Genomic DNA, 41,636 nt, shown 5'->3' on the forward strand with positions numbered 1-41,636 from the left:
TGGGGAGAGACCATCTGGCCCCTGCCCCATAACGGTTGTTCCGTTTTCATTGGCTTCCTGCCTTAGCTTATGATTTCGCCTTCGGCATCTGAGAAACCAGTGACAGGTTGACGTCCATCCCTTCCACCTGGAAGTGCGGGATAGCGAACAGGCGGACGCGGAAGAAGCCCGGGTTGTCTTCGATGTCTTCGACAATCACTTTGGCGTCACGCAGCGGGTGAGACGCCTGCAGTTCGTCGCCCGGATCGGTCATTTCAGTGACCAGTCCACGCACCCAGGTGTTCAGCTCAAGTTCCAGCAGACGACGGTCTTTGGTGGTACCAATATTTTCACGCTGGATCAGCTTCAGGTAGTGCGCGATACGCGACAGCAGGAAAATGTACGGCAGACGGGCATTGATGCGGCTGTTAGCGGTTGCATCCGCGGTATCATACAGGGCCGGTTTCTGGGTCGAGTTCGCCGAGAAGAAGCAGGCGTAATCGCGGTTCTTGTAGTACGACAGCGGGATGAAGCCGAGGTTGGCGAATTCAAATTCGCGGGTTTCCGGGATCATCACTTCGGACGGGATTTTCACCTGATTGCCGGTGCCGAGATCATACAGGTGAATCGGCAGATCCTGCACGGCACCACCGGCCTGCGGGCCACGGATCTGCACGCACCAGCCGTTGTTGATGAAGCTCTTCACCATGTTGGCGGCAAACGCGAACGAGGCGTTGGTCCACAGGTATTTGTCGTGATCGGGGCCTTTCACTTCTTCGATATAGTTGAAGCTGCGCACCGGTACGGTGTCCGGACCATACGGCAGACGACCCAGCACACGCGGCATCACAAGACCGAGGTAGCGGGAGTCATCGGTGTCGCGGAAACTTTTCCATTTAATGTATTCCGCGCGATCGAAGTAGTTGCCAATGTCTTTGATGGCCGCGACTTCCTCCATCGAGTCCTTCTGGAAGAACTTCGGTCCCGCAGAGCCGATAAACGGCATATGGGCAGCAGCGGACACTTTGGAGATGTTGCGCATCAGCGCGATGTCCTGCGCGGAAGCATCAAACTCGTACGCTGAGATCACCGCAGCAATAGGTTCGCCGCCCGGGGTGTCGTATTCCATCGTATACGTCTGACGGTACAGGCCGCTCTGGATAATTTCCGGGGAATCTTCGAAATCCTGACGCAGCTCATCTTTGGAGAGGTCAAGGAGTTCTATCTTCACGTTTTGACGAAAATCAGTCTTATCAATCAATGATTTAAGACCACGCCAAACTGACTCCACCTTTTGAAATTCATCGCAGTGCATCACTTCATCAAGCTGACGGCTAATCTGGAAATCCAGCTCCGCGATGTGGTGATCCAGCAACGTTTTATCGAGCTTTTCGACTTTCTGGCCAGACTTCTGCAGACACTGCATGAAGACCTGGACTGCGGCGGTAACTCGCGCATCAGCGGAGGTTTCAGCCATCACAGTGTTATCTTCAAACCCATTCAGGTCACCGATTTCAGCGACGGGCGTTAAATTAATTTTGTCGAACAGAGAAGCATATACTCCACCCTGCGGCAGCGTTTTTTCAATGGTGGTGCCACTTACCTGACTCTGAGATTCATTATTGACTGACATAAGCATTTTACTCGTAATTATTCCGTTAATAGGTTCCAGTAATTAAGCCTGGGTCGGGGCAAGCGCATTCAGTTCGCTGCGCAGCTCATCAGAGAGTGCCGGGTCCTTTAAAATAGTTTCCAGTTCTTTCCTGAAAGTGACGTTATCCAGAAGATTGGATTTCAAATCACGCAGTAAATTACGCATGGCGAGCATCGCTTTCAGCTGTGGAATTTGGCGGGCAATCTGCTCTGGCTCGAAATCGCTCATATTCTGGAAAGCCAGTTTTACGTTTTCTTCGGAACCATCGTTAGCGAGGGTGTTTTTAACGGTGAGATTTACTTCGGGATTGAGATCAGCGAGAACACTGTTGAAGTTGTTTTTGTTGATGTTGATTTTTTCGCGTTCTGACAGCGTACCTTCCGCCTTGCCATTGCTGTAGTCACCGACGCTGAGAAGCTTCAGGGGTAACTCAACCTTCTTCTGGGCACCGCCCGTGACCAAATCCAATTTTATATTTACGCGCGCGCGAGGTATCTCGTTCTGAAATGATTCAGACATAACTATTTATCTCCTGAATGAGTTAGTCCCTTTGTCGGGTTGAGTGTCACCATATAAAAGCAGGGGCTTTTTATTTTAACCAGTAGTTTGCATTAAGGTAAAGCAGACAAAACGGAAATGATAATTTCAGTTGTAAACCAGAATATTTAAGCATTACTTAAATGCCGCGTCACTACTGGGATTGGAGGTCGAAACGCTGAAACATTCAAATTAATTAAAATAACAATTCAGCGAAATTAAGAGTATTCTTTCAAAAGTTGTAGGCAAAATCTTAATACCAAAAAATCCCAAAATCATCCAAAAATAGACTCCACATGAAAACAATAAATACATAAAAACCTTGTAAAATATATTTTATGTGTCTGATATAAGACAATCATCATCCGGTTGCATGGAAGGTGCATCATGCATAAAAAGGAACGAACTTCACCCTTCACCTCTTTTGACGAGGTCGCTCTGTACCACAACAGAGAACTAATCCCCTGCCTGGAATGTGGGAAGCCACTGCAGTTTTTGCCCCGCCACATCTGGTTTGTACATGGGCTGAGTGCATACGAGTATCGCGAAAAGTGGAACATTCCTCAGAGTGTGTCCCTGGCTGGTACTGCCTATCTTTCAAAACGTAGTCAGAACATGAAGGACAGGATTGCCAGCGGCGACTGGGATCCGGAACTACAGCTGGCACTGATGCGGGAAGCGCTCAAAAGCCGTGCAAAAGCCCCTGCAGGGAAGCGAAGAAACCTGTCGGAACTGCATCTCTATCAGGCGAGTAAAAAGATCCAGGAGCGGAAAATTTGGGAAAAATCACCGGTTATCATCACGGCCTCACAGGAGCTGAAAGATAAAGCTATTCAGCGGATGAATAGCAGGAAACAATCAGGCGAACCCGTAAAGAAGATTGCCGGGGATCTTGGTGTCTCCATCAGCGCGCTCTACAGCTGGGTGAAAAAATCAGGACGCCGGGAGTGAGAATGTTGGGATTTCAAGGCCTCGTTCCCGTGCTGTTTTACTTTCCTTTATAAGCGTTAAAATCCGATACCTGATGCGAGGATGCCCATATCATATGGCGGCATTGATCGCTCTTCACACAGCACGGCAGAGTGCAGGACGTGATGATCGTGGAGTGGGCAAAAATAACGCAAAGTGAGCGGTTCGCACGCATCATTCGCGTTCCAGATTGCACAATGCAACTGTTCGAAGATAACAAGGAAGAGGCTCAAAAGTAGGGTGTGGACAAACTGCTGCTGATTTCCGGGAGCGAAGTCGGCCAGCGCCCGACGACGCCGCTGTCTGAAAGTGTCAAAAGCATCCTGTAAACGTTAACGAACGGTTAAATTTGTGGCACCTTCGCGGGGTATCTTCGATAATGACGGAGATATTCCGCGGGAGGTTAGCGTGCAGGGTGTTCCAGAACTGTTCACAGATGAGAGAGATAGCGCCAGCTTCCGCCATTTGCCCCAGGTGCCGGGGGTGGAGCTTTATCACGCCCACATCTCGCGCTACGCCTTTGAACCCCATACCCACGAAGCCTTTGGGATCGGCGCGATTGAACTCGGGGCCGAACGCTTTCGCTATCGCGGCGCGCAGCATGTCGCTCCGGTCAATTCGGTCATCACCATGAACCCGGATGAGTTACATACCGGGGAGGCAGAAACCGCCGAAGGATGGCGCTACCGGATGGTGTATCTGGACCCTGATTTGCTGGAAGAGGTGACGGGCATTCGTCACTGGTGGTTCAGTGATGTGGTGCGCCACGATGCCCGACGTTCCGCCCAGCTTTGCCACCAGATTTATGGGCTGTGGAATACCGACGACCCGCTGGCGCAGAAGGGACTGTTGCTCGACCTGATAGAGACCTTCCGCCCGTTAGCCCATCATGCGCCCAATGTTCAGGAAGCGGCGCATCGCTTCGAACACGTTCGCGACTACCTGCACGACAACTATATGCACGCCCTGACCCTCGACGAGCTGGCCGCCGTGGTGTCGCTCAGTCCGTATCATTTTCAGCGTCAGTTCAAAGCCCGCTATCACGTTACGCCGCACCAGATGCTGATGGCGATTCGGCTGTGGCGCGCCAAAGATTTTCTGACCCGCGGAATGCCCGCCGCAGAAGTCGCCGCCGCCACTGGCCTGACCGATCAGTCTCATCTCACCCGGGCCTTTACCCGCCGCTACGGCATTACCCCCGTCCGCTATCAGAAACAGGTCTTCATGCGCTGATGCGCAACCTCGTACAATACACCCCGTCGTCGCCCTGCCTACACTGCGACTGTTGATTAAAAAGGGGCAACAAATGCTGAGTGGTGTGCTGTACGCCTTGCTGGCGGGATTAATGTGGGGACTGATTTTCGTGGGGCCGCTGCTGGTGCCTGAATACCCGGCGGTGTTGCAGTCGATGGGCCGTTATCTGGCGCTTGGCCTGATTGCGCTCCCGCTGGCGTGGCTCGGCAGAGCGCGGTTAAAACAGCTCTGCCCCCGCGACTGGCTGACGGCGTTGAGCCTGACCATGATGGGCAACCTCATCTATTACGTGTGTCTGGCCAGCGCCATTCAGCGGGCTGGGGCACCTGTTTCCACCATGATAATTGGCACCCTGCCAGTGGTTATCCCGGTGTTTGCTAATCTGCTCTACAGCCAACGCGACGGCAAACTCTCATGGCTCAGCATGGCACCCGCCCTGGCCTGCATTGCGTTGGGCTTAGCGTGTGTGAATATTGCCGAACTTCGCCACGGTATTAGCGATTTCAGCTGGTGGCGCTATGGCAGTGGTATCGGGCTGGCGTTCATTTCGGTGGTGTGTTGGGCGTGGTATGCGCTGCGTAACGCGCGCTGGCTGCGGGAGAATCCGGATAAACATCCGATGATGTGGGCCACCGCCCAGGCGCTGGTCACGCTGCCGATGTCATTGTTGGGGTATGTACTGGCCTGTGTGTGGCTAAGCGGTCAGGGACAATCGTTCCCCCTGCCGTTCGGCCCGCGTCCTGCCGTCTTTATCACCCTGATGATTGCCATCGCGGTGCTCTGCTCATGGGTGGGTACACTGTGCTGGAACATTGCCAGTCAGCGACTGCCGACGGTGATCCTCGGGCCGTTGATCGTCTTCGAAACGTTAGCCGGGCTGCTGTATACGTTTATGCTGCGCCAGAGCCTGCCGCCATTGCTGACGCTCACGGGCATCACGCTGTTGGTCGTGGGGGTGGTTATCGCCGTGCGGGCTAAACTGCAAAAGCCGCAGATTCAGGCCCTTGAATAAGGACCTGACAAGAACATTAGTGTCCGGTTACTACGGCCGCAGCAACAGGGTTGTCAGACTGTGCAACCACCGCTGTACGCGCCACAGGATGCGCACCGCCGCCCGTCGCAACAGCCATTTCAGCGGGGTGATCGGATGATGCGATTACCGCGCCACGTTCAACAGGATGTGCGCCATTGCCACTGGTCGCCGTGGCCATTGCCACAGGGTGGTCGGATGTCGCCACAACGGTTGTTCTGGCAATGGGATGGTTAGCGAAAGCAGGGAGACTCACAACGGCGAAGGTTAATGCCAGAATAGTTTTTTTCATAATATGACCTCTAATAAACTCATTTATAACGATAAAATCAAAATGAGATTTCATCGAAATTCATTTACTAGTGTCTAACCTTCGTGATGGCTGTGCAAAGTCTAATCGATTTAAAATTGAATTTTAGCAATGCAGGGGAGAGGGAAACAGTAATAGAGCCAGCGCTGACTGACCCTATTACTGGCGATCGAACTACGCGGTACGTTTCTTGCCGAGCATCCACCAGCCCAGACCCAATACTGCAAACCACAGTGGGGTGACGATCAGCGCCTGACGGGTATCGTCCTGCAAGGTGAGCAGTACCAGCACAAATGCGAAGAATGCCATACACACCCAGCACATCAATTTGCCGAGCGGCATTTTGTATTTCGATGCTTCATGCAGCTGCGGACGCTGTTTGCGGTAGACCAGATACGAACACAGAATGATGGTCCACACGAACATGAACAGGATAGCCGATACGGTAGTGATCATTGTGAACGCGGCAATGGCGCTCGGGTTCACATACAGCATCACCACCCCGCCCAGCAGACAGATACAGGAGAAGGTCAGCCCTTTCGCCGGGACCGCACGCTTAGAGAGTTTAGCGAAGGTTTTTGGCGCAACGCCGTCCTGCGCCAGACCGAACAGCATACGGCTGGTTGAGAACACGCCGCTGTTGGCGGATGACGCCGCCGAGGTCAGCACCACGAAGTTAATGATACTCGCCGCCGCAGGCAGGCCCACCAACACGAACAGTTCAACGAACGGACTCTTATCCGGCACCACAGAACCCCACGGCGTGACCGACATGATCACCACCAGCGCAAACACGTAGAACATGATGATGCGGATAGGAATGGAGTTAATCGCGCGCGGCAGGGATTTTTCCGGGTCTTTGGTTTCGGCCGCCGTGGTACCCACCAATTCAATCCCGACGAAGGCAAACACCGCTATCTGGAATCCGGCGAAGAAGCCGCTCAGGCCTTTCGGGAACCAGCCACCGTCATTCCACAGATGGTCGAACGAGGCCTGCACGCCGCTTGGCGAGGTGAAATGCGTCATCACCATGACCAGGCCGACAATCACCAGGCCAACGATGGCGACGATTTTGATCATCGCAAACCAGAACTCCATCTCACCAAACATCTTCACGGTCGCCAGGTTCAGGCCCAGCAACAGCAGGATAACCGCGATCGATGCCACCCAGTCGGATAATCCAGGGAACCAGAACTGTGCGTAGGAGGTAATCGCCACCACGTCGGCCATCCCGGTCACTACCCAACAGAACCAGTAGGTCCAGCCGGTAAAGTAGCCGGCCCACGGCCCGAGCAGGTCGGCGGCGAAGTCGCTGAAGGATTTATATTCGAGGTTTGACAGCAGCAATTCACCCATTGCACGCATGACGAAAAACAGCATGAAGCCGATGATCATATAGACGAAGATGATCGACGGCCCGGCCAGGCTGATGGTTTTACCCGAGCCCATAAATAAGCCGGTGCCTATCGCGCCGCCGATAGCAATCAGCTGAATATGCCGGTTTGTGAGATTGCGCCGCAGCGACTGTTCAGTCGATGCGTCTTCTTGTGCAGCGACTTTTATTTGATCTACCATGTGATTTATTCCTGTTGTTCCTGTTGTGTTGTGCTGGCTCTGCGGCCATTGAATACATCTGTCGATGTTTCATTTTTGAGTCGTATCGATAGTAGGAAAGAATCGGCGGGTTGAATACTGTGAAATGACGATAATGTTAATAACATGTTGGAAGTGAGTGTTATATCACTCTACTAACGCGAAACAGCTCACAAAAATACACTGCCTGCGGCACAATGCAAGATTAAATGCTAACAAAGATTTAACTTAGAGATATTGCACTACTTTTTCACGTCCTCTCCCGTCTCCGGGAGAGGATCCAGCGGCCTTACAGGATTTCGAGCAGTTCGACTTCGAAAACCAGGGTGCTGAATGGTGGAATTGAGGCGCCTGCGCCACGCTCGCCGTAAGCGAGGTTGTGCGGAATAGTCAGTTCCCATTTAGAGCCAACCGGCATCAGGGTCAGGGCTTCAATCCAGCCTGGGATCACGCCGTTTACCGGGAATTCAGCCGGTTCGCCGCGCGCCACGGAGCTATCGAACACAGAACCGTCAATCAGTTTGCCGGTGTAGTGAACGCGAACACGGTCGGTACGCGCCGGGATGGCGCCTTCGCCCTGAGTGATAACGCGGAACTGCAGACCGGACTCGGTGCTGCTCACGCCGTCTTTCTCACGGTTTTCTTCCAGATATTTCACGCCTTCCGCCGCCATTTCTTCGAAGCGCTCACGGCGAACGGCGTCTGCACGCTCGTGAATTTCACGCAGCGCACGGTGCACGACATCCACCGGAACCTGCGGCTGTTTGCCTTCCAGAGCATCAGCAATACCAGCGACCAGTGCTTCTGGCAGCAGGCCCTGCAGGCCGGATTCGCTGAGCTGTTGTCCTACCTGGAGGCCGATTCCGTAACTGGCCTGGGCTTCAATGGTGTCAAAAGTCGGGGTTGCCATGGTCTTTCCTTTAATCGGATGAAAATCAGCGGGCAGCATAACAGCCAGGCCGCATCGGGTAAAACTTTGTCTCGCCAGAATTATGTATATACTGAGGGACAAAACAGGGAAACGCGGAGCAGGAGGTGACCCATGCCCGGGCGATTCGCACTACAACCTACGTTGTCAAAAATCTGGCATGCACCGGATAATTTTAGACTGATGGACCCGCTGCCACCGCTGCACCGTCGCGGTATTATCGCGGGTTTTCTGCTGGTCATCATCGGCTTCCTGCTTCCCTCCGGCGACGATGCGCCAGCACAGCCGGTAATCCGCAATGCGCAGCTCGATATCCAGTCGCAAACGCAGTCCCAGCAGGGAAATCTGCAGCAGCCGTTGCCACCGCTGGCGTCTACGCCGCCGGTGAACGATCCGGGCCAGGCTGCGCCAGTCATGCCTGAAGTTGTACAGGAAGATCAGCCCGACGATGAGCCGCAGCAGGTACAATCTCAGCCACAGACTCAGGCTCAACCCGCGCCCGCTGAGACTCAGCAGCAATCTGTATCGGGCCAATCTGTACCGGGTATCGAACAGCAATGGCGTAGCTATCGCGTAGAGCCGGGTAAAACCCTGGCGCAGCTGTTCCGCGACCACAACCTGCCGCCAACAGATGTCTATGCGATGTCAAAAGTGGAAGGAGCCGGAAAACCGCTAAGTTCATTGCAGGCCGGGCAAATCGTGCAGGTGCGCCAGAACGCGAACGGCGTGGTGACCGGACTGACGATTGACAGTGGCAACGGACAACAGGTGCTGTTTACCCGCCAGGGCGATGGCAGCTATATTCGCGTTCGTTAACCTTTTCGCCCGGCGGCACTCCGCTTGCCGGGCACGCTTCACGCACTGCGCTTATTGACCCACCAAATCCCCGAACATACCAGCACCAGCGCCACCGCGTATTTCCATTCCAGGATAGTCTCGCCGAGGAAAATACCTGACAGCACGGTGCCCGCCACCGGAATGACAAAATTGAACGGAGCAATCATGCTCACGCGGTTGTGTTTCAGCAACGTACTCCAGAGCGCAAAGGCCACCGACGAGAGCAGGGTCAGATAGCCGAGCACCGCCACGGACTCAATGCCATGAAACGCCAGCGTACCGCCGCCAAGGTAGCCCCCGGCCACCAGCGCCAGGCCACCGATACCCAACTGCCAGCCGGTCATCACCGTCGGATCGACCGTTTGTGAGATGCGTTTCCCGTACAACGTCGCCGCCGAGAGAATAAAGGCCGCCAGCACCACAAACCCATCCCCGCGCCAGACGAAGCTGAAATCCATCAATGAATGGCTGAAGTTCACCAGCATCACGCCCGCAAAGCCGAGAATACAGCCCAGGCTTTTGTTATAGCTGAGTTTGTCGTTCTGATAGATAAAGTGTGCCAGCAGGACGCTAAAGAAGGTCCCGGTGGCATTCATGATCGAGCCCTTCACCCCGGTGGTGAAGGAGAGTCCGATATAAAAAATGGCATACTGGAGCGAGGTTTGGGTCAGGCCCAGCAGCGTCAATTGACCAAACTGCCTGCCGCTGAGGCGCGCAATCGGCTTACGCTGCGCCATGGCAAACAATAGCAGCAGGACTCCCGCGAACAGGAAACGGTAACCGGCAAAGATGATTTTCGACGGAATATCGTCAGTGGCAATCTGGAAAATCTCGTAGCCATTTTTGATGGCGGGATAGGAACTCCCCCACAGCAAACAGCACAGGGTTGCGCCTGCGTAGACCACATTCTTGCGGGTAAAAAGTGGAGCGGGAGGAACCATTTCCATATATGAGCCCTGAATTAAAATAGCGTTTTAATTCATTATCCGGAAATGTGTGGCCAATAGCCAGTCGGGCAAACTGAAAGGTCGGTACAAAAAAAGGTGGGCCATAAAAAGCAAAACGCCGGCACATGGCCGGCGATTTGTCGTGATTACAGAGTAATTAATTACTCAGCAACAACGTTTACTACCAGTTTAGCGAACACTTCGCTGTGAACCTGGAAGTCCACTTCGTGCTCACCAGTGGTACGCAGAACGCCGTTCGGCATGCGAACTTCGCTCTTAGCAACAGTCACGCCAGCAGCAGATACTGCGTCAGCGATGTCACGGGTACCGATAGAACCGAACAGTTTACCTTCGTCGCCTGCTTTAGACGCGATGGTAACGGTGCCCAGTGCGTTGATTTTCTCAGCGCGAGCTTCAGCTGCAGACAGAACGTCAGCCAGTTTGGCTTCCAGTTCTGCACGGCGTGCTTCGAAGAATTCAACGTTTTTCTTGGTAGCTGGAACAGCTTTACCCTGTGGAACCAGGAAGTTACGAGCGTAGCCCGCTTTAACGTTTACCTGATCACCCAGGCTGCCCAGGTTTGCTACTTTATCAAGCAGAATAACTTGCATTACCTTATCCTCTCAAAGTCGTGTTAATGGACTGTGGCCGATTACTGATGACGATCAGTGTACGGCAGCAGGGACAGGTAGCGAGCGCGCTTGATGCAACGAGCGAGCTGACGCTGGTATTTTGCACGAGTACCGGTGATACGGCTCGGGACAATTTTACCGCTTTCGGTAATGTAGTTTTTCAGCGTAGCGATGTCTTTGTAATCAATCTCTACAACGCCTTCCGCGGTGAAACGGCAGAACTTGCGACGACGGAAATAACGTGCCATTTGGCTAGTCTCCAGAATCTATCAATTCAATCTGCTCGACATGCAACACCATTTTGCTCAGACCATTACGTGCCTTGTGGCAACTGATAAAGCCCTGAACGGTGATTTGCGTGCCGACCGTTATACTGTGAGTAATGGCCTGGTTCTCGTGTCCGCTAATAATAACGGGCATTTGACACCATGCCTGCCGGTGAAAACCGGCTTCCTCCTGCATCGATCGGTGCTCAAGCACGAACTGGCAGTGAGGAATTCCTGATGGGCTGACCTTTCGAAGGGGCGCCCTGCACACTGTGCCGGACAACACCAGACGGTTGGCCATCAGCGATTACTCTTCAGAATCCCCAGCTTCAGCATCATCTGCGGTTTCGTTAGCGAAATCATCGCGACGTTCACGACGCTCGTCTTTCGCTTTAACCATCGGAGATGCTTCAGTCACAGCGTGTTTAGTACGCATAACCATGCTGCGGATAACGGCATCGTTGAAGCGGAAGTTTGTTTCCAGCTCATCGATAACTTCCTGCGGGGCTTCAACGTTCAGCAGAACGTAGTGAGCTTTGTGCAGTTTGTTGATCGGGTAAGCCAGCTGACGGCGGCCCCAGTCTTCCAGACGGTGGATTGTACCTTCTGCTGCAGTGATTGCACCAGTGTAACGCTCGATCATACCCGGAACCTGTTCGCTCTGGTCAGGATGGACCATAAAAACGATTTCGTAATGACGCATCGAATTGCTCCTTACGGATTATTCAGCCTCCTGTCTGGGTCAGCCGCGGCCCATGGAGGCAAGGAACGTGGTTAAAGGGCGGCTGAAAAATTGACGCGTAATCATACTTGCAGGGCATGGGAAACTCAAGGTGATTGCGCAATTAATTCGCACGAAGGGCAAAGCGGAAGGAAGTCAGTGGCTTAAAATTAAACAGACTCGAATGCGCCAATTTTTTGAACAACTGCATCAGAAATGGTCGCTAATGAATCGATAAGGAACGATTACACTTAAATCATAACTTATCAGTACGCAAAAGGAGACTTCGCCGTAACGCAGCAGGTTTAAGGAGTCACTATCATGAGAAACATCGCAATCGCCGTACTGGCTGCGCTTTTGCTCAGTGCAAACGCGACCGCAGCCATCAAGATCGACGGCCGACAGGCCAGAAATATGGACGATGTGCAGAGCTTAGGCGTTATTTACATCAATCATAACATCGCCACTGAAAGCGAAGCAGATCAAGCCTTGAGTGAAGAGAGTGACGCCCGTGGCGCCAAATACTTTCACCCAATCCTTATCCATGAACCCGGCAGCAATGGCTTAATTCACGCCAGTGCTGACATTTACCGCTAGCACCAGGAAAAACAACAGAACGTATCTGCCCTGACTGAGCCCTGCCCCCGCACTGCGGGGGCTTTTTTTGTGGTCGGCAATTACTTTTCTCGTTGTCCGTAGTAGGCATTGGGGCCATGTTTGCGGCTGAAGTGCTTCTCCATCAGCCAGCTGTCGATAGGCTTGAGCTGTGGATTTATCCCTCGTGCCAGCCACGCCATTCGCGCCACTTCTTCCATGACCACCGCGTTGTGAACGGCCTCATGCGCATCTTTCCCCCATGCAAAAGGCCCATGCTGCCAGACCACCACCCCGGGCGTGTGCAGCGGTTGAGCATCGCCGAGCGTTTCGATGATCACCTGCCCGGTATTGTGCTCATAGTCCCCCTGCACTTCCCCTTCGCTCAGCGGGCGGGTACAGGGAATATCCCCGAGAAAATAATCCGCATGGGTGGTGCCAAGTGCCGGAATAGCACACCCCGCCTGTGCCCAGGCGGTGGCATGGGTCGAATGGGTATGCACCACGCCGCCGATGTCGGGATACTGGCGGTACAACGCCAGATGAGTGGCAGTATCGGAGGACGGACGATAGCCTCCTTCCAGCACATTGCCGTCAAGATCGACCACCACAATGTCGTCGGCGGTCAGCGTTTCATACGCCACTCCGCTGGGTTTGATCGCCACTCGCCCACGCGCGCGGTCAATAGCGCTGACGTTTCCCCAGGTAAATGTCACTAGCCCATAGCGGGGTAAATCCATATTAGCGGCAAAAACCTGCTGCTTAAGAGGGTCCATTACGCGACCTCCATCAGACCGGCATTTGCCATCCGGGTTAGCACCCAATCGCGCGCTTTCACCACTTCTGCCAACGGGTCTTCCGCTGTTTCACTCCACATTTCAATCAGGTAAGGTCCGCGATAGCCACTTTGCTTCAGCGTGCTGAAACACTGTTCGAAATCCACCACGCCTGAGCCGAACGGCACGTTCTTAAACTCCCCTCGACGGGTATCTTTCACATGCACCGCCACGATATGCCCCACGCCCGCCTGCAACTCCATCTGCACGTCGTTATCCCAGGCCGACAAATTGCCGATATCCGGGTAAATCTGGAACCACGGATTATTGAGAAAATGAGCGTAGCCGAGCGCCTTGCTGATGGAATTCATCAGCGGGTAATCCATGATTTCCATCGCCAGCGTCACCTGCGCCCGGCTCGCCATCTCGACGCTCTCTTTCAGCCCTTCGCGAAAGCGGCGGCGCGTTTCGTTGTTCGCCTGTTGATAATAGACGTCGTAGCCCGCCAGCTGGATGACACGAATCCCGACGTCCTGCGCAAACTGAATGGCGCGGCGCATGATATCGAGCCCCTGCTGGCGCACCGCATCATCTTCGCTACCGAGCGGGAATCGACGGTGGGCACTCAGGCACATCGACGGCACTTTCACCCCGGTTTCGGCCACCGCATTGATCAACGCCAGCTTCTGCTCCCGGCTCCACTCCAGGCGAGAAAGCCGGGCATCGGTTTCATCTATCGACATCTCAACGAAATCAAAGCCCAGTTTTTTAGCGAGGCTCAGGCGTTCCAGCCAACACTCCCCAGCGGGGAGTGCTTTTTCATAGATACCCAGCGGAACCTGTTTCGACAGCATAGCCGCTCCTTAGCCCCACAGTTGGGCGATCGACCGCTTGAACTGGCGTGCTGCCTCGACCGGATCTTTCGCATCACGGATGCTGCGCCCGGCGATAAACACGTGGATGGGGATCCCTTTAAACAGCGGCAAATCTTCCAGTGCCAGGCCACCGGTCACTGTGACCTTAAAGCCCATTTGCGCGAGGCGTTTGATGGCGGTGATGTCCGCCTCACTCCACGCCACGCCCGCCGCCTGTGCGTCCCGACTGCGGTGATAAACTACCTGCTGAATGCCCGCCTGATGCCACTCCTCGGCCTGTTCCCAGGTCCAGAATCCGGTCAGTTCTATCTGCACATCGCCGTTAAATTCTTTTGCCACCGCCAGCGCGCCTTTGGTGGTGTTGATATCCGCGCAGCAAATCACCGTTATCCAGTCGGCATCGGCTTCAAAACACATCCGCGAGAGGATTTTCCCGGCATCGGCAATTTTGGCATCCGCCAGCACTATCTTATGTGGATACAGCGCTTTGAGGTCGCGTACGGCACGCACGCCTTCGGCAACGCAAAGAATGGTGCCAACTTCAATGATATCGACTTCTTCAGCGATTAATCGCGTGGTGGCGTAAGCATCCGCCATGGTCTGGTTATCGAGCGCAACCTGGAGCATTGGTAATGAAGGGGTCATAGCATTTCCTTGTTAAGCAATCGCCGTGGTGGCGCTATCAATGAGAGTCAGCACGTCCTGTTCCGTGCGGCAGGCGCGCAGGCGGTCAAAATTGGCTTCATCCTCAAACAGATTGACGATTTGCATGATGCCCACTTCCTGATGGGTGTTGGCATCGACCGCCGCAAGGGTGATGAGGATATCGACCGGATCGTTGTCTTCATGGTTAAACACCAGCGGCTTCTCGAGCGTCACCAGCGCGAAACCGGTTTTCTTCACGCCTTCTTCCGGACGGCCATGCGGCATCGCCAGGCCTGGCGCAATCACGAAATAGGGGCCGTGCTGTTCCACGCCATCCAGAATGGCCTGGTAATAGCGCGGCTCCACGACGTCGGCTTTAACCAGCAGATCGACGCCCAGCTTGACCGCCTCCTGCCAGGTATTGGCCTGCGCCTGAAGCAGAATCGAATGGTTGTCGGCCAGCGAGTCACGAAGTTTCATGGCGCGTCCTTATTTCAGGTCCTGAGGAAAATGCGCGGTAATCACTTCAATAAGCTTCGGGCCAAAATCCGCCGCCGACAGCATATTGCGCACGCCCACGACATGTTTGTTGCCCGTCACCGTGATTTCCCCGGCGATGTGCGTCGAGGCGATAATGATGTCGGCCCCGCTCAGTTCACTTTTGTATTCGCCTACCGCGCAGCTGTTCACCGAGTGGTCGACGCCCTGCTGAGTCAGGAACTGATCCACCTTCATTTTCATGATCATGGAACTGCCCTGCCCGTTACCGCATTCCGCCAGAATTCGTACCGTCATAATCCCGATCCTTTTAGTGGGCAGATGATTCTGCCAGGTGTTTTTCTGCATCTTCTTCGGCACGCAGCGTGCGCCCGGCGAAGACCATATAAGCCAGGGCAATCACGATAATGAGTGCCATAAAGACGATGCCGATGGACGCAAAGCCCTGCATCATTGGCGGGGCCAGAATCGACCAGTCCGCCATGCCCATCCAGGCGCTCATGCCGGTCAGTTTTACCGCCCAGACACAGCCAAAAATCTCAATCATCCCCATCACCAGACAAATCTTGAGCGCCGCGCGCCAGCCGCCAAAGTGGTTGGCGAAGACGCCAATGGTGGCGTTAGAGAAGAACATCGGAATGAAGCCAGGGATAATCATGATGCTGGAACCGCAGCCGATCAGAATACCGACCGCAATCAGCTGCCCCACCGTGCCCCAGATGAACCCCCAGACCACGGCGTTCGGAGCAAAGCTGTAGATAGCGGCGCAGTCGATAGCCAGCACCGCGCCGGGGATCAGGCGCTGCGAAATGCCATTGAAGGCCTCGGACAACTCCGCGACAAACATGCGCACGCCCTGCACGATGATGAAAATCGCCACCGCGAACTGGAAGCCGGTTTGCAGAATGTAGATAGTCCAGTGCACTTTCCCGGCCATCGCCTGAACCACATCGATACCGAACGAGAGGAGTATCACGCCGAAGAACAGGGTCATGACAATCGCGGTGGAGACAATGTTGTCGTGGAAAATATTCAGCCAGCCGGGCAGGTTAAGATCTTCGACGCTCTCCTCTTTCTTGCCAAGGTACGGCGCGATTTTGTAGGCAATCCAGGAGGCAAACTGCTGTTGATGGCCAATCGAGAAGCCGCAGTTGTCGGTCACCATCTGCGTCGGCTTGTACATCATGTTGGAGGTGATCCCCCAGTAGAGCGACACCAGTACCGCGGTGCAGATAATGGTGGTCCACATCGGGTAGCCGAGAATGTAGAAGAACACCGCAATCAGCCCGGCCTGCTGGAACATGATGTGCCCGGTGAGCATGATGGTGCGAATCCCGGTGATACGCCGCAGTAGCACGTACAGAATGTTCAGCGCCAGCGCCAACAGCACGGCATATCCAACCCAGCTGTAGGCATCGGCCATCCGCTCAATGGTCGCCATCATCGACGCGTAGGTATCTGATATCGCGCCGTTAATGCCATATACTTCCGACATTTTCGCGACGACAGGTTTGAAGGTTCCGGTCAAAATGCCCGACCCCGCCTGCAGCAGCATAAAACCGATAATGGTTTTGATGGTGCCTTTGATTACCACGCTGATGCTTTTACGCAACAGGATGTAACCCAGGCACGTCACGATCCCCAGCAGCAGCGGGGCGTTGGTCATGACCTGGTTAAAGAACACGCTAAAAACGGTGTAAAGGAACGCCATAATGATCTCCATGGGTGGAATCATCGGGCGAGTTGGCAGCGCCCGGGTTTGTGGTGCTCACTCTAATAATCATAAATAATCACCACAAGATTGAGTTTGATTAAATGCGAGTCAGCTCTCAAATTATCTCCACAGAGAATTCATGGCTTTCATCATTCCGCTGTTGACGTCAACGAAAACAGTACAACCCGCTCATCAAAAACACATTACCCCTGTCTTTCACATCGATTACCCGCATGATTCACACTCTCATTACGCTCTCAAAATGCACAACAGGCAGTTGCGCTGACTGAAAATTGGTGTCAGGATTAATCAATAACAATCATCTTGTGATTTATTTTGACAACTGATTTGACAACCAAAAAGGAAACTCACGATGAGTAAAGTGGACACCATTACCCGCGAATCCTGGATCCTGAATACGTTTCCGGAGTGGGGCAGCTGGCTGAATGAAGAGATCGAGCAGGAAAAGGTCGCGGCGGGAACCTTCGCCATGTGGTGGCTGGGCTGCACCGGTATCTGGTTAAAGTCCCAGGGCGGCGCGAATCTGTGTGTCGACTTCTGGTGCGGAACCGGCAAGCAAAGCCACGGCAACCCGCTGATGAAGCAGGGCCACCAGATGCAGCGCATGGCCGGGGTGAAGAAGCTCCAGCCAAACCTGCGCACAACTCCGTTCGTACTGGATCCTTTTGCTATTCGCCAGATTGATGCTGTGCTTTCGACGCACGATCACAACGATCATATTGATGTGAACGTGGCTGCCGCGGTAATGCAAAACTGCGCTGCCGACGTGCCGTTTATCGGTCCACAAACCTGCGTCGATCTGTGGGTCGGCTGGGGCGTGCCGCGTGAACGTTGCATCGTCGTCAAGCCGGGTGACGTGGTTAAAGTCAAAGACATTGAAATCCATGCGTTAGATGCCTTTGACCGCACGGCGCTGATCACCCTACCCGCTTCTCAAAAAGCGGCTGGCGTGTTGCCAGATGGCATGGACCAGCGTGCGGTCAACTATCTGTTCAAAACGCCGGGCGGCAATCTGTATCACAGCGGCGACTCCCACTATTCCAACTACTACGCGAAGCACGGCAACGAGCATCAGATTGACGTGGCATTGGGCTCGTACGGTGAAAATCCACGGGGTATCACCGACAAAATGACCAGCGCCGATATGTTGCGAATGGCGGAAGCGCTGAATACTAAAGTGGTCATCCCGTTCCATCACGACATCTGGTCGAACTTCCAGGCCGACCCGCAGGAAATCCGCGTGCTGTGGGAGATGAAAAAAGACCGCCTGAAGTATGGCTTCAAACCCTTTATCTGGCAGGTTGGCGGCAAATTTACCTGGCCGCTGGATAAAGACAATTTTGAGTACCACTACCCGCGCGGCTTTGACGATTGCTTCACCACCGAACCAGATCTGCCGTTTAAATCCTTCCTTTAAGTCTGAGCCGGCGCGGCACCGATCCGAGGGGATGACGTCGCGCCCGCTTTAAGACGACATTGATTTAGTAATTTCAGGCTATTTCAAATATCATCAGTAAAAATCACGGATCTTCGGAATAGCGCATGACGGAAGCACAACGGCATCAAATTTTACTCGAACTGCTGGCGCAGTCCGGTTTTGTCACCGTCGAACAGGTGATTGAAAAACTGGGCATTTCCCCTGCCACGGCGCGTCGGGATATCAATAAACTGGATGAAAGTGGCAGGCTGAAAAAGGTGCGTAACGGCGCGGAGGCCATCAGCCAGCAGCGCCCGCGCTGGACGCCGATGAACATCCACGAAGCGCTGAATCACGATGAAAAGGTGCGAATTGCGCGCGCGGCTTCGCAGCTGGTTAATCCGGGCGAAAGTGTGGTGATCAACTGTGGTTCGACCGCCTTCCTGCTGGGCCGGGAAATGTGTGGCAAGCCGGTGCAGATAATCACTAACTACCTGCCGCTGGCTAATTTTCTGATAGACCAGGAGCACGAGAGCGTGATCATCATGGGTGGCCAGTACAATAAAAGTCAGGCCATCACCCTGAGCCCGCAGAGTAGCGAAAATTCGCTCTATGCCGGACACTGGATGTTCACCAGCGGCAAAGGGCTGACCGCCGACGGGCTGTATAAAACCGACATGCTGACCGCAATGGCCGAACAAAAAATGCTCAATGGCGTGGGGAAACTGGTGGTGCTGGTAGACAGCACCAAAGTGGGCGAGCGCGCAGGGATGTTGTTCAGCCGCGCCGATGAAATCGACGTGGTCATCACCGGCAAAGACGCCAGCCCTGAGATCCTTCAACAACTTGAGGCGCAGGGCGTAAAGGTTTTGCGGGTTTAAAGCGTCTGACGGAAAAACGCCACCGTCGCGTCCAGCGCTTCCGGCGTGATGCGGTGGCGAACGCCAGCCTGCCACTGGAAGGTGAGCCGCCCATCAAGCCCCTGTTGCTGTAACGCCTGTTGTAAGCGGAAAGACTCGGCGGCGGGAACCACGTCGTCATCTTCCCCGTGCCACAACATCAGCGGCTTAGTGGCCAGCTTGTCCAGCTGATGTCCGACGTCCCACTCGGCAAGTTCGGCTGGAAAAACGGGTGACGGAAACAGCGTCCGGGAAAGCGAGGTAAAATAGCCGGATCCCATCAGGCTCGCCCCACATTTCAGCTCCGGGTGATGCGTCATGATCCCCAGCGCGGTCATTCCCCCCATTGACGCACCGGCAACCGCCAGCCGCCCTTCTTCCAGCCAGCCCTGTTGCACAATCGCGTCACGCAGCGCGGAAAACGCCTGACAGCTATTCAGCAAAATGGGCCAAAAACGCTGGAGCCGCCCGGCAGCATCGCCGTTAAATCGTGCCCCGTGCTCGGGGGCATCAGGCATAATCACCCGAAATCCAGCCTCGGCCAGCGCAACAGCAAAATAGCTGTAGACCACCCGGGAAGAGGTGAATCCATGATAAAAAATGATGCAGGGCAGCGCGGCGCTGGCTTTGCCCTGCGGATAAGCATGCAAAATCTCGCCGCCCGCCAGATTACGCATTTCAAGTTCAATCATTTATTTTCTCCTTCTTATATGCTGGTATGACATGCAGCATTCTCACACGCAAGTTTATCCTTTTTGAGTTGCTGTTAATGTTGAGAGCTGGATTACGCTTTTACGATTATTTCATTCGAAAATCGCGCCAGAGATAACAGTTCGGGAACATTCCCCCTAAACGCAAATTATTAATCACTACACTAATGATTATCAGGAAACGGGATATGGCTATGCGACGTGTAACGCCAATGCTGCTGGCGCTTTTACTGTGTGGATGTAGCGTACTTCAGGGAACGCCTGAAGCGCCGCCACCGCTGACCAGTCATCCGCAGGAAATCCAGCGAAATCAAACGGAAGGCCTGCAGAAAATCGGAACGGTTAGCGCCATGGTGTACGGTTCACCGATGGACGTTGAAGCACAGATCAAGGCGAAGGTCACCGCCGCCAAAGCGGATTACTACGTCATTGTCATGATCGATGACACCGTGGTTCCGGGGCAATGGTATTCACAGGCAATTATGTATCGCAAACAATAAGCGAGCATCATTTAGCCAGATTTACATTGCTTTTCAGCCGTTCACGTTTCCCGATGCACAATGACGTCATGCCGCTTTTCAGGATGCACGTCTGCAATGGATTGCCCAGGGCTAACCTCGGGTTACGTGAAATGGAGCTGACGACGATGAAACACGCCTTTGCCTACACATTAGGATTTTCTAACACCACGGCGCAGTCTGCGGAATTTGCCAGTGCCGATTGCGTGACCGGACTGAATGAAATTGGTCTGATTTCCGTCAATAATATTTCAGGCAGCCTTCAGGATGTCGAACACGTGATTGCCCGTAAAGCCGACGAGCAAGGGGCGAGCTGGTATCGCATTATCCAGATGTATGAAGAGCAGCATGCCGATAACTGGCGCGTGCAGGCGATTCTCTACGCCTGATAAGAGGGGCAGACGAAACGTCTGCCCTGATGATTTACCCCGCGCCCCCCGTTGCACGCAGCAACAAATCATCCTGAACGCGTTCATCCAGCATAACTCCCCCGCGCACGTCGAGCATCATTCGACACCATGCCTGCGCCACCGGCGGCGTCGCGGTTTTCAACATTTGCGCCCCAGAGCCTAGCAGATACAGCTGCTGCGTTATCTCCCGCCCCTGCGCTTCCGACGGCTTACGCAGACGCTGCTGGAACTGTCGCCAGGCCCTGTCGAAATGCCGGTCTTGTCCTTTCACGTCATTGCATGCCGCACTGAGCAAATCCAGTACGCCAGGCTGTTTTGCCAGCACACGTAGCACATCAAGGCACATAATATTGCCAGAACCTTCCCAGATGCTGTTCACCGGCATTTCCCGGTACAGCCGTGGAAGTTCGTTGTCTTCGCAATAGCCGATGCCGCCCAACACCTCCATCGCCTCGGCCACAAACGGGATACCGGCCTTGCATACTGCAAATTTTGCCGCGGGGGTAAACAGCCGCGCCCACAGGGTTTCCTCCGGCGAACGTCTGTTATCCCACGCCCTGGCGAGGCGGAACAGAAAGGCGGTCTGACCTTCGAGCTGCAATGCCATGCGGCTGAGCACCTGGCGCATCAGCGGCTGAGTAATCAGCGTCTTACCAAACGCCTGTCGTTGATGGGTGTGATATAGCGCCACCGACAGCGCGCGCCGCATCAGTCCGTGGCTACCCAGCGCACAGTCAAACCGGGTCAGGCCGCCCATCCTGAGAATGAGCCTGATACCTTCCCCTTCTTCACCCAACAACCAGCCGGTGGCGTCGGTAAACTCGACTTCACTGCTGGCGTTCGAGCGGTTGCCGAGCTTGTCTTTCAAACGTTCGAGCCGGATGGCGTTGCGCTGTCCATCAGGCAAAAAGCGGGGAACAAAGAAGCATGACAGGCCGCCTGTTGCCTGCGCCAGCACTAAATGGGCGTCGCTTTGTGGCACCGAGAAAAACCATTTATGCCCCACCAGCCGGTACATCTCGCCGTCGATTTTTTCCGCCCGCGTGGTGTTGCTCAGCACGTCCGAACCGCCCTGCTTTTCGGTCATGCCCATGCCGATCAGCAGGCCGCGCTTCTGACTTCCCGGCAGATAATGCGAGTCATAGCGATCGCTCATCAGCGGCGTGAGCCAGTCGGCAAAGGGTTTGGGCAGGAATTGCTGTAACAATGGCGTGGCGGCGAAGGTCATGGTTATTGGGCAGAGCGTCCCGGCCTCGACCTGAGCATGAAGGGTAAAGCGGGCGGCGCGGGCCACAAATGCCCCTGCTCGCGCCTCATCTTCCCAGGCAAGATTATGTATCCGGTTGGCGCACAACCCCTGCATCAGCAGGTGCCATGCAGGGTGAAAACGTACATCGTCGAGCCGCTCCCCCGTCGCGTCATAACGCAGTAACTCCGGCGAGTTCATGTTAGCCAGCCGCCCGAGTTCCAGCGACTCCGCGGTGCCGAGCTGCTGCCCGATACTGGCCAGTAAATCCACGTCCCAGGCCGCGCCTTCGCGCATCACCGCCTCGCGCAGGGCGCTGTCAGAGAGGAACAGATTGCTGTTATTGAGCGGAGTCGGCTGATTGAACACCGTATGGGTTTGCCAGTGCATCGTGTCTCCCTCCTTCATTGGCATCAGCCGTAAGTATGGTTGGCCCCTGCCTTTCTGCCCGTGAAACGCCGGACAAAAAAGAATCATCTCCCGCTTCGTGAAGCGCATCACAGGCGTAAGAATTTTAAATCTTGTTATCGCTTTTGTATGGAATAATTTATTCACTTGTTAATACGATGGTCACCCCGGGACGGTTTATGCAAACAGGGTCAGCAGCAGCGGCGCACAAGCGGGCGCTTATCGCCGGTTCAATCGGTAATTTCATCGAGTGGTATGAATTTGCCGTCTACGGTTTTCTAGCTACGGTGATTGCCAAAAACTTCTTCCAGCTGGAGGGCGAAGCGCCGCTCACCGGGTTGATTCTTACCTACGCGGCGTTTGCCGTTGCCTTCTTCTTCCGTCCATTGGGCGCGGTGGTTTTTGGCCGGATGGGAGACAGAATCGGGCGTAAACCGACGCTGATTCTGGTGCTGGTGATGATGACGCTCGCGACCACCGCCATTGGCCTGGTGCCGGTGTACGCGAGCATTGGCGTTGCCGCCCCGCTAGTATTGACCGCGCTGCGTATATTGCAGGGCCTGTTTGCCGGAGGCGAGTACGGCGGAGCCGTGTCGTTGATGACCGAGTTTGCCCCGCGTGGCAAACGTGGCCTGTACGGTGCCTGGCAATCCTTCACCGTGGCACTGGGCCTGCTGGCAGGCGCGGGTATCGTCGCGCTGATGTCTGCCCTGTTAAGCCCGGAAGCCATGCTCGACTGGGGCTGGCGCGTACCGTTCTTCCTGGCGTTACCGATGGGCGGCGTTGCGCTTTGGCTGCGGGTCAATATGGAAGAAACACCGAGCTTTGTCCGTCAGCAGACAACCGCTGCCCCGGCGGTCAAAGCCAGCACCCGCTCCACCTTTAACGCCATTATGACCGGCATCGGCCGTCTGATGGTGTGGTCGGCGGCGGGATATACCTATCTGGTGATCATGCCTTCCTATCTGCAGTCTGCGCTGCATACCGGATTTAACCAGGCACTGCTGATTGCGGTGATTTCAAATATTGGCTTCGCTGCGACCATTATTCCGGCAGGCATCCTGAGCGATAAAATAGGCCGTCGCACGGTGATGGTGAGTGCGGCTGTGCTGCTACTGGTCCTGGCGCTGCCGTTGCTCAATATTTTGCAGGCAGAGTCGAGCACGCTATGGGTAAAAGCGGGGGTAGTTCTGATTGCCGGGGGTCTGGTCGGAATGCTTGCCGGTCCGGGCCCAGCGATGCTGGCGGAGATGTTCCCGACCAAAGTGCGTTATACCGGTCTGGGGCTGGCGTATTCGCTGTCTAACGCGTTTTTCTCAGGCTGTGCGGGGTTGATCATCACCGGGCTGATTAAGCAGACGGGTAATCTCGATATTCCGGCTTATTATGTGATGGCCACGGCGGTGGTGAGTATTGTCGCGCTAATGACGCTGAGAAAGGATGACCATTTGCGGTCACTGGATGAGTAAACAAACTGCCCGACGGCGCGACGCTTGCCTGACCTACGGAGATGTAAGTCAGGTAAACGTAACGCCATCAGGCATTAACGATTAACTTCTCTGACGTACGGCTTCGAACAGGCAGATACCGGTGGCGACAGACACGTTCAGTGACGACACGCTGCCTGCCATCGGAATGCTGATCAGCTCATCGCAGTGCTCACGGGTCAGACGACGCATCCCTTCCCCTTCGGCCCCCATCACCAGCGCCATGCTGCCGGTCATTTTGCTCTGATACAGCGTATGGTCGGCTTCGCCTGCCGTGCCAACGATCCAGACGTTCTCTTCCTGTAACAGACGCATGGTGCGCGCCAGGTTGGTCACCCGGATCAGCGGCACGTTTTCAGCCGCGCCACAGGCGACTTTCTTCGCCGTCGCATTGAGCTGGGCAGACCGATCGCGCGGGACAATCACCGCATGAACACCCGCGGCATCGGCGCTACGCAGGCACGCGCCAAGGTTATGGGGATCGGTCACGCCGTCGAGGATCAGCAGGAACGGATTCTCGAACTGTGCCAGCAGGTCAGGCAGATCGTTTTCCTGATACTGTCGGCCCTCTTTCACACGGGCGATGATCCCCTGATGCACAGCACCTTCGCTTTTCTCATCCAGGTACTGGCGGTTAGCCACCTGAATCACCACGCCCTGGGCTTCCAGGGCATGGATCAGCGGCAGAAGACGTTTGTCTTCACGGCCTTTCAGAATAAACACTTCCTGAAAACGCTCTGGAGCGCGCTCCAGCAGGGCCTGCACCGCATGGATGCCGTAAATCATTTCACTCATGAATGGTACTCGTAAAGGGTTAATTGCTATTCCCCTCACCCCGACCCTCTCCCCAAAGGGGCGAGGGAGAAAACCAGGCATGCACCGTGCAGTCCCCTCTCCCTTTTAGGGAGAGGGCTAGGGTGAGGGTAAAAATTACTCGGCTACTTTCTTTTTCGAAGCACGTTTAGCTTTGGTCGCAGTGGCGATTTTAAGCGTTTTGTCCGACGGTTTTTTCGCTTTCGACTTCGGTTTCGCCTGGCCTTTGTCGCCCTTGAAGGCGCTGTCCGGCTCGAAGTTCACCTTTTTGCCCGCCTGACGACGTCGGTTGCCATTACCCGGTTTCTTCGCCTTTTCGCGCGCGGTTTTACCCACGTTGCGCGGACCGCGTTCGCTGGAGATCAGCGAGAAGTCGATCTTACGCTCGTCCATGTTGACGGCTTCGACTTTCACTTCCACGCGATCGCCCAGACGATAGGTCTGGCCGCCCGATTCACCAATCAGACGCTGTCCGACCTGGTCGAAACGGTAGTAGTCGTTATCGAGCGATGAAACGTGAACCAGACCATCGATGAACAGATCGTTGAGGCGCACGAAGAAGCCAAAGCCAGTGACGCTGGCGATAACGCCCGGGAAGACGTTACCAACCTGATCCTGCATGAAGTCACACTTCAGCCAGTCAGAGACTTCACGTGTCGCTTCATCGGCGCGGCGTTCGGTCATCGAACAGTGCTGGCCCAACTGGAGCATCTCTTCCATGCTGTAGTGCCAGCCACCGGTATCGGTGGAGTTGCCAGTGTGCCCCTCATCCTTCGCCAACAGATATTTAATCGCGCGGTGCAGCGACAAATCCGGGTAACGACGAATCGGTGAGGTAAAGTGCGCGTAAGACTGCAACGCCAGCCCGAAGTGACCGCGGTTTTCCGGGTCATATACCGCCTGCTTCATCGAGCGCAGCAGCATGGTTTGCAGCATTTCATGATCGGGGCGATCGGCGATAGACGTCAGCAATTCTGCGTAATCGCGCGGTTCAGGCTTATTCCCGCCCGGCAGCTCAAGACCCAGCTCCGCCAGCACGGTACGGAAGGACGTAATGGCCTCTTCGGTAGGCTTGTCGTGAATACGGAACAGCGCAGGCTCAGACTCTTTCTCAACGAAGCGCGCAGCCGAAATATTCGCGAGGATCATGCACTCTTCAATCAGTTTATGCGCATCGTTACGCTGAGTTTGCTCAATGCGCTCAATGCGACGCTCGGCGTTGAAGATAAACTTCGCCTCTTCGCTTTCAAACGAGATCCCGCCACGTTCAGCACGGGATGTATCCAGCACTTTGTAGAGGTTGTGCAGTTCTTCGATATGCTTCACCAGCGGGGCGTACTGCTCACGCAGCTCCTGATCGCCCTGCAAGATATGCCAAACCTTGTTATAGGTCAGACGCGCATGGGAGCTCATTACCGCTTCGTAGAATGTATAACTTGTCAGGCGTCCTTTTGCCGAAATGGTCATTTCACAGACCATACACAAGCGGTCAACCTGCGGGTTCAGAGAACAGAGGCCATTTGAGAGCACTTCCGGCAGCATCGGTACAACCTGCGACGGGAAGTAGACCGAGGTGCCGCGATTGCGAGCTTCGGCATCCAGGGCAGTTGGCGGACGGACGTAGTAGCTAACGTCAGCGATAGCTACCCACAGACGCCAGCCGCCGCCGCGTTTCTTCTCGCAGAACACGGCGTCATCGAAGTCACGGGCATCTTCGCCATCAATAGTCATCAGCGGCAGGTCACGCAAATCTACGCGGCCAATTTTCGCTTCTTCAGGCACCTGCTCTTTCAGACCAGCAATCTGTTTTTCCACTTCTGGTGGCCAGACATACGGGATTTCATGGGTACGCAGCGCCATGTCCACGGCCATGCTGGTGCCCATGTTATCGCCCAGCACTTCAACAATTTTACCGATAGCTTTTGTGCGGCGCGTAGGGCGCTGAGTCAGCTCAACCACCACCACAAAGCCCATCCGCGCGCCCATCACTTCTTCTGGCGGGATGAGGATATCAAAGCTAAGACGGCTGTCGTCCGGCACCACGAAACCGATGCCTGCATCGGTAAAGTAACGCCCGACGATTTGCCCCGTTCTGGCTTCGAGCACGCGAACAATGCGCGCTTCGCGGCGGCCTTTACGATCGGCCCCCAGCGGTTGTGCCAGCACCAAATCGCCGTGCATACACATTTTCATCTGTTCAGATGAGAGATAGAGATCGTCTTTGCGTCCTTCGACGCGCAGGAAACCAAAACCGTCGCGGTGGCCAATGACTTTGCCTTTCAGCAAATCGAGGCGTTCCGGCAGCGCATAGCACTGGCGGCGAGTGAAGACCAGTTGCCCGTCGCGCTCCATGGCGCGCAGACGGCGACGCAGGGCTTCCTGCTGCTCTTCACCTTCGATTTTCAGCTCAGTCGCCAGCTCGTCTCGGCTGACCGGTTTTTCGCGTTTGGCAATGAAATCGAGGATGAATTCCCGGCTCGGGATAGGGTTCGCGTATTTTTCAGCTTCGCGTTCCTGGAAAGGATCGTGTGACATAGCGGTTCCTCCGTTGTCAGCTCCGGTAAAGTGATGGTTTCACTCCACCAGCAATAATTTAAAAAGCGGTTGATTCTCTTCAACCAAATCGGCCAGGGTGTAGTTATCCAGTTCCTTGAGAAAACTGTTCACGGCCTTAGCAAGCGCCTGTTTTAAACGACAGGCGGGCGTAATGTGGCAAAAATCGCTGCTGCAGTTCACCAGCGATAACGGTTCAAGTTCGCGAACCACATCACCGATGATAATAGTGTTGGCAGGTTTGCCCAGACGAATGCCACCGTTTTTTCCGCGTACAGCGTCTACAAAGCCTGCACGGCTTAGCTGGTTGATAATTTTAACCATATGATTACGCGACACGCCATAGACCTCTGTTACCTCAGAGATACTGGTCATTCGACCGTCCGGCAGCGATGCCATATAGATTAGCGCACGCAATCCGTAATCGGTGAAACTCGTTAACTGCACATCAACCTCAACGCAGGGAATAAATACAGAAATACGCTAAATCATTCAGGTTGCATCGCGGCGGCAACTGAGTGACCCCTGGGAGCTTACACAAGTAAGTGGCCTGGGTGAACGAAGGCAGCCAACAAAGAGGCAGCTTGAATGATGACGCATATTTATATTGATGATAAACCAGCCAGCCATCTAGCGGTTAATTAATTTAAGCGGGAAGGCGGAAAGCAAGAACAAGGGGCGCCATGAAAGCGCCCCTGACATGATTATGCGTCGAACGGGTCGCGCAGGATCATGGTTTCAGTACGGTCAGGTCCGGTTGAAATGATATCAACAGGCACTTCGGTCAGTTCTTCGATACGTTTGATGTAGTCCAGCGCCGCCTGCGGCAAGCCGCTTCTTTCTTTCACGCCAAAGGTGGTCTCAGACCAGCCCGGCATGGACTCATAAATCGGCTCGATACCTTCCCAGTCGTCGGCTGCCAGCGGGGTGGTCGTCACTTCGCGGCCATCCGGCATACGGTAACCGATGCAGAGTTTGACCTCTTTCAGGCCATCCAGCACGTCCAGTTTGGTCAGACAGAAACCAGACAGGGAGTTGATCTGCACCGCACGGCGTACCGCGACGATGTCCAGCCAGCCGGTACGACGACGACGACCGGTGGTCGCGCCAAACTCGTTACCCTGCTTGCAGAGGAACTCGCCGGTTTCGTCGAACAGTTCGGTTGGGAATGGACCTGCGCCAACACGGGTAGAGTAAGCTTTGATGATGCCCAGGACGTAATCGACATAACGCGGACCGAGACCGGAACCGGTCGCCACGCCACCAGCGGTGGTGTTGGAAGAGGTCACATACGGATAAGTACCGTGGTCGATGTCCAGCAACGTGCCCTGGGCACCTTCGAACATCACGAAATCACCACGCTTGCGCGCCTGATCCAGCAGGTCAGAAACGTCAACAACCATTGCGGTCAGGATGTCGGCAACCGCCATGACATCATCCAGCACTTTCTGGAAATCAACGGCTTCAGCTTTGTAGAAGTTCACCAGCTGGAAGTTGTGATATTCCATCACTTCTTTCAGTTTTTCGGCGAAGGTCGCTTTGTCGAACAGGTCGCCAACGCGCAGGCCACGACGGGCCACTTTATCTTCATACGCAGGACCTATACCGCGACCAGTGGTCCCGATAGCTTTCGCACCGCGCGCTTTTTCACGAGCAACGTCCAGCGCGACATGATAATCGAGGATCAACGGGCATGCTTCAGAGAGCAGCAGACGTTCGCGAACCGGGATACCACGGTCTTCCAGTTCTTTCATCTCTTTCATCAGCGCAGCAGGAGACAGCACAACACCGTTACCGATGATGCTGGTCACATTGTCACGAAGAATACCTGATGGAATAAGATGGAGGACGGTTTTTTCACCGTTGATTACGAGAGTATGGCCTGCGTTGTGACCGCCCTGGTAGCGTACAACATATTTAGCCCGTTCAGTCAGAAGATCGACAATCTTCCCTTTACCTTCGTCACCCCATTGGGTGCCCAGTACGACGACGTTGTTACCCATTTTTCAAAATCACCGTTTGCTTAAAAAAGGATTCTACCACCGCTTTTTCAGAGATACAGCACTTTTTCCAGGCAAATTCCGGCGAAATGGGCTAAGTCACCGTCAGGCAATCGTTTTACTCAACATGTAGTAGATAACGATGCCCGCAACCACAAGTCCACCGCCAAAACGACGCAAAATATGATCCGGCAACTGTGAAAGTGCGGCGACCATTTTGCGCCAGGCCTGCGGATAGAGCATCGGCCCGAGCCCTTCAAGGACCAACACCAGCGCAAGCGCCAACCAGATTGTTGAGTTCATGATTCATCCTGATAAAAGAAAACCACCGCCAGTGCGGTGGTTTTTTCACTAAAGAGACTGCCTCAGAGTTTAACGCGTTGCGCTGGACGGTGTCTTCATGTAGCGGAAGAAATCGCTATCCGGGCTGAGGACCATCACATCCTGATTGCTCTGGAAGCTGGCCTCATACGCACGCAGGCTACGGATAAAGGCGTAGAAATCCGGATCCTGGCTGAATGCGTCGGCAAACAGTTTCGCCGCTTCGGCATCCCCTTCACCGCGCATGATGCGACCCTGACGCTCGGACTCTGCCAGCGTTTTGGTCACTTCGTAATCCGCAGCAGCACGCAGTTTTTCTGCCTCTTCCTGACCCTGTGAACGGTGGCGACGTGCAACCGCTTCACGCTCAGCGCGCATACGGTTGTAAATCGCATCAGACACTTCAGCAGGCAGGTTGATTTGTTTGATGCGCACATCAACCACTTCAATCCCTAACGCCGCCATACTGTTCGGATTAACCACTGGCACTTTGCCGTTGGTTTCCGCAACCACGCGCTCAGCGGCTTCAGCGATAGCGCTGTCAGCTGCTGGGGTTGCCACTTCATCATCACCACCGGACGTACCGGTGTTCAACGCATCACGCACCTCGATAGTCAGACGACCACGAGAATCGGTCACGATGTCTTTCACATCCAGACGACCAATTTCGGAACGCAGACGGTCAGAGAACTTACGTTTCAGCAGCACTTCGGCCTGGGAGACGTCACCGCCGCCGGTCGCCAGATAGTAACGGCTGAAATCGCTGATACGCCATTTGATGTAGGAGTCAACGATCAGGTCTTTCTTCTCTTTGGTGACGAAGCGATCGGCCTGGTTATCCATGGTCTGAATACGCGCATCCAGCGTTTTTACTGACTCAAGGAACGGCACTTTAAAGTGCAGACCCGGGGCATACACCAGCGGTTTGTTTTCATCGTCACGAACGACTTTACCAAATCGCAGCGTAATACCGCGCTCACCCTCTTTCACCACAAATACTGAGGCGTAGAGACCTACCAGCACGATGATGATTAACGCAATTACTGACTTACGCATCGTTATTCCCCCTGACGCTGGTAGTCGTTACGCTGCGCATTAGCACGGCGTTGGTCCATGATATCGCCATCGCTTGTGGCCGGTGCGCTGCTGTTCCCGCTGGCACTGCTGCTCGAGCTTGACGCAGGTGGCAGACGTAACAGGCTGTCGGCACCACTGCCGTTACTCTTTTTTGCAGGAGCGGCACTGCCACCTTTCAGCATCTGATCAAGAGGAAGAACCATCAGGTTGCCCCCTTTATCGTTGACCAGCACTTTACGGGTATGGCTCAGCACTTTCTCCATGGTCTCGATATACAGACGTTCACGGGTAATTTCCGGTGCAGCCTTATACTCAGGCAGCAGCTTCGCGAAGCGAGCCACTTCACCCTGTGCTTCAAGTACAGTCCGAGTTTTATAGGCACGCGCTTCTTCAAGGATACGCTGCGCCTGACCGTTCGCACGTGGCTGCACTTCGTTGGTGTAAGCTTCGGCTTCACGGATGTACTGCTGTTCGTTCTCACGGGCAGCAATCGCATCGTCAAACGCCGCCTTCACCTCTTCCGGTGGGCGAGCGGCCTGGAAGTTGACGTCCAGCAGGGTAATACCCATGTTGTACGGACGAATGGTCTCTTCCAGCTCACGCTGGGTATCGCTACGAATAACGGTACGACCTTCGGTCAGAATACGGTCCATGGTGTATTTACCGATAACCCCACGCAGGGCGCTGTCGGTTGCCTGACGCAGACTGTCATCCGGGCTGGTGACGCTGAACAGGTATTTTTGTGGATCGGTGATGCGGTACTGCACGTTCATCTCAACGCGTACCACGTTTTCATCGGAGGTCAGCATCACGCCGGAAGCCGCAAGTTCGCGAACCGCTTCCACGTTCACCGGTGTAACTTCATCGACAAACGTCGGCTTCCAGTTAAGACCAGGCTCAACCAGATGACTAAATTTACCGAAGCGCGTTACAACGCCGCGTTCTGCTTCTTTAATGGTATAGAACCCGCTGGCCGCCCAAATGATGACCACCGCTGCCGCGGCAATGCCGACAATGCGTCCGCTCATTGGCGCACGTGGCCCCTGAGTCGAACTGCTGCCACCGTTGCCTGAGCCACCTTTACCGCCTCCCAGGCCGCCGAGCTTTTTGCTCAGTTTGCGGAAGATATCATCCAGATCGGGAGGTCCCTGCTCGCGACCACCTTTGTTTCCATTTCCCCCAGAGTTGCCGCCTTGATTATTGCTGCTTCCCCACGGGTCGCGGTCTTGTCCGTTATTACCGGGCTGATTCCACGCCATGTATATGCTCCATATTTGTTATGCGGTGATACCCGTCATACTTCGAGCTGCACCTTTGTTGGCTGCGTTCACTCACCCGAAACGCTTAGTTGACTAAGCGCATCGGGATTCATTCACTTGCCGCCTCAATGCAACTCGAATTATTGTGTGTATATACCCATATTGCCGGGTATAAAGGCGAATAGTCTTCAGGCTAACTGGCTATCAGACGATATAGTCTGCCAGCGCAGGTTCTTGCTTACAGAGGCGACGCCAGTCCACGATCGGCAGTCGAACTTCCAGACCGACGCTACCGTCCTCCTCCATCCACTCTTTTTCTATCGCCTGAAGCTGATAAAACCGGCTTCGTAAACGTCCTTCCTGCGGCGGTAAACGCAGCGTGTGCTGGGCTACCTCACCGGAAAGTCGTTCCGTTAAAGCCTGGAAAAGCAGTGGAATACCGACCCCGGTCTGCGCAGATAACCAGACCCGAATCGGTTTATTTTCTTCATCACGGTCAATACGCGGCTCAAAATCTTCCAGCATATCGACCTTGTTCATGACCAACAGCATCGGAATGTCATCGGCTTCGATTTCATCGAGAACCACATTCACTGCGTCAATGTTTTCCTGCAAGCGCACATCGGCGGCGTCGATCACGTGCAGCAGCAACGTCGCTTGACGCGTCTCCTGCAAGGTCGCTTTAAACGCGGCCACTAAGTCATGCGGCAGATGGCGGATAAACCCTACGGTATCCGCCAGCACCGTATCACCGACGTCGTCGACGGTAATCCGCCGCAGAGTCGGGTCGAGCGTCGCGAATAGCTGATCCGCGGCATACACCTGCGCTTGCGTAATCTGGTTAAACAGCGTCGACTTCCCGGCGTTGGTATAGCCCACCAGCGACACGGTCGGAATATCGGCTTTGGCTCGCGAACGGCGTCCTTGTTCGCGCTGCTTCTCAACTCTCTCCAGACGGGAAAGAATTTGCATAATACGATTGCGCAGCAAACGACGGTCAGTTTCGAGCTGGGTTTCACCCGGGCCACGCAAACCAATCCCGCCTTTCTGTCTTTCAAGGTGGGTCCAGCCACGCACCAGACGCGTCGCCAGATGGCGCAACTGCGCCAGCTCAACCTGCAGTTTCCCTTCATGGGTACGGGCACGTTGAGCAAAAATATCGAGAATAAGACCGGTACGATCGATAACCCTGCACTCGCACAAACGCTCCAGGTTTCGCTCCTGGGCCGGACTTAGTGCATGGTCGAATAAGACAACGGATGCGCCCGTTGCTTTAACGGCTTCCGCAATTTCGACAGCCTTACCTTCACCAACAAAATACTTTGGGTGCGGCGCTTTACGGCTACCGGTAATCACCTGCATTGCTTCGACACCGGCGGAAGAGACCAGGGATTCGAACTCCTGAAGGTCTTCCATATCTTTGTCTTGCGAAAAATAGATGTGTACCAGCACCGCCTGCTCACCGGCGTCATAACGGTCAAACAAGCGTTATATCTCCTAAAAGACCAGCGGGGAACCGAACAACCAGGCTCCCCGACATGGAAAAACAGCCATCAACCTTATTCGGTTTCTTCGCTGTCTTGCGGCGCAGAAGAAGACTGCGCGTTGCTACCGTGATGGTAGTTAGTACCAGTACCGCCGCCAGCATTGTTGCTATGATGAGAGACCGGACGAGACGGAACCACTGTAGAAATTGCGTGCTTATAGACCATCTGGCTGACCGTGTTTTTCAACAGGATCACGAACTGATCAAAAGACTCAATCTGACCTTGCAGCTTAATACCATTCACCAAATAAATAGAAACTGGAACACGTTCCCGACGCAGTGCGTTCAGAAACGGATCTTGTAAAGATTGCCCCTTAGCCATTCTCTTTTCCTTATATGCTTGTTTTACCCACGGTTTTCAGGGTTTTACCCACAAACTTCGGGCTTGTACTTAGAACCTTGCGATTCTGAAAATTGCGCACGATACGTCTTAATTTTACACGTTCAGCCCAGACCCGCACCAACTACCTTTAACACATCGTTGAACGCCTGTTCAGGTTGCTCACTGTCTAACCAGTGAACGCCATCCCAACCGCGCAACCAGGTAACCTGGCGCTTGGCCAACTGTCTCGTGGCGCAAATACCTCTATAAACCATTTCATCATATGAGATTTCGCCTTCAAGGTATGACCACATCTGGCGGTATCCCACACAACGAACGGAAGGCATATCCGTATGCAAATCTCCTCGGGCAAAAAGCGCCCGCACTTCTGCTTCAAAACCCGAAGCCAACATCTGATGAAAACGCTGCTCGATGCGATGATGGAGCAGTTCACGGCTCGCCGGGGCGATGGCGAACTGATGCACCTGGTACGGCAGAGCGTCTCCTGACGTTTGCGTCAGTTCCGTTAAAGTTTTACCCGAAATGAAAAAAACTTCCAGTGCCCGGGAAAGTCTTTGCGGATCATTTGGATGAATACGCGCAGCCGCCACCGGATCAATGTCCTGGAGTTGCTGATGCAATGCGTTCCATCCCTGCTCTGCTGCCTGTTGCTCAATTTTGGCTCTGACGTCCGGATCTGCCGACGGTAATGGCGACAACCCTTCCAACAACGCCTTGAAATACAACATGGTGCCGCCTACCAACAGCGGGATTCGCCCTGCTGCGGTAATCTCTGCCATCTCGGCCAGCGCATCGCGGCGGAAGTCCGCGGCAGAATACGTCTGTGCCGGATCGAGAATATCTAACAACCGGTGCGGTGCAGCGGCAAGCTCCGTCGCATCCGGTTTCGCGGTTCCGATATCCATCCCTCGATAGATGAGGGCGGAATCCACGCTAATCAACTCTACAGGCAAAACTTTACGCAGCTCAATTGCCAACGCGGTTTTACCGGAGGCCGTCGGCCCCATCAAAAATATGGCCTTTGGCAGGCTTGCCTCTGTTACATCACTCATTTTTAAGGGCATTCATCGCCGTATTCAGTAAGACGGGTTGTAACAGGCCACCCGGCGGGGCTTTCACCAACTGCGGGCACAAACGTTCGACGTCTGTCAGCATGGCAATCGCCTGCGCCATATTCCACTGCGCATGATCGCTTACGAGGTTGCGCGCTAACCAGTGCGCTACGTTGCTCGCCTCGAATGTTGATTGCTGCGCGAGGTAGCCTATCAGTTCAGGAATCAAGATTTGTAAATTTTGTTGTCTTAAGGGTAAAGGCACCGCTCGCACCGTCACATGCTGCGCTTCTGATTGAATTTCAATGCCTAATTGCCCTAATACCGGCAGGGACTTTTTCAGCGCCGCCTGCTCGTCGGCGGTGACTTTTAAGCGCAGCGGGATCAGCAGCGGCTGCGCGCACACCGGCGAATGTTCCGACGAAAGCTGCGCCTGACGCAGCCAGCGCTCGGCCACCGGCAACGCCAGCAGACTGAGTTGTCCGTCACGCTCCAGCAGCGCGCAGTCATCCGCTACAATCGTCAGCACCCGGCCAAAACTGTGGCTATGCCCGGCCAGGCTTTCCGCCACGGGAGCGGGTGCCGTTTTACGTTCTGCGACCGGGGTTTCCAGCAGTTGCTTATACAGCGCACCCTGCTGTTTTTGATAACCTGTCTGGGCGTTCGGCCAGCTCGCGCCCGCAGACGGCGAAGCATAGCGTGGGGCGGCAGGCTCCCGTGCGACAGTAGCTTCCCGCGCAACGGCAGGCTCGGCAAAGTGGTTGCGCCCGGCCGCCACCCGGTTTTCCGGTAGCGTGCGTGGCGCAGGTTGTTCCTCTTCCCCCGCCAGTGCCAGCGGCACATCAAGCTGCTGTTGCAGCACGCTCACCACGCCCTGATAGATAAAATCATGGACCAGCCGCGACTGGTGGAACCGCACCTCATGCTTAGCCGGATGCACGTTCACATCGACCTGATGCGGATCGATAGTCAAATAAAGTACAAATGCCGGCTGTTCTCCGGCCCCCAGCTTATCTTCGCAGGCCTGACGAATGGCGTGGTTGATCAGTCGGTCGCGCATCATGCGGCCATTGACATAGCAATACTGGATTTCAGCGAACTGAGCATGGTTCTGCTGCGGATCGGCAACCCAGCCGTGTAACGCTAAATCGCCATGCTGCCACTCGATGGCCAGCGCTTGCTCGACGAACGGCGTGCCGCAAATGGCCGCCAGACGGCGCTCTTTCTGCCCGTCCTGCGCCACGGCCCGGTATTGCCGCACCGCTTTGCCGTTATGATTCAGATTGATGGTGACGTCAAAACGCGCCAGCGCGATACGGCGTATAACTTCGTCGATATGGCTGAATTCGGTTTTCTCGGTGCGCATGAATTTGCGGCGCGCTGGGGTGTTGTAGAACAAATCCAGCACTTCCAGCGTGGTGCCAACAGGATGCGCCGCGGGTTTCACGGTCACGTCCATGTCGCGCCCTTCGGCGTAGGCCTGCCAGGCTTCAGGCTGTTCGGCAATTCGGGAAGTGAGCGTCAGGCGTGAGACGGAGCTGATACTGGCCAACGCTTCACCGCGAAAACCGAGGCTGATAATGGCTTCCAAATCGTCAAGCGTTGCGATTTTACTGGTGGCATGACGGGCCAGCGCCAGCGCCAGCTCGTCCTTTTTGATGCCGCAGCCGTTATCTCGAATGCGGATAAGCTTCGCGCCGCCGCGCTCGATATCAATATCGATGCGGGTCGCCCCCGCATCGAGACTGTTTTCGACCAGCTCTTTCACTACCGACGCAGGACGTTCCACCACTTCGCCGGCGGCAATCTGGTTCGCAAGCTGTGGCGGCAGAATCTGAATCGGCATGACGCGCTCCTTAATTGATTAACGTCCCGCCAGGACCCGAGGCACTGGCCGTCTGCGAGGCTTCCCCGCGCGGCCCGCTTTGCAGCGGATGCGCGTTAAAATAGTTGCGCAGCCCGTTGTAAATCGCCTCGGCAATCTGCTGCTGATAGTTGTCGCTACCGAGCAGGCGTTCTTCACTGCTGTTGCTGATAAAACCCGTTTCGACAAGGATCGACGGGATGTCCGGCGAGCGCAGCACGCCAAGACTCGCATGTTCCGGGCGACGTTTATGGATATTACCGACGCGTTGCAGTTGGCTCAGCACATCCACCGCCACATCATACCCGACCCGCTGGGAATGGCCGAATTGTAAATCCAGCACCGCCTGGCTCAGATACGGGTCAGACTGGCTGTTGGCCAGCACATCTCCCGCTCCGCCGAGCAGTTCAGACTGTTTCTCGTGTTGCTCCAGCCAGCCTGCCATTTCACTGTTGGCACGACGGTTAGACAGCACCCACACCGACGCACCGGTGGCATCACGATTTGGCGCCGCATCAGCATGAATTGACACCAGGAAATTGGCGTTCTGCTTACGTGCTACGTCGGAACGGCCCATCACAGAAATGAAGTAATCGCCGTCGCGGGTCAGCACGCCTTTAAACATCGGGTCGTCGTTCAGCAGCGCCCGTAATTTGCGGGCGATGGAAATGGTGACGTTTTTCTCTCGGGTCCCACCCGGACCAATAGCCCCTGGATCCTGGCCGCCATGGCCCGCATCAATGGCGATAATGACTTTGTCGCCGCTGGCGCTGGCGGTGCGCGTCCGCGCGGCAGGCCGCGTTTGGGTGTTGCTATTGGTAACGCCGGTTATTCTGTCGTTTTGTGATTTAAACGGATTCCGGGCCGGGTCAACAGGCCGTGGAGGCGTCACTATCACCGGGGTTTCTACGCGTTTCGCTACCACAGGCGGCGGTGGAGGCGGCGGTGCATCAGCATTAATGGTGAAGACCACGGTATAGGTTCCACCGTTTTGCTGTTTCACCGCGCGGGTTTTACCGTCGGCGGTTAAATCCACCACCAAACGCAACGATTGTGCGTCCTTCGGTGTGCCGGAACGAATAGTTTTGACCAGATTATTGCCGCTGAAATTCAGCGGTAGGCCCTGGATAACGCCTGTCTGTTGGATATCCAGCGCCACGCTGCGCTTGCCTTCCTGCGAGAAGGAATAATCAGGATCGCCCATAAAACTGAACGTGATCCGGGCCTGCTTATCGCCATTGGACACCTGAATATCGGATAAGCTTGCCGCCGTCGCCTGAAGACAAAACAGCATCATGCCGACCAACCACACACTTTTAACGCGATACATCATCCCGCCATCCCTCAGGTTAACTGGCTAAGTGTGCCAGTAAAGACTCACCCAGTGAGGAGACTGCCGTCACGCGCGCCTCTCGCCCTTGTGCCTGGTACTCCAGGTGAATTTCGACATCCGGTTCAGGCAGTACACCCGCGCCCTGTTGCGGCCATTCCACCAGGCAAATGGCATTGTCAGCGAAGTAGTCGCGGATCCCCATGAATTCAAGCTCCTCAGGATCCGCAAGGCGGTATAAATCGAAGTGGTACACCATCAAATTTTCAAGGGTGTACGGCTCTACCAGGGTGTAAGTCGGGCTCTTGACGTTGCCTTTATGGCCCAGCGCCTGCAAAAATCCGCGGCTGAAAGTGGTTTTCCCGGCGCCCAAATCGCCGTAGAGATAAATGACAGTTGCGCCTGTGCAGGCCCCGGCAATTCGGTTGCCAAGGTCTAATGTCGCCTGCTCATTGGGTAAGGGAATCACTCGATTTATCATGGTTTACGTCAATCACGTCCGGGTTAACAACACGCTGTAGCGTGAGAAAAAGATCGGTGGCCAACATGCCACGTGTTCCATTGCGCGCGGTCAGTACATCGGCAGCCGCGCCATGCGCCACACAACCGGCGCAGGCAGCATCATACGGTGAGAGCTGCTGGCCTAGCAACGCGCCAATAATACCTGACAGCACGTCACCCATCCCGCCGCTAGCCATACCGGCATTGCCGGCATCAACAATGGCGATACCGTGCGCCTCGTCGGCGATAACCGTACCGGCGCCTTTCAGCACCACCACGCCTCCGTAACGTTTTACCAGACGCTGTGCAGAAAGTAAGCGATCGCTTTCAATTTCTGCCACGTTGCAGTTCAACAATCGGGCGGCTTCGCCGGGATGCGGCGTCAGTACGCGATTGTGACGTTTATCCGGATTGATTGCCAGAAGGTTCAGCGCATCGGCGTCCCAGAGCATCGGCTTGCGAACGCTCTCCACTTTACGCAGGGCCTGTTTGCCCCAAGCCTGTTGCCCAAGGCCTGGGCCAATCACAATCACGTCCGCCCACGCCAGACCCTCATCGAGGCTTTGCGCGGTCAGTTCATGCACCATCAATTCAGGGCGCGCGGTAATAATGGGCCCGATATTTTCACTGCGAGTGAGTACTCGCACCAATCCGGCCCCGGCCCGCAGCGCGGCCTCACCGGTCATCCGAATCGCCCCGGCGGTGCCGTGATCGCCCCCGATAATCACCACCTTGCCATGGTCGCCTTTGTGCGACGTAGGTCGACGCGGCGGCAGCCAGCGCTCCAGTTGGCTGGCGTCTACCCGTTGAAGCGATGTGGTTTGCGCACTCAGCCAGCTCTCAAGACCCAGCGCATGATGATGCAGCATGCCAGTCACGTCGCGGGCCTTACCGGTTAATAAGCCCGGTTTCAGGGCGATAAAGGTGAGGGTGTGCGCGGCATGGATAACGGCCCCCGGCGTGGCGCCGGTTTGGGCCAGCAACCCGGATGGAATATCGAGCGCAATCACTGGGGCCGAATGGGCATTGGCGCGGGCAATCAGGCTGGCGGCAGGCTCGCGTGGCGCATTCGTTAGCCCCGTGCCAAGCAGCGCGTCGAGGATCAGATCAACCTCTTGCGGCCAGGGGATATCTGGGGCGTGGATTATGCCCCCGGCATTCAACCAGGCCTCACGAGCTTGCGCCGCTTCTTCCGGCAAGGGTTTATCGCTTTCCAGTGCCAGCAGCGTGACGGTTATACCTGCCGCCTGCGCCAGACGCGCCACCACGTAGCCATCGCCGCCGTTATTGCCATGACCGCAGAGAATCAACCAGTGTGTTGCTGAAGGAAAATTGTCGCACGCGACGTCAAACGTGGCAGCGCCCGCGCGCTGCATTAATTCGTAGAGCGTCAGCCCCAGCGCATCAGCGGCTTCTTTTTCGGCACGACGCAGGCCATCCGCAGACCAGATGGTGTGTGGTATACTTGCGGGGTTTCTCGTCATTCTATGGTCCGTCATGTCACAGCCCCTCGATCTCAATCAATTAGCGCAAGACATCAAACAGTGGGGCACCGAGCTGGGCTTTCAGCACGTCGGTATTACCGATACCGATCTCAGCGCCAGCGAACCCCAACTGCAGGCATGGCTGGACAAACAGTACCACGGCGAGATGGAGTGGATGGCGCGTCACGGCATGATGCGCGCTCGCCCTCATGAACTCCTGCCCGGTACGCTGCGCGTGATCAGCGTGCGGATGAACTATCTGCCCGCGAACGCAGCCTTTGCCAGCACCCTGAAAAACCCCTCACTGGGGTACGTCAGCCGGTATGCCCTCGGGCGTGATTATCATAAGCTGTTACGCAATCGCCTCAAAAAGCTGGGCGAGAAGATTCAGGCGCAGTGTGCCTCGCTGAATTTTAGACCTTTTGTCGATTCCGCGCCTATTCTGGAGCGCCCGATCGCTGAAAAAGCCGGGCTCGGTTGGACAGGTAAGCACTCACTTATCCTCAGTCGTGATGCAGGCTCATTCTTTTTCCTCGGCGAATTACTTATCGATCTGGCGTTACCGATCGATAAACCGGTAGAAGAAAACTGTGGTCGCTGTGTGGCCTGTATGACGATTTGTCCTACCGGCGCAATTGTAGAGCCTTATACCGTCGACGCCCGTCGCTGTATTTCCTATCTGACTATCGAGCTGGAAGGCGCTATCCCGGAAGAGTTTCGCAAGTTGATGGGCAATCGCATCTACGGCTGCGACGACTGCCAGCTGATTTGCCCATGGAATCGTTATTCACAGCTCACGGACGAAGAGGATTTCAGCCCGCGCAAAGCGCTGCACGCCCCAGAGCTCGTCGAGTTGTTTGCCTGGAGCGAAGCCCACTTCCTGAAAGTCACCGAAGGATCGCCGATTCGGCGGATTGGGCATGTTCGCTGGCTGCGGAATATCGCCGTCGCCCTGGGAAATGCGCCGTGGAGTGAATACAATTTACAGGCGCTGGAAAGTCGAAAAGGTGAGCACCCACTTCTCAACGAACACATAGATTGGGCGATTGCGCAGCAAATTGAGAAGCGAAATGCCTGCGTCGTTGAGGTGCAGTTACCGCAGAAACAACGGCTGGTTCGCGTTATCGAAAAAGGTTTACCGAGAGATGCCTGATTCATTCACAGGGTGTGAATAAAAATAAAAACACATTGAAATTCAAGGGCGACAAATTCGTCAAGTGATCGCAATAACACTTTGAAATCTATTTTTTCCGTTGTATATCAATGCATTGAAAAGTGATTATTCACATTATGAATCAATTTGAATTTCCAGAGAAAGTCTCAGGGCTGTGGATAAGTCTGTTTACAAGAATGTGTCAGAGAAAACAAGAATCGTCCCCAACGTCTTTTAACGCTGTGGATAAGATATGAGGAGAGAAGAAAATTTGGAGCGGGAAACGAGACTCGAACTCGCGACCCCGACCTTGGCAAGGTCGTGCTCTACCAACTGAGCTATTCCCGCTTGGGTGGTGCGTGTATCTTGCGATACTTTCAAATTTTGGAGCGGGAAACGAGACTCGAACTCGCGACCCCGACCTTGGCAAGGTCGTGCTCTACCAACTGAGCTATTCCCGCATAA

Annotated in this window: 43 protein-coding genes and 2 tRNA genes; 11 read left to right on the plus strand and 34 right to left on the minus strand. The window is 54.9% G+C overall.

The annotated features are described in order from the left end of the window. Positions 1 to 67: 67 nt before the first annotated feature. Together tssC and tssB are read right to left on the minus strand one after the other, a co-directional pair. Complete coding sequence (gene tssC, locus ACG0Z5_RS19935; protein WP_394450498.1) at positions 68 to 1,618, minus strand: type VI secretion system contractile sheath large subunit; 1,551 nt, start codon at positions 1,616 to 1,618, stop codon at positions 68 to 70. A gap of 36 nt (positions 1,619 to 1,654) precedes the next feature. Then, positions 1,655 to 2,152 carry a type VI secretion system contractile sheath small subunit gene (tssB, locus tag ACG0Z5_RS19940; RefSeq protein ID WP_394450500.1) on the minus strand — a complete coding sequence of 166 codons (498 nt, stop codon included), beginning with the start codon at positions 2,150 to 2,152 and terminating at the stop codon, positions 1,655 to 1,657. A 405-nt stretch (positions 2,153 to 2,557) separates the two neighbouring features. Here tssB and ACG0Z5_RS19945 point away from each other — a divergent pair, with 405 nt between their 5' ends. The 3 genes from ACG0Z5_RS19945 to ACG0Z5_RS19955 all read left to right on the plus strand — a co-directional run bounded on the left by ACG0Z5_RS19945 (position 2,558) and on the right by ACG0Z5_RS19955 (position 5,405). Beyond that, positions 2,558 to 3,121, plus strand: a complete 564-nt coding sequence (locus ACG0Z5_RS19945) for a MucR family transcriptional regulator (protein WP_394450502.1) — start codon at positions 2,558 to 2,560, stop codon at positions 3,119 to 3,121. Between the two features lie 426 nt (positions 3,122 to 3,547). Next, the gene (locus ACG0Z5_RS19950) at positions 3,548 to 4,372 is read left to right on the plus strand and encodes an AraC family transcriptional regulator (RefSeq protein WP_394450504.1); all 825 of its coding nucleotides are present in this window, start codon (positions 3,548 to 3,550) and stop codon (positions 4,370 to 4,372) included. A 73-nt stretch (positions 4,373 to 4,445) separates the two neighbouring features. Beyond that, the gene (locus tag ACG0Z5_RS19955; RefSeq protein WP_394450507.1) at positions 4,446 to 5,405 is read left to right on the plus strand and encodes a DMT family transporter; all 960 of its coding nucleotides are present in this window, start codon (positions 4,446 to 4,448) and stop codon (positions 5,403 to 5,405) included. A gap of 16 nt (positions 5,406 to 5,421) precedes the next feature. Here ACG0Z5_RS19955 and ACG0Z5_RS19960 read toward each other — a convergent pair whose 3' ends face one another. The 3 genes from ACG0Z5_RS19960 to fklB all read right to left on the minus strand — a co-directional run bounded on the left by ACG0Z5_RS19960 (position 5,422) and on the right by fklB (position 8,236). Further along, positions 5,422 to 5,715 carry a hypothetical protein gene (locus ACG0Z5_RS19960; RefSeq protein ID WP_394450509.1) on the minus strand — a complete coding sequence of 98 codons (294 nt, stop codon included), beginning with the start codon at positions 5,713 to 5,715 and terminating at the stop codon, positions 5,422 to 5,424. Between the two features lie 192 nt (positions 5,716 to 5,907). After that, positions 5,908 to 7,308, minus strand: coding sequence for a D-serine/D-alanine/glycine transporter (cycA, locus tag ACG0Z5_RS19965; protein ID WP_394450511.1), 1,401 nt, complete (start codon positions 7,306 to 7,308; stop codon positions 5,908 to 5,910). 307 nt (positions 7,309 to 7,615) lie between these two features. Beyond that, positions 7,616 to 8,236, minus strand: coding sequence for an FKBP-type peptidyl-prolyl cis-trans isomerase (fklB, locus tag ACG0Z5_RS19970; protein WP_319628418.1), 621 nt, complete (start codon positions 8,234 to 8,236; stop codon positions 7,616 to 7,618). A gap of 132 nt (positions 8,237 to 8,368) precedes the next feature. Here fklB and ACG0Z5_RS19975 point away from each other — a divergent pair, with 132 nt between their 5' ends. Next, entirely contained in the window at positions 8,369 to 9,070 is a 702-nt protein-coding gene (locus tag ACG0Z5_RS19975; protein ID WP_394450513.1) for a LysM-like peptidoglycan-binding domain-containing protein, read from the plus strand. 38 nt (positions 9,071 to 9,108) lie between these two features. On the opposite strand, the gene ACG0Z5_RS19980 is transcribed toward ACG0Z5_RS19975, so the two are convergent. The 5 genes from ACG0Z5_RS19980 to rpsF all read right to left on the minus strand — a co-directional run bounded on the left by ACG0Z5_RS19980 (position 9,109) and on the right by rpsF (position 11,639). Beyond that, a complete protein-coding gene (locus tag ACG0Z5_RS19980) occupies positions 9,109 to 10,038 on the minus strand; it encodes a DMT family transporter (protein ID WP_394450515.1) in 930 nt (309 codons plus the stop codon). A gap of 161 nt (positions 10,039 to 10,199) precedes the next feature. Next, the gene (rplI, locus tag ACG0Z5_RS19985; RefSeq protein ID WP_394450517.1) at positions 10,200 to 10,649 is read right to left on the minus strand and encodes a 50S ribosomal protein L9; all 450 of its coding nucleotides are present in this window, start codon (positions 10,647 to 10,649) and stop codon (positions 10,200 to 10,202) included. A 41-nt stretch (positions 10,650 to 10,690) separates the two neighbouring features. Next, a complete protein-coding gene (gene rpsR / locus ACG0Z5_RS19990; protein WP_002210155.1) occupies positions 10,691 to 10,918 on the minus strand; it encodes a 30S ribosomal protein S18 in 228 nt (75 codons plus the stop codon). A gap of 4 nt (positions 10,919 to 10,922) precedes the next feature. Continuing rightward, positions 10,923 to 11,237, minus strand: a complete 315-nt coding sequence (gene priB / locus ACG0Z5_RS19995) for a primosomal replication protein N (RefSeq protein ID WP_319628422.1) — start codon at positions 11,235 to 11,237, stop codon at positions 10,923 to 10,925. 6 nt (positions 11,238 to 11,243) lie between these two features. Beyond that, the gene (rpsF, locus tag ACG0Z5_RS20000; protein ID WP_096758559.1) at positions 11,244 to 11,639 is read right to left on the minus strand and encodes a 30S ribosomal protein S6; all 396 of its coding nucleotides are present in this window, start codon (positions 11,637 to 11,639) and stop codon (positions 11,244 to 11,246) included. A 339-nt stretch (positions 11,640 to 11,978) separates the two neighbouring features. Between rpsF and yjfY the strand changes: the two genes are divergently transcribed. Then, positions 11,979 to 12,254 carry a DUF1471 family protein YjfY gene (gene yjfY, locus ACG0Z5_RS20005; protein WP_394450523.1) on the plus strand — a complete coding sequence of 92 codons (276 nt, stop codon included), beginning with the start codon at positions 11,979 to 11,981 and terminating at the stop codon, positions 12,252 to 12,254. Between the two features lie 80 nt (positions 12,255 to 12,334). Here the strand turns inward: yjfY and ACG0Z5_RS20010 are convergent, their stop codons facing one another. From ACG0Z5_RS20010 to ulaA, 6 genes are read right to left on the minus strand one after another with little or no spacing between them, the layout of a single operon-like run. After that, the gene (locus ACG0Z5_RS20010) at positions 12,335 to 13,027 is read right to left on the minus strand and encodes an L-ribulose-5-phosphate 4-epimerase (protein WP_394450525.1); all 693 of its coding nucleotides are present in this window, start codon (positions 13,025 to 13,027) and stop codon (positions 12,335 to 12,337) included. Further along, entirely contained in the window at positions 13,027 to 13,881 is an 855-nt protein-coding gene (locus tag ACG0Z5_RS20015; protein WP_394450527.1) for an L-ribulose-5-phosphate 3-epimerase, read from the minus strand. The genes ACG0Z5_RS20010 and ACG0Z5_RS20015 overlap by 1 nt, the downstream gene beginning before the upstream one ends. A 9-nt stretch (positions 13,882 to 13,890) precedes the next feature. After that, positions 13,891 to 14,547, minus strand: a complete 657-nt coding sequence (locus tag ACG0Z5_RS20020; RefSeq protein ID WP_394450529.1) for a 3-keto-L-gulonate-6-phosphate decarboxylase UlaD — start codon at positions 14,545 to 14,547, stop codon at positions 13,891 to 13,893. Between the two features lie 12 nt (positions 14,548 to 14,559). Then, positions 14,560 to 15,027, minus strand: coding sequence for a PTS ascorbate transporter subunit IIA (gene ulaC, locus ACG0Z5_RS20025; protein WP_394450532.1), 468 nt, complete (start codon positions 15,025 to 15,027; stop codon positions 14,560 to 14,562). Between the two features lie 9 nt (positions 15,028 to 15,036). Continuing rightward, a complete protein-coding gene (ulaB, locus tag ACG0Z5_RS20030; protein WP_394450534.1) occupies positions 15,037 to 15,342 on the minus strand; it encodes a PTS ascorbate transporter subunit IIB in 306 nt (101 codons plus the stop codon). Positions 15,343 to 15,355: 13 nt separating this feature from the next. After that, positions 15,356 to 16,756 carry a PTS ascorbate transporter subunit IIC gene (gene ulaA, locus ACG0Z5_RS20035; protein WP_394450536.1) on the minus strand — a complete coding sequence of 467 codons (1,401 nt, stop codon included), beginning with the start codon at positions 16,754 to 16,756 and terminating at the stop codon, positions 15,356 to 15,358. Positions 16,757 to 17,132: 376 nt separating this feature from the next. On the opposite strand from ulaA, the gene ulaG reads away from it, so the two are divergent. Continuing rightward, positions 17,133 to 18,197 carry an L-ascorbate 6-phosphate lactonase gene (ulaG, locus tag ACG0Z5_RS20040; protein WP_394450538.1) on the plus strand — a complete coding sequence of 355 codons (1,065 nt, stop codon included), beginning with the start codon at positions 17,133 to 17,135 and terminating at the stop codon, positions 18,195 to 18,197. 125 nt (positions 18,198 to 18,322) lie between these two features. Beyond that, positions 18,323 to 19,078, plus strand: a complete 756-nt coding sequence (ulaR, locus tag ACG0Z5_RS20045; protein ID WP_394450540.1) for an HTH-type transcriptional regulator UlaR — start codon at positions 18,323 to 18,325, stop codon at positions 19,076 to 19,078. Here the strand turns inward: ulaR and yjfP are convergent. After that, positions 19,075 to 19,788, minus strand: a complete 714-nt coding sequence (gene yjfP, locus ACG0Z5_RS20050) for an esterase (RefSeq protein WP_394450542.1) — start codon at positions 19,786 to 19,788, stop codon at positions 19,075 to 19,077. The genes ulaR and yjfP overlap by 4 nt on opposite strands. Positions 19,789 to 19,994: 206 nt before the next feature. Between yjfP and bsmA the strand changes: the two genes are divergently transcribed. Together bsmA and ACG0Z5_RS20060 are read left to right on the plus strand one after the other, a co-directional pair. Beyond that, positions 19,995 to 20,306: a biofilm peroxide resistance protein BsmA gene (gene bsmA, locus ACG0Z5_RS20055; protein ID WP_394450544.1), complete on the plus strand. Its 312-nt coding sequence runs from the start codon at positions 19,995 to 19,997 to the stop codon at positions 20,304 to 20,306. Positions 20,307 to 20,437: 131 nt separating this feature from the next. Then, the gene (locus ACG0Z5_RS20060) at positions 20,438 to 20,713 is read left to right on the plus strand and encodes a DUF1471 domain-containing protein (protein WP_394450546.1); all 276 of its coding nucleotides are present in this window, start codon (positions 20,438 to 20,440) and stop codon (positions 20,711 to 20,713) included. A gap of 34 nt (positions 20,714 to 20,747) precedes the next feature. On the opposite strand, the gene ACG0Z5_RS20065 is transcribed toward ACG0Z5_RS20060, so the two are convergent. Continuing rightward, a complete protein-coding gene (locus ACG0Z5_RS20065; RefSeq protein WP_394450548.1) occupies positions 20,748 to 22,370 on the minus strand; it encodes an isovaleryl-CoA dehydrogenase in 1,623 nt (540 codons plus the stop codon). 197 nt (positions 22,371 to 22,567) lie between these two features. On the opposite strand from ACG0Z5_RS20065, the gene ACG0Z5_RS20070 reads away from it, so the two are divergent. Then, positions 22,568 to 23,857, plus strand: coding sequence for an MFS transporter (locus tag ACG0Z5_RS20070; RefSeq protein WP_394450550.1), 1,290 nt, complete (start codon positions 22,568 to 22,570; stop codon positions 23,855 to 23,857). Positions 23,858 to 23,938: 81 nt separating this feature from the next. On the opposite strand, the gene rlmB is transcribed toward ACG0Z5_RS20070, so the two are convergent. From rlmB to nnr, 14 genes are all read right to left on the minus strand, one after another. Then, the gene (rlmB, locus tag ACG0Z5_RS20075) at positions 23,939 to 24,670 is read right to left on the minus strand and encodes a 23S rRNA (guanosine(2251)-2'-O)-methyltransferase RlmB (protein WP_394450552.1); all 732 of its coding nucleotides are present in this window, start codon (positions 24,668 to 24,670) and stop codon (positions 23,939 to 23,941) included. A gap of 135 nt (positions 24,671 to 24,805) precedes the next feature. Beyond that, the gene (gene rnr, locus ACG0Z5_RS20080; protein WP_394450554.1) at positions 24,806 to 27,223 is read right to left on the minus strand and encodes a ribonuclease R; all 2,418 of its coding nucleotides are present in this window, start codon (positions 27,221 to 27,223) and stop codon (positions 24,806 to 24,808) included. Between the two features lie 39 nt (positions 27,224 to 27,262). Next, positions 27,263 to 27,688 (minus strand): nitric oxide-sensing transcriptional repressor NsrR, encoded by a 426-nt coding sequence (gene nsrR / locus ACG0Z5_RS20085; protein WP_394450557.1) that lies wholly within the window; start codon positions 27,686 to 27,688, stop codon positions 27,263 to 27,265. Positions 27,689 to 27,945: 257 nt separating this feature from the next. After that, on the minus strand, positions 27,946 to 29,244 hold the full coding sequence (locus ACG0Z5_RS20090; RefSeq protein ID WP_319628440.1) for an adenylosuccinate synthase: 1,299 nt from the start codon (positions 29,242 to 29,244) through the stop codon (positions 27,946 to 27,948). A gap of 102 nt (positions 29,245 to 29,346) precedes the next feature. Continuing rightward, a complete protein-coding gene (locus ACG0Z5_RS20095) occupies positions 29,347 to 29,544 on the minus strand; it encodes a DUF2065 domain-containing protein (RefSeq protein ID WP_319785108.1) in 198 nt (65 codons plus the stop codon). A gap of 69 nt (positions 29,545 to 29,613) precedes the next feature. Then, on the minus strand, positions 29,614 to 30,618 hold the full coding sequence (gene hflC, locus ACG0Z5_RS20100; RefSeq protein ID WP_319628442.1) for a protease modulator HflC: 1,005 nt from the start codon (positions 30,616 to 30,618) through the stop codon (positions 29,614 to 29,616). Between the two features lie 2 nt (positions 30,619 to 30,620). Next, complete coding sequence (gene hflK / locus ACG0Z5_RS20105; RefSeq protein WP_394450560.1) at positions 30,621 to 31,898, minus strand: FtsH protease activity modulator HflK; 1,278 nt, start codon at positions 31,896 to 31,898, stop codon at positions 30,621 to 30,623. 204 nt (positions 31,899 to 32,102) lie between these two features. Beyond that, entirely contained in the window at positions 32,103 to 33,383 is a 1,281-nt protein-coding gene (gene hflX, locus ACG0Z5_RS20110) for a ribosome rescue GTPase HflX (RefSeq protein WP_394450563.1), read from the minus strand. Between the two features lie 74 nt (positions 33,384 to 33,457). Continuing rightward, positions 33,458 to 33,766, minus strand: a complete 309-nt coding sequence (gene hfq, locus ACG0Z5_RS20115) for an RNA chaperone Hfq (protein ID WP_394450565.1) — start codon at positions 33,764 to 33,766, stop codon at positions 33,458 to 33,460. Positions 33,767 to 33,888: 122 nt separating this feature from the next. Continuing rightward, positions 33,889 to 34,839: a tRNA (adenosine(37)-N6)-dimethylallyltransferase MiaA gene (gene miaA / locus ACG0Z5_RS20120; RefSeq protein ID WP_394450567.1), complete on the minus strand. Its 951-nt coding sequence runs from the start codon at positions 34,837 to 34,839 to the stop codon at positions 33,889 to 33,891. Beyond that, positions 34,832 to 36,685, minus strand: coding sequence for a DNA mismatch repair endonuclease MutL (gene mutL / locus ACG0Z5_RS20125; RefSeq protein ID WP_394450569.1), 1,854 nt, complete (start codon positions 36,683 to 36,685; stop codon positions 34,832 to 34,834). Before mutL ends, miaA begins: the two co-directional genes overlap by 8 nt. A gap of 10 nt (positions 36,686 to 36,695) precedes the next feature. Further along, on the minus strand, positions 36,696 to 38,036 hold the full coding sequence (gene amiB, locus ACG0Z5_RS20130) for an N-acetylmuramoyl-L-alanine amidase AmiB (RefSeq protein WP_394450572.1): 1,341 nt from the start codon (positions 38,034 to 38,036) through the stop codon (positions 36,696 to 36,698). Positions 38,037 to 38,052: 16 nt separating this feature from the next. Beyond that, entirely contained in the window at positions 38,053 to 38,514 is a 462-nt protein-coding gene (gene tsaE / locus ACG0Z5_RS20135) for a tRNA (adenosine(37)-N6)-threonylcarbamoyltransferase complex ATPase subunit type 1 TsaE (RefSeq protein ID WP_258986817.1), read from the minus strand. After that, on the minus strand, positions 38,483 to 40,033 hold the full coding sequence (gene nnr / locus ACG0Z5_RS20140) for a bifunctional ADP-dependent NAD(P)H-hydrate dehydratase/NAD(P)H-hydrate epimerase (protein WP_394450575.1): 1,551 nt from the start codon (positions 40,031 to 40,033) through the stop codon (positions 38,483 to 38,485). Before nnr ends, tsaE begins: the two co-directional genes overlap by 32 nt. On the opposite strand from nnr, the gene queG reads away from it, so the two are divergent. Beyond that, positions 40,032 to 41,171 (plus strand): tRNA epoxyqueuosine(34) reductase QueG, encoded by a 1,140-nt coding sequence (queG, locus tag ACG0Z5_RS20145; RefSeq protein ID WP_394450577.1) that lies wholly within the window; start codon positions 40,032 to 40,034, stop codon positions 41,169 to 41,171. The genes nnr and queG overlap by 2 nt on opposite strands. A gap of 272 nt (positions 41,172 to 41,443) precedes the next feature. Here the strand turns inward: queG and ACG0Z5_RS20150 are convergent. Both ACG0Z5_RS20150 and ACG0Z5_RS20155 read right to left on the minus strand, forming a co-directional pair. After that, a tRNA-Gly gene (locus tag ACG0Z5_RS20150) sits at positions 41,444 to 41,519 on the minus strand. A gap of 37 nt (positions 41,520 to 41,556) precedes the next feature. Then, positions 41,557 to 41,632 (minus strand) — tRNA-Gly (locus ACG0Z5_RS20155). Between the last annotated feature and the right edge of the window lie 4 nt (positions 41,633 to 41,636).

The sequence above is a fragment of the Scandinavium sp. M-37 genome, from assembly GCF_043558715.1.
GTDB lineage: Bacteria > Pseudomonadota > Gammaproteobacteria > Enterobacterales > Enterobacteriaceae > Scandinavium > Scandinavium vulneris_A.

Bases quoted from the DNA above. Each gene is read 5' to 3' on its own strand.
- tssC (WP_394450498.1), bottom strand. From the start codon at position 1,618: ATGCTTATGTCAGTCAATAATGAATCTCAGAGTCAGGTAAGTGGCACC.
- tssB (WP_394450500.1), bottom strand. From the start codon at position 2,152: ATGTCTGAATCATTTCAGAACGAGATACCTCGCGCGCGCGTAAATATA.
- ACG0Z5_RS19945 (WP_394450502.1), top strand. From the start codon at position 2,558: ATGCATAAAAAGGAACGAACTTCACCCTTCACCTCTTTTGACGAGGTC.
- ACG0Z5_RS19955 (WP_394450507.1), top strand. From the start codon at position 4,446: ATGCTGAGTGGTGTGCTGTACGCCTTGCTGGCGGGATTAATGTGGGGA.
- ACG0Z5_RS19960 (WP_394450509.1), bottom strand. From the start codon at position 5,715: ATGAAAAAAACTATTCTGGCATTAACCTTCGCCGTTGTGAGTCTCCCT.
- cycA (WP_394450511.1), bottom strand. From the start codon at position 7,308: ATGGTAGATCAAATAAAAGTCGCTGCACAAGAAGACGCATCGACTGAA.
- fklB (WP_319628418.1), bottom strand. From the start codon at position 8,236: ATGGCAACCCCGACTTTTGACACCATTGAAGCCCAGGCCAGTTACGGA.
- ACG0Z5_RS19975 (WP_394450513.1), top strand. From the start codon at position 8,369: ATGCCCGGGCGATTCGCACTACAACCTACGTTGTCAAAAATCTGGCAT.
- ACG0Z5_RS19980 (WP_394450515.1), bottom strand. From the start codon at position 10,038: ATGGAAATGGTTCCTCCCGCTCCACTTTTTACCCGCAAGAATGTGGTC.
- rplI (WP_394450517.1), bottom strand. From the start codon at position 10,649: ATGCAAGTTATTCTGCTTGATAAAGTAGCAAACCTGGGCAGCCTGGGT.
- rpsR (WP_002210155.1), bottom strand. From the start codon at position 10,918: ATGGCACGTTATTTCCGTCGTCGCAAGTTCTGCCGTTTCACCGCGGAA.
- priB (WP_319628422.1), bottom strand. From the start codon at position 11,237: ATGGCCAACCGTCTGGTGTTGTCCGGCACAGTGTGCAGGGCGCCCCTT.
- rpsF (WP_096758559.1), bottom strand. From the start codon at position 11,639: ATGCGTCATTACGAAATCGTTTTTATGGTCCATCCTGACCAGAGCGAA.
- yjfY (WP_394450523.1), top strand. From the start codon at position 11,979: ATGAGAAACATCGCAATCGCCGTACTGGCTGCGCTTTTGCTCAGTGCA.
- ACG0Z5_RS20010 (WP_394450525.1), bottom strand. From the start codon at position 13,027: ATGGACCCTCTTAAGCAGCAGGTTTTTGCCGCTAATATGGATTTACCC.
- ACG0Z5_RS20015 (WP_394450527.1), bottom strand. From the start codon at position 13,881: ATGCTGTCGAAACAGGTTCCGCTGGGTATCTATGAAAAAGCACTCCCC.
- ACG0Z5_RS20020 (WP_394450529.1), bottom strand. From the start codon at position 14,547: ATGACCCCTTCATTACCAATGCTCCAGGTTGCGCTCGATAACCAGACC.
- ulaC (WP_394450532.1), bottom strand. From the start codon at position 15,027: ATGAAACTTCGTGACTCGCTGGCCGACAACCATTCGATTCTGCTTCAG.
- ulaB (WP_394450534.1), bottom strand. From the start codon at position 15,342: ATGACGGTACGAATTCTGGCGGAATGCGGTAACGGGCAGGGCAGTTCC.
- ulaA (WP_394450536.1), bottom strand. From the start codon at position 16,756: ATGGCGTTCCTTTACACCGTTTTTAGCGTGTTCTTTAACCAGGTCATG.
- ulaG (WP_394450538.1), top strand. From the start codon at position 17,133: ATGAGTAAAGTGGACACCATTACCCGCGAATCCTGGATCCTGAATACG.
- ulaR (WP_394450540.1), top strand. From the start codon at position 18,323: ATGACGGAAGCACAACGGCATCAAATTTTACTCGAACTGCTGGCGCAG.
- yjfP (WP_394450542.1), bottom strand. From the start codon at position 19,788: ATGATTGAACTTGAAATGCGTAATCTGGCGGGCGGCGAGATTTTGCAT.
- bsmA (WP_394450544.1), top strand. From the start codon at position 19,995: ATGGCTATGCGACGTGTAACGCCAATGCTGCTGGCGCTTTTACTGTGT.
- ACG0Z5_RS20060 (WP_394450546.1), top strand. From the start codon at position 20,438: ATGGAGCTGACGACGATGAAACACGCCTTTGCCTACACATTAGGATTT.
- ACG0Z5_RS20065 (WP_394450548.1), bottom strand. From the start codon at position 22,370: ATGCACTGGCAAACCCATACGGTGTTCAATCAGCCGACTCCGCTCAAT.
- ACG0Z5_RS20070 (WP_394450550.1), top strand. From the start codon at position 22,568: ATGCAAACAGGGTCAGCAGCAGCGGCGCACAAGCGGGCGCTTATCGCC.
- rlmB (WP_394450552.1), bottom strand. From the start codon at position 24,670: ATGAGTGAAATGATTTACGGCATCCATGCGGTGCAGGCCCTGCTGGAG.
- rnr (WP_394450554.1), bottom strand. From the start codon at position 27,223: ATGTCACACGATCCTTTCCAGGAACGCGAAGCTGAAAAATACGCGAAC.
- ACG0Z5_RS20090 (WP_319628440.1), bottom strand. From the start codon at position 29,244: ATGGGTAACAACGTCGTCGTACTGGGCACCCAATGGGGTGACGAAGGT.
- ACG0Z5_RS20095 (WP_319785108.1), bottom strand. From the start codon at position 29,544: ATGAACTCAACAATCTGGTTGGCGCTTGCGCTGGTGTTGGTCCTTGAA.
- hflC (WP_319628442.1), bottom strand. From the start codon at position 30,618: ATGCGTAAGTCAGTAATTGCGTTAATCATCATCGTGCTGGTAGGTCTC.
- hflK (WP_394450560.1), bottom strand. From the start codon at position 31,898: ATGGCGTGGAATCAGCCCGGTAATAACGGACAAGACCGCGACCCGTGG.
- hfq (WP_394450565.1), bottom strand. From the start codon at position 33,766: ATGGCTAAGGGGCAATCTTTACAAGATCCGTTTCTGAACGCACTGCGT.
- miaA (WP_394450567.1), bottom strand. From the start codon at position 34,839: ATGAGTGATGTAACAGAGGCAAGCCTGCCAAAGGCCATATTTTTGATG.
- mutL (WP_394450569.1), bottom strand. From the start codon at position 36,685: ATGCCGATTCAGATTCTGCCGCCACAGCTTGCGAACCAGATTGCCGCC.
- amiB (WP_394450572.1), bottom strand. From the start codon at position 38,036: ATGATGTATCGCGTTAAAAGTGTGTGGTTGGTCGGCATGATGCTGTTT.
- tsaE (WP_258986817.1), bottom strand. From the start codon at position 38,514: ATGATAAATCGAGTGATTCCCTTACCCAATGAGCAGGCGACATTAGAC.
- queG (WP_394450577.1), top strand. From the start codon at position 40,032: ATGTCACAGCCCCTCGATCTCAATCAATTAGCGCAAGACATCAAACAG.
- nnr (WP_394450575.1), bottom strand. From the start codon at position 40,033: ATGACGGACCATAGAATGACGAGAAACCCCGCAAGTATACCACACACC.